This is a genomic window from Clostridium sp. AF35-15, from assembly GCF_003477745.1.
GTDB lineage: Bacteria > Bacillota > Clostridia > Lachnospirales > Lachnospiraceae > Otoolea > Otoolea fessa.
In genome coordinates, this window is the sequence record NZ_QUDY01000006.1 from 18,989 (window position 1) to 76,659 (window position 57,671).

Genomic DNA, 57,671 nt, shown 5'->3' on the forward strand with positions numbered 1-57,671 from the left:
GCAGATCGAGGCTGTGAAGAAAACAGCACAGGAACAGGTTGAGTCTGCAAGAAAAGAAGCGCAGGAGCAGATTGAACGTGCGAAGAGAGAGGTACAGGATCGCGTGGAATCCGCGGAAAAAGCAGCACAGGATCGCGCTGCCAGGGCGGAGCAGACAGCCCGGGAGCAGGCAGAAGCTGCAAAGAAAGAGGCATTGGAACAGATTGCGGATGCAAAGAAGGAAGCAAACGATTTCCGTGGAGAAGCAGAGGTTTGGAAACAGGAGGCAGAAGATCAGCATCTGGCGGTCGAGTCATCCCAGAGTGAAATCGCTTCTTTGCAGGACAAGCTGGAGATTCTCAAACAACAGCTTGAAGAAGCAAGACAGGCGGCGACAGCTGTGCAGACGGAAAAATCGCAGCTGGAAGCACGTCTGATGCAGACGGAACAGGAAAAACAAAGTGTAAAAGAGCAGCTGAGCCAGCTGGAGCAGGAAAAACAGACGATAAAGAAAGATCTGGAAGAAAGCCTCCAGGAGGCAGGGGCAGCACGTGAGGAACTGGCAGCTGTCCGTCAGGCACAGGTGGAGGCATATATGAAGCGGAAGCCATTTCCCAAGAGACAGGGAACGGTGGAACTGAAAGATGCAATTCTGCGGTTATAATGGGTGAAATGATATGAAAAAAAAGGTGGAAATTCTGGCACCGGCGGGTTCCTTCGATAGCATGAAAGCGGCGGTTGCTGCGGGGGCGGACGCAGTCTATATGGGCGGCAGCCGTTTCGGAGCCAGGGCATATGCGGAAAATCCGGATGAAACGGGGATGCTGGAAGCGATCAACTACGTGCATCTTCATGGGCGCCAGCTTTATATGACGGTCAATACGCTGGTAAAGGAAGACGAGATGGATGACTTATACGACTATCTGCTTCCGTATTACCAGGCGGGACTGGATGCCGTGATCGTGCAGGACATGGGCGTATTTTCTTATATCCGGGAGCATTTTCCGGATTTGCCGGTTCATGCGAGCACACAGATGACGATTACAGGACCGGAGGGCGCGGCGCTTATGACGAGAATGGGCGCGGTCCGCATCGTTACAGCGCGTGAACTTTCATTGGAAGAGATACGCCGCATTTATCAGGAGACGGGCGTGGAGATAGAGAGCTTTGTTCACGGGGCTCTCTGTTACTGTTATTCGGGACAATGCCTGTTCAGCAGCCTGATCGGAGGCAGAAGCGGCAACCGGGGACGATGCGCTCAGACCTGCCGGCTTCCGTTTGATGTCCTTCGGCGGTTGGATGAGAACAACCCGAATGAAAACAAAAAACAAAAGAAAGAAAATGGCGTGTTAAATCCGGACGATTCCAAGTATGTGCTCAGTCTCAAGGATCTTTGTACGCTGGATATTTTGCCGGATATTCTGGAAGCAGGCGTTTATTCCTTGAAAATCGAGGGGCGCATGAAGAGTCCGCGCTATACGGCAGGCGTGGTGCGCCTGTACCGGAAATATGTAGATTTATATTTAAAGAATGGCAGAAAAGGTTACCGGGTTGACCCGAAAGACCGGAAGGAGCTGCTGGATCTGTTTGACCGCGGCGGTCAGACGTTAGGCTATTATACCGAGCACAATGGACGCGATATGGTGGTCTGCCATGAGAAACCGGCATTCCGCCAGGAAAACCGGGAACTTTACCAGTATCTGGACAAAACGTATGTGGAAGCAGAGGTGAAAGAACCGGTTCAGGGGTTTGCGCGTGTCTGTGAAGGCGAACCGCTGCAGCTGACGCTTCAATACGAAGATCCGCTGACGGGAGAAAGCCGGATGGCAGGCGGAATCGGAGCAGTTGTCCAGACGGCAGTGAAACAGCCGATGAGCAAGGAACGGATTGAGAAACAGCTCGGAAAAACGGGAAATACGCCGTATTATTTTGAAAATCTGGAAGTGGAGACAGGCGGCAGCCCCTTTGTGCCGGTGCAGGAGTTAAATGAACTCCGCCGCTCTGCGTTTGAGCAGCTGACCGAGGAGATACTGCGTCCATACCGCCGGGAGATACCGGAAAATAGGGCGTGCGGGACAGGAAAAGGATGGCAAAATCCGGAAGAAAAGAATCTGGAAGAAAATAACCAGACAGGTTCGGAATCAGAAAAAACCAGCCCGGCTCAGGACGTTGAACTCACAGCAGATTTACCTGTACAGAGCCAGAAAACGCTGTTTGAGAATAAAAAAGGGAATAAAACAGCTCTGTACCACATCCACGTTTCGGTCGAACACCCGGCACAGTTAAAAGTGGCGTTATCCGTACCAGAAGTCGGCGCCATCTATCTGGATAGCGCTGAATTTGGCGCCGAACAGTGGAACGAATGGGTATCACACTGCCATGAGGCAGACAAGCAGTGTCTTTTGGTAATGCCGCATATTTTCCGCGATCGGGCAAAGGAATATTTTGAAACACATCGTTCCAGGCTGGAATCGGCGGGATTTGACGGTCTTGTCATCCGGGCATGGGAAGAGCTGGAACTGGTGCGCGAGTGGAAGATTTCCATCCCGCTTGTGATGGATTATGGTATTTATACGATGAATCACCGGGCGGAGGATTTTGTGCGGGAGATGGCGCCGGAGCTTTCGATGCGTTTTACCCTTCCGGTCGAGCTCAACAGCCGGGAGTTGGAGGCGCGCGACAGCCGGGAACGGGAACTTCTCGTATATGGTTCGATCCCGGTCATGGTAACCGCCCAGTGCATCCGGAAAACAGTGGAAGGATGCAGTAAATGTCCGGAATATCTGTATCTGCGGGATCGCAAAAAGAAGGTATTTCCGGTAAGGAACCAGTGCCGTTTCTGCTGCAATACGATCTACAATTCCAGCCCCCTGTCGCTTTTGAAGGATAAAAAGCAGATAGACCGCCTGCAGCCGGAGGTGCTGCGTCTGGCATTTACGTCGGAGAGTGCGGCACAGACCGGGGAAGTGCTGGATGCCTACGTGAAGACCTTCCTCCATCAGGAACCGGTGGAGCTGGAGGGTGAATTTACAAGAGGTCATTTTAAGAGGGGCGTAGAGTAGCGTGTGTACCGGGAATCTTCCGGGTACACATGAAAAGGAGGATCACCATGATAAATCTTGTGACAACGATGTCCAGGTATCTGATGATATTGCTGATACTGATTTATACATATTATAATTTCCGCTTTTTTTCACTGCCGGATGACGAGTCGAAACTCCGGCTCTGTCGTCTGCAGAATGTACCGCTGTTTTTGATATTTCTTCTGTCGGGTACGATCATTTATCTACAAACCGAGGATGAGGCAGTTGTGCTGTTTTTCGGCGCGCAGCTTGTCTTTTTTGTCCTGTACCAGCTCTTATACCGGCTGTTTTACCGGAATGCGTCGAGACTGTTGCTGAACAACACGTGTATGCTTCTGTGCACCAGTTTTATCATGCTGACGCGCATCTCGATGGACAAGGCGGTCCGCCAGTTTATCATCATGGCAGTTGCGGCGGTTATCACAATGATTATACCATATGTGATAGATAGAACCTGGCAGCTCGCTAAGATACCGTGGGTGTACGGCCTGATAGGTCTGGCGCTGCTGCTGGTTGTCTGTGTGATCGGCAATACCAGCTTCGGCGCGCAGCTTTCGATCAGTATCGGCGGGTTTTCGTTCCAGCCGTCCGAGTTTGTTAAGATCAGCTTTGTATTCTTCGTGGCGACGATGTTTTACCGCTCAACGGAGTTTAAAAATGTGGCGATCACGACCGGCGTGGCGGCGGCGCACGTGTTGATTCTGGTGTTATCCAAGGATCTGGGAAGTGCGCTGATTTTTTTCCTCGCCTATGTCCTGATGCTGTTTATTGCAACCTCCAACTGGCTGTATCTGGCAGGCGGTCTTGGAAGCGGCTGTGCGGCTGCGATGCTGGCGTATAAGCTGTTTTCGCATGTGCGTGTCCGCGTGGAAGCATGGCAGGATCCGTGGAGTGACATCGCAGGAAAAGGATATCAGGTTACGCAGGCGCTCTTTGCGATCGGCACAGGCGGCTGGTTTGGCATGGGACTTTACCAGGGGATGCCGAAGAAGATACCGGTTGTCGAGAAGGACTTCATTTTTGCGGCGATCTCGGAGGAGTTGGGCGGCATCTATGCGCTCTGTATTCTCCTGATCTGTCTGGGCTGCTTCATGCAGTTCATGCTGATTGCGACCCGGATGCAGGCATTATTTTACAAGCTGATCGCGTTTGGTCTGGGAATTGAGTATGTGGTGCAGGTGTTCCTGACGATCGGCGGCGTGACCAAGTTTATCCCGTCCACCGGTGTGACGCTGCCACTTGTCAGCTACGGAGGCAGTTCGATTCTCAGCACATTTATCCTGTTTGGCGTGATACAGGGACTATATGTCCTGAAACGGAATGAGGAAGAAGAGGAGGAGCAGCAGTTTGATGAGGCAGAAGGATGAAATGGAAAGAACTGAAAATGCGAGAGCGCGTTCAAACCGTCATATTCTGTGGCTGACCTATGGGATTGCGGCGCTCTTTATCGCGATGGCCGTTTATTTTGGCTGGTTTATCCAGTTTAAGAGTGAAAATGTGATCGGCAGCTCTTATAATGCGAGACTCGATCTCCTCTCAGACCGGGTGACCCGCGGTTCGATTATGAGCAATGATAAAACGGTGCTGGCGCAGACGAACGTTGCAAGTGACGGAAGCGAGAAACGCTATTATCCGTATGATTATCTGTTTGTCCATTCGGTCGGATATTCTGGCAAAAATGGAAAAACAGGTCTGGAGTCGCTGGCGAATTTCTACCTGCTTTCCTCCCATGTGAATCTGATTGAGAAAACGATCAATGAATTTCAGGGGAAGAAAAATCTGGGCGACAATGTGATTACGACGCTCGATGTGGATCTGCAGCAGACGGCATCCGACGCGATCGGAAAACACCGGGGTGCGGTGATCGTCATGGAACCGGATACGGGAAAGATTTTAACGATGGTTTCCCAGCCGAATTTCAATGCGAATCTCGTCGATGAGCGCTGGGCAGAGTTGATATCGCCGGACAATACGAAGGCGCAGTTAGTCAACCGCGCGACGCAGGGCTTATATCCGCCGGGATCGACGTTCAAGATGCTGACGGTGCTGGAATATATGAAAGAGAACCCGAATACCTGGCAGGACTATGTGTATAATTGTAATGGCTCTTACCAGAATGGCGATTATACGATTAAATGTTACCACGGGACGGCACACGGGGCGCAGAACCTGATTCAGGCATTTGCCAATTCCTGCAACGGTGCGTTTGCGGAGATTGGAATGCAGATTAATTCAGAAAAATTCCGGGCGCTGGCAAATCAGATGCTCTTTAATTCGGAGCTTCCGTACACACTTCCGTACAACCAGAGCACATTTTCGCTCGACGGCAGTTCGGATGACTGGGAAAAGCTTCAGACCGCGATCGGACAGGGAAAAACCCAGATTACGCCGCTGCATAACCTGATGATTGTATCGGCGATCGCCAACGGCGGCACGCTGATGAAGCCATATATGATCGATCATGTTGAAAATGTGGGTGGTCAGACGGTCAAGAAGTTCCTTCCGTCCGCCTATGGAACCCTGATGTCTGCGAATGACGCACAGTTTCTGACGCATCTCATGAGCCAGGTGGTCGAGATTGGTACGGGTTCCGCGATGCGGGGGACATCCTATACGGTGGCCGGAAAAACCGGTTCCGCCGAGTTTGAGACAGGTAAGGAGACACATTCCTGGTTTGTCGGTTTCGCTCCGGCAGACAAGCCGAAGGTGGCGATCTGCGTGCTGGCAGAAGAGTCCGGTTCCGGCGGTGCGGTCGCTGCGCCGATCGCAAGACAGGTGCTGGATCGGTATTTTGCGAAATATGGGCAGTAGGACAAAAGAAAAGGGCAGGAAAGCGATTTGAAGCTTTTCCTGCCCTTTTTGTCTCAAATATGCATAGTCACATTTTATTTACACAACCGTTCCAGATCCCCATAGAATCCCGGATAGGAGATGTTCACGCAGTCTGCATCCAGAATTTCGGTCTCGCCGGAAGCGCCGAGTGCGGCAACGGCGAAGGTCATGGCGATGCGGTGATCCTTCTTGCTGTCGATCACAGCACCGTGCAGCGGCTTGCCGCCGTGGATGATCATGCCATCCTCGGTCTCGGTCACATCCGCGCCCATAGCAGTTAAATTCTCTACCATGACAGCAATGCGGTTTGACTCTTTTATCTTCAGTTCCGCGGCATCGCGTATGACGGTGGTTCCCTCGGCATAGCACGCCATCGCAGCGATCACCGGAAGCTCGTCGATGAGAGTCGGGATGATCGCACCCTCGATCGCGGTTCCAGTCAGCTTACCGGAGCGGACGAGCAGGTCGGCGGTCGGTTCGCCGGAGGCGGTGTTTACATTGAGAAGTTCGACGTCCGCGTTCATCGCCTTGCAGACGCGCAGGATGCCGTCGCGGGTCGGGTTGATACCGACATTTTTAATTAAGATTTCTGAATCCGGTACGATGAGTCCGGCTGCGATAAAAAAGGCAGCGGAGGAGATATCGCCCGGAACCAGAATTTTCTGTCCATAGAGCTGTTTTGCCGGCTGTAAAATCGCGGTGGTTCCTTCTGTGTGGATGTCTGCGCCGAATGCGGACAGCATCCGTTCACTGTGATCGCGGGAAATGTACGGTTCGGTCACACGGGTTTCTCCGTCGGCATACAGACCTGCCAGCAGAATCGAGGATTTGACCTGGGCGGAGGCAACCGGAGAATTATAATGGATGCCGTGCAGCGGTGAGCCGGTGATATGGAGCGGCGCGCAGCCATTTCCATTGACACTCTCGATCTTTGCGCCCATCTGGGAGAGAGGATCGATGATGCGCTTCATCGGACGTTTCTGGATGGAAGCGTCGCCGGTCAGTGTTGTGTCAAATTTCTGGGCCGAGAGAATGCCGGAGATCAGGCGCGTTGTGGTTCCGCTGTTGCCGCAGTCTAAAACGGAGTCTGGGGCAGTCAGCCCGTGCAGCCCACGTCCGTGGACGAGAACGGTCTCGCCCTGATTTTCGATCGAGATTCCCATTTTGGAAAAACAGGAGATCGTGGAGAGACAGTCTGCGCCCTGCAGGAAGCCGTGGATTTCGGTCAGTCCGTCCGCAAGAGCGCCGAACATGACGCTGCGGTGGGAGATGGACTTGTCTCCCGGAACGGTCAGTTCGCCCCGGAGAGAAGATGTATGGGTAAATTTCATTGAGTTCATAGTTGTACCTGCCTAAACATTAATGTTGAAAGTTAAGTTTGAAACATACATTGCAGTCTACGCGAACAGCGTGTAATTGTATTTCTTCAAACGCGCCCACGCCGCTTCCATCGAAGCCTTGTCGTAGAAGCTGATCCGCAGCGCGCCCTCGCCATGCTCACGGTTGTGGCTGATGCCGATATTTTTGATACTGATTCCTTTACCGGAGAGGATCGAGGAAATGATGGAGATAGCACCTGGCTCGTCCACCACGTCGGCGGAGAAGGCATATTCCGGCTGTATCGATCCTTTTGGAATTTCTGCAAACGAATTCCGGTAGTCGCGGGAGGACTCAAACAGCTGGTAGATGGCTCTAGACTGGTGGTCGGACAGTTCTTCCCGCAATGTCGTCAGGGAATCAATGTAGCGATCCAGCACCTCAGTGATATTGCCTGTGTTCGTCATGCAGATCTGTTCCCACATGACCGGAGAAGAGGAGGCAATACGGGTGATATCCTTGAAACCTCCGGCAGCCAGCCGTTTCATCATCTGATCCTCGCTGTCGCAGTCGTGTACCAGGTTGACCAGGCTGGAGGCGATGAGGTGCGGCAGATGGCTGATCGCCGCGACAATGAAATCATGACGATGGTAATCCAGCACCAGGGGCAGCGCACCGATCGCCTTTGCCACATTCACCATACGGTCAGTGTGGGAAGCTGGGGTGTGCGGTGTCGGGGTAATGATATAGTATGCATTTTCCAGCAAATGGTCGGTTGAACTCTCGTAGCCGGTCTTTTCCGAGCCAGCCATCGGGTGTCCGCCGACGAAGCAGCTTTCCATGCCAAGCGCGGCAACGGTCTCATGAATGCTGGTCTTGGTGCTTCCGACGTCAGTCACAACCGCGCTTTCCTTTAAGAACGGGCGGATCTGGCGCAGATAGGATTCATTAAATTCAACCGGTGTGCACAGGAAAATGATGTCGCACTCGCTTAAATGCTCGTCCACGCCGTCCAGAATCAGGTCAACAATGCCGTCTGCATGTGCCTGTTCCAATTTTTCGCGGGTCCGCATATAAGCCATGATCTGAATATCCGGGGCGCTGCGTTTCAAACCTCTGGCGATAGAGCCGCCGATCAGACCGAGTCCGATGAAACCGGCGGTAAGATGATTAATCGGTGTATTCATAGCAATTACGCTCTCTTTCATAAGTAGTATAGTAAAAAAATGAAACTAGAAATTATTGTAGAATAGAACAAGTCACTTGTCAACGATTTTACGCGTTGAAGTGAAAAAGAATTTTTTTACATCTGTTTATTACTAAATTTGCGAAAATGCGATTGATTTCACCGCCTTTGAACAGGGAAATTGTCGCATTTTCAATGCTTTTCAAAATAAAACGAATAAATTTTGTATAAAGGTGTTGTTTTGCTTGAAATTTTCTCTATTTTCTTGTACAATATGAACAGAGGTTAAAATACAAGAAAAAAACATCAAAATAAATAGACGGGAGGACTTAACTATGAACGTGTATGGGACAAAACAAATCCGCAATGTAGTGTTACTGGGGCACGGCGGTGCCGGCAAGACAACGGTAGCAGAGGCGCTGGCACTGGTAACAGGTACTACCAAGAGAATGGGAAAAGTTCCGGAAGGAACCACCATCAGCGATTATGATAAAGAAGAAATCAAGAGACAGTTCTCTATCTCCACCACGCTGATTCCGTTGGAGTATCAGGGAGAAGATGGACCGATCAAGATTAACCTGTTAGATACCCCTGGCTATTTTGATTTTGTGGGAGAAGTAGAGGAAGCTATCAGTGTAGCAGATGCAGCAATCATCGTTGTAAACTGCAAGGCTGGCATCGAAGTCGGAACCGAGAAGGCATGGGAACTCTGTGAAGAGTACAACCTGCCGCGCCTGTTCTTCGTTACCAACATGGATGACGATCAGGCAAGCTTCCGTGAGCTGATCTTAAAACTGGAGAAACAGTTTGGCCGTAAGATCGCGCCGTTCCAGGTGCCGATCCGTGAAAATGAAAAATTTGTCGGCTTTGTCAATGCGGTAAAGATGGAAGGCCGCCGTTTCACCCATTTAAGCGAATATGAGAAATGCGAGATTCCGGAGTACACCAAGAAGAACCTCGGCATCATCCGTGATGCGCTGATCGAGGCAGTGGCAGAGACGAGTGAAGAATATATGGAGCGCTATTTCTCCGGTGAAGAATTTACACAGGAAGAGATCGCACAGGCGCTGCGCGAGCACGTAAGTGAGGGCAACATCGTTCCGGTTATGATGGGTTCCGGTGTCAATGCACAGGGCTTCGCATATTTGCTGCAGGCGATCGATAAATACTTCCCGTCACCGGACAAGTTCGAGTGTGTCGGTGTCGATGTATCGACCGCAGAGCGCTTTACCGCTAAATATAATGACGATGTATCCCTGTCGGCACGTGTTTTCAAGACTGTGGTTGACCCGTTCATCGGCAAATACTCCCTGATGAAGATTTGTACCGGTACCTTAAAACCAGATACCGTTATCTACAATGTAAATAAAGACGCTGAAGAGAAAGTTCAGAAAGTATATGTTCTCCGCGGCAAGGATGTCATCGAGGTTCCGGAATTAAAGGCGGGCGATATCGGCGCAGTTGCCAAATTAAACGTTACTCAGACCGGCGATACCATCGCAGTCCGCACGGCTCCGATTGTATACCACAAACCGAAGATTTCTACCCCGTATACCTACATGGCATACGCAGCTAAGACCAAAGGCGATGAGGACAAGATCTCCAGTGCACTGGCGAAGATGATGGACGAAGATCTGACACTCAGAAGCGTCAGCGATACCGAGAACCGTCAGACCTTACTTTACGGCATCGGCGAGCAGCAGCTCGAAGTCGTTGTCAGCAAGCTGCAGGCAAGATATAAAGTAGACATTGTGCTCAGCAAACCGAAATTTGCATTCCGCGAGACACTTCGCAAGAAAGTAGAAGCACAGGGCAAATATAAGAAACAGTCCGGTGGACATGGACAGTACGGCGATGTTAAGATGTCCTTCGAGCCGTCCGGCGATCTGGAGACACCATATGTATTCGAAGAGAAGGTATTTGGCGGTGCCGTTCCAAAGAACTACTTCCCGGCAGTTGAGAAAGGTATTCAGGAATGCGTACAGAAGGGTCCGTTGGCTGGATATCCGGTTGTCGGTGTGAAAGCAACCCTGTTAGATGGTTCCTATCATCCGGTTGACTCCTCCGAGATGGCATTCAAGATGGCAGCGACGCTGGCATTCAAGAAAGCGTTCATGGAAGCGAATCCAGTTCTCCTTGAGCCGATCGCATCTCTGAAAGTAACCGTTCCGGATAAATTCACCGGCGATGTTATGGGCGATCTGAACCGCAGAAGAGGTCGTGTTCTCGGTATGAACTCCAACCATCACGGCAAACAGATCATCGAGGCAGATATCCCGATGTCCGAGCTGTTTGGTTATAACACCGATCTTCGTTCCATGACCGGCGGTATCGGTGAATTCTCCTATGAGTTCAGCCGCTACGAGCAGGCTCCGGGCGATGTACAGAAGAGAGAAGTGGAGGCGAGAGCAGCAGAAGCTGAATAATGGCAGATGAAGTGCTTACCGTTTCGGTCAAAAATATGATATTCTTATATAAATAAGCAGAAAACCGCCGCAGGCGGCTGAGTGGATCGATACCGATTCATCAAGGCTGTCAGCGGCGGCTTTCTCTTTCTGGAAGGTCTTTCGGATCGATATGGTTATAGGCTGTGCTTGAATTGAACAAAGCGCTGCGAATGTTATCGATGGGACAGGCGAGAAGTTAAGGCAGTGAATGCGGATGCTAAATTGCTACGAATTGCGTGCTTTTGGAATTTTCAAAAAGAAGGTTATAAATTGTAAGAAAATAGAAAAGACTACCCACCTGTAAAAAGGTATAATGTTGCAAAGAGAACAACTTATACAGACAGGTGGGTGGTCTTTTTATGATAGAGAAAAATGAGAAAAGCGGGGAACTCATGGAAGTAAAAGAACAGGCAAAAACAGTTCGGAAACACCCGGAGCGGATGATCGTGCGTATCTGGCTGGTGCTGGCGCTTATTTGTCTGCTGGCGGGTCTGATCGCCCAGTATACGTTCCGGCTGAAAGAACCGCTGTTTCTGCACTACAGCCAGTCGGCCTATCTGGGCTGTGGGCTGGACGGAGTAGAAACTTCGGAGGATGGAATCGTTCCATCTGTGTCAAGTGAGGCGCTTGAAGAAGAAAGTACCGATTCCGATGTGAAAGTTGGAGTTTTAGACAAAGGTGTGAAAGACCTGAATGCGAATATGGAATTGGAGAATACAGTGTCCTTATATGCACTAGGGGAAGAAAATGTGGATGAGACAGATGAAACTTCGGATGTATGGTATACACAGGTAAATTTTGCCTATCTGACGGATGTGACGGATGAGATCTGTGTGAGAGAAATTCGTTTTTCAGAGTTGCCTGAACTTCAAATGCAGGAAATGCGGGAGACAGTCCAGTCAGCGGGACAGTATGCGCTTCATCGCCTGGATGCTACGCTTTCGATTGAAGATCCGCAGCATAACGGGATCCGTCAGTGGAGAATCCTGACGCGGGCGCAGGTGCTCTATTCAGATGGAAACACAGCGGACGTAAAAATTGGTAATCTGGTACTGATTGCAAATCCGGAGGGCGGGAGCGCCCTGGAAAATCCAAGTTCCAGCGCCAATTCAGATGGAACGGCCACACAGGTTTACACCGTTCAGAAAGATGGAACCATCGAAGTAAAAGGCTGCATTGCGTCAGCCGGGGAGATGGAAAATTTTTCGATGACCTTAAATGGAGAGCCTATCCCAGCCCAAAAAGAAGGGGAAGATCCGAAACGGCTGACAGTAAAAACGGGTGATGTGCTGACGTTCCAGAGCCATTGGATTGGCAAAGAGGAAGACCAGTCGCCGCAGGTATTTCATTCAGGAGTTGCAGTGCTTTCATATATCGGCAAAGATGGCGGGGAGCAGGTTCTTTCATTTGAAAATGAATACAGGAAGAGAAGGGAGCTTCGCTTTATTGATGTGTGGAAATATCTGCTGAAAGAGGAGGCATTTAAGTGAAAACGGGAGATCATAAGATTTTAGCCGGTCTGATTCTTGCTTCGATTCATATTAATCTGTTCCATGTGATGCTGCTGCCGCCCTGCATCGGGTTCCTGATTTTATATATCGGGATTCTCCAGAAAGAGCGGCAGGCTGGATTTTTCCAGATGGATGTAAAAGAGATGAGAGTGTACCGGGCAGCAGGGGCGGCGCTTGTGCTGGTGACTGCTTTTTCTAGCTTCCTGTCCATGTTCTGGAGGCGGCCGGACGGAACCATCTGGTCGCTGATTCCGTGTATGCTGGAATATGTGGTGCTCTATGGACTGATGGAAAGCTACACCGCAGGTTCGCCCAGACATTCCTATCACTCCGAACTGTGCTGTGGATATGCTATGGTAATGGGAGCAGCACTGTGTGGGTACGCAGTCAGCCTGATTCTGCATATCGCGCTGTGGCAGCTCTTTGCGTCTATGATTATTCTGGTCTGCCGGTTTATGGTGGTTATGGTTGTTATAGGGGCGAAGAAAGAGGCATAAAAAATAAAAAGCCGTAATCAGATATACTCGCCCATGGGATTAAACTCATGAGCGAAAGTATAAGGTTACGGCTTTTCTATGTTGAAAATTCTGGTTTTCAAATAATCAAAGATAACATGGAATGTTGATGTTTCGGTTCCGATGTATCTTTCCAATTTTTATTTAAAATTCTCCTCCGCATACCGGCGCAGCTCATCACGGAAATCCGGGTGTGCGATGGCGATCATGGCATCCGCTCGTTCTTTTAAGGTAAGCCCGGTCAGTTTTGCGATACCGTATTCGGTCGCCACGTACTGAATCATGGTACGCGGTGCAGATACGGTGCTGCCGCCCGGAATGAACGGTACGATGTTGGATTTTAAGGAGCCATCTTTTTTCTTGTGGGTGGAAGCAAGGCAGATAAAGCCCTTGCCTCCCTCGGAGCGGAATGCGCCCTCCAGGAAATCCATCTGTCCGCCGATACCGGAGAGCTGTCGGGTGCCGGCAGACTCGGCATTTTCCTGTCCCATCAGATCCAGCTCGACACCACCGTTGATACTGATGACATTTTTCATCTCACCGATGCGGTACGGGGAGTGGACGTAATCGACGTCAGCCGGATGGAAGAGCTGCGGCTCATTATCCAGCCAGTCATATAATTCCTGAGAGCCCATGGCAAGGTTCCAGGTAGAATAACCGTTGTCAATTTCCTTCTTCTTGTTGGTCAGCTTGCCAGCCTTATAGAGGGCTAAAAAAGCATCGCTGATGGTGCCGGTGTGGCAGCCGAGGTCGGTTTTGTCGGACTGTGCCAGCATATTGGCAACGGTAAACGGAACGCCGCCGACGCCCAGGGAAAGGACAGCGCCGTCCGGGATCTCCTCAACGACACGTTTGGCAATCTCAATATCAATGGCGCTCGGATCGCGGTAGGTGCGGATCGGAAGCGGCTCATGCTCGCCCTCGACGATGAAATCTGCCTCTGAGAGGTGGACACGGTGGGAACCATCGACGCCCTGTAAGCGCGGGAGGCGCTCATTGATCTCGAAGATGACGGTGCGCGCATTCTCAAAGATGGTGCGCCATGCATAGTTGGAAATACCCAGTCCGCAGCAGCCGTCCGCATCTGGTCTGGAAACCGGTACAAAGGCAACATCCACGCGAATGTGGTGGCGGTACATTTCCGGCAGGGAACGCAGCATCATCGGCATAAACTTGCAGAGCCCACGGGTCTGCAGCTTGCGCTCATAATCGCCGATGTGCCAGCTGTAGTAGCTGAATGCTTTCTGCTCCGGGTCGCTTTCGACAACCTCGATGCGCGGGCGGATGACTAAACCACCGCGGATCTTGACATCGGTCAGCTCATCCCTGCGTGCTGCCAGCGCACGGTCGAGAAGCTCCGGAAATCCAGCGCCAAAGCCATAATCCACCCAGTCGCCCGGCTGAACAGCCTTGACGGCGGTCTCAGCACTTACAAATTTGCCTGCGTAATTGTTAGACATAGTAAAAATCCTCCATCGGTATGAAATTCATAATTTTCTAGTTTCCATCATATCCCAGAAAGCGCTTTTTTGCAACTTCCAAAGACAATTCCAAAAGACAATTTTTAAGCTGGGTTTTAAGATAAGTTTAATACGGAAATAGTTGACAAAATAGGTGTTTATGATAAAATTAAGTGTTTATAATTAAGAGTTGGTCTTTTACACAGCAGGCAGAAGTGCCTGTATTTTTATGTAATAGGAAATTCCTTGGAATCCCCTATTACACAAAAAGGCACTAACGTGCCAATGATGTGCACTTGCGCGAAGCAGAAACATGTCGCAAGCGACCGCGCTCGGCGCGAGAATGTGACTGTAAAGAATACAACAAATATAGAAAGAGAGGAGTTACGACAAATGAAAACAAATACGGATTTATTTGAAAAAACACCCGTACCGAAGGCGGTCGCAACCATGGCGGTTCCGACCATGATTTCCATGCTGGTGGTTGTTATCTATAACATGGCGGATACATTTTTCATCGGTCAGACGAAGGATCCGCTGCAGGTGGCGGCAGTTTCGCTGGCAACGCCGGTCTTTATGATTTTTATGGCATTAGGCCATCTGTTCGGTATCGGCGGCAGCTCAGCGATATCGAGAGCACTGGGAGAACGCCATAAAGATCGGGCATGTCATATCAGTTCATTCTGCTGCTATGGATCCCTGGGGCTGGGCGTCATAGTGGCTATCCTGTCTGTACTTGGAATGGAAACCATTCTGCATCTCATCGGTGCCAGTGTAAATACGATCGGTTTTGCGAGACAGTACCTGGCGATTATTGCAATCGGCGCGCCGTTTATTATGTTTTCAACTGCATTTGCGAATATTCTGCGGGGAGAAGGCGCATCGAGAGAATCGATGGTCGGAAACCTGATAGGTACCGTAGTAAATATTATTTTGGATCCGATCATGATCCTGGTGCTTGGCTGGGGAGTGACCGGTGCAGCGCTTGCGACGATCATCGGCAATATTGCGGCCTGTCTTTACTATATTGCTTATTATCTACGGGGAAAATCGACACTGTCGATTCATTTTCGTGATTTTAAGATGGGAGATGGAATCGCTTCCGGCGTGGCAGGGATCGGTATTCCGGCTTCCTTAAATAACATCCTGATGAGCTTTGCCAATATTATCCTGAACCAGGCGCTGGTCGGCTACGGTGACACACCGGTAGCGGCGATGGGGGTTGCGATGAAATCCAATATGCTTGTTGTCCTGCTGCAGATTGGTCTCTGCGTGGGAATCCAGCCGCTGGTCGGTTATAATTATGGAGCGCGCAACAAGAAACGCCTGATGTCGGTATTCAAATTTACAGGACTTGTATCGGTTATTATGGGAACGATTCTGACATTGATTATGATTGTCGCAAGAAAGACAATGATTCAGATGTTTATTAATGATGCGGAAGTTGTCCAGTATGGTATTCAGATGGTGGTTGCCCTGCAGCTTTCTGCGCCACTCCTTGGTATCTTATTCCTCTGCATCAATACGATCCAGGGAATGGGAAAAGCGCTTCCGTCGCTGATTCTTACGATCTGCCGCCAGGGACTGATTTTTATTCCGCTGATTTTCGTGCTGAATGCGATGTTTGGCCTGGATGGAGTTATCTATGCACAGCCGGCGGCGGATTATCTGTCGATTGTGGTGGCGATTTTGATTTGCACACATCTGTTCCGGACGATGGATCATAGAGAAGAGAAAGCAGAAGGCTGAGAAGATTCAATAGATTCAATAAGGAAAAATATGCTTAAAGAAAATAAAAGAGAAGAAATCACAAAGAACATAGAGAAGGGGGAAGCCCTTGTAGAACAGGTGGCAGATGGAATCTGGCGGATCGGTGTGGAATTGCCGCAGAATCCTTTGCGGGAACTCAACAGTTACCTGATCAAGGGGAAAGAAAACGGGCGCGACCTTCTGATTGACACCGGATTTCGGCGCGAGGAATGCCGGGAGGCGCTGTTTGCCGGGCTTCGGGCACTTGGCAGCAGTCCGGAGCGGCTGGATATTCTTCTGACACACCTGCACTCGGATCACACAGGACTTGCCAGGGAGGCGGCAGGGACGGACAGCCACATCTATATCAGCGGAACCGATCTGGCAATCTTAAAGGACGGTTTTACACCAGAGCGTCCGCTTCGGCTGGCGGAGCAATTCCGTGCCGGGGGATTTCCGGAGGATGAAATGAAGAAAACGCAGGCGCTCAATCCGGCAGTCCGCTATAAGCTGGATCAGGTTGATGACCGTTTTGTTCCGATTGAGGCAGGCTGGAAATACACGGTAGGAGATTACACGCTGGAAATGATCTCCGTGCCGGGGCATACGCCGGGCAATGCGATGTTCTGGGCAAAGAAACAGGGCATCATGTTCACGGGCGATCATATCCTGTTTGATATATCGCCGAATATTACTTCCTGGCTGGAATCGGAGGATTCATTAGGTGATTATCTCGATAGCCTGCGCCTCGCCAGAAAATATCCGGTCCGCCTTGCCTTGCCGGGACACCGGAAGACGGGCGATTATGCAGCGCGCATCGAGGCGCTGCTGGCACACCATGAGCGGCGTCTGGCGGAGACGGAGGCGCTGCTTGCCGAACATCCGGGTATGACGGCATATGAGACGGCTGGAAAGATGCGCTGGAAGATCCGTGCCGCCAGCTGGGAAGAATTTCCACCGTCCCAGAAGTGGTTTGCGGTGGGCGAGTGCATGGCGCATCTGGACTACCTCCGCCTGCGCGGCAGAATCCGCCGGGAGATGGACGGAGAAGTGTGGAGATGGTTCACGGTAACGGCTAAATACTGTTAGAATTAACTAACAATTATTACTATTGACTAACAATAGTCTGACTGCATATAATAATAGTAAAGAAAGCAGTAACTGTTCAGTAGGTCTGCGCATTTACTGCGCTGACCGTACGAAAACATGGACCAGCAGACAAAAATCCCATTGCCGTAGGCAATTTTTAATGGATTTTTGCGCGTGACTGTGAAGGTACTGAACAGTTACAGAAAGCGGAATATCAGTCAGGAGGTCGTTGTATGCAGTCGTTGGCAAAGGTGCAGGCGGGAGAGTCCTGTGAAATCAAGTGGATGTTTGGAAATGCGGATGTGATGAACTTTTTGGAGCGCTATGGAATCAAAGAAGGAAGCCGTATCCGGGTCCTTGGACGTGTGCTGGATGGTCTGATCATCGGAAATGGAAAGGTTCGGCTGGCACTGGGCGATGAAGTGGCAGAGCGGATTCAGGTGTAGGTTTGACGGTGATTGAAAGATTGTCGAAAATGTCATGTATTGAAAGAACGTCGAATCTGTCACGTGCAAGTTTGAGAAGGTCACGTTACTTGACATTTCTTCCCATTTATGCTATTCTACCAGATAGCACAAATGCAATGAACGGAAGTAGTAAGCCGCGAAATTTCTACAGAGAGCTGCCGGATGGTGTGAGGCAGCGGAAGGAAGCCGCCGAACTGGTCCGGGAGCAGCCTGTTGAAAGAAGTGTTTTTGAATACCCGAGTAGACAGAGCCGGTCATCCGCCGTTACAGGACGATGAGGAGCACACGGATTCCGTGTGAAATAGAGTGGTACCGCGCAGTTGGAATTTTCGCCCTGCGTCTCTATACAGGTAATGTAGAGACGCAGGGCGTTTTTGACGTTACCGGATTGAAAGAATGTCCGCAAGGGTTGGATGTTATGCAACTGCCAACGGATCAGTCGATTGCAATAATGAATCATCATTTTAGAGACTGGAGCCGGATTTTGACAGGAAATAGCAAAAAATCAGCGTGGGTTAAGCAGAAAACAGGAGGAACAAAGATGTCACAGTACAATCATACCGCCATTGAGAAAAAATGGCGCGAGAACTGGGAAAAACATCCCATCAATGTAAACGATGGAAAGAAAGAAAAATATTACTGCCTGGATATGTTCCCATATCCGTCCGGAAGTGGTCTGCACGTTGGTCACTGGAGAGGCTACGTTATTTCAGATGTATGGAGCCGTTATCAGCTGCTGCGCGGCAAATACGTGATCCATCCGATGGGCTGGGACGCATTTGGTCTGCCGGCAGAGAACTACGCGATCAAGATGGGCGTACACCCGGCTATCTCGACCGAGTCCAACATTAAAAATATTAAACGTCAGATCAACGAGATCGCAGCCATCTATGACTGGGATATGGAAGTAAATACCACAGATCCGGCATTCTACAAATGGACCCAGTGGATCTTCGTCCAGATGTTCAAAAAAGGCCTGGCATACGAGAAAGAATTCCCGATCAACTGGTGCCCGTCCTGTAAGACAGGTCTGGCAAACGAGGAAGTTGTCAACGGCTGCTGTGAGCGCTGCGGTACCCCGGTTACCAAGAAAAACCTGCGTCAGTGGATGCTCAAGATTACCGCGTACGCAGACCGCCTCTTAAATGATCTGGACAAACTGGACTGGCCGGAGAAGGTTAAAAAGATGCAGACTGACTGGATCGGTAAATCTTACGGTGCAGAGGTTGATTTCGGCGTAGAGGGACGCGATGAGAAGATCACCGTTTACACCACCCGCCCGGACACCCTGTACGGTGCAACTTTCATGGTACTGGCTCCGGAGCACGCGATGGCAAAGAGCCTGGCAACCGATGAGACCCGCGAGGCAGTTGAGAAATACATTTTCGATTCCTCCATGCGTTCCAACGTAGACCGTCTGCAGGATAAGGAAAAGACCGGCGTATTTACCGGAACTTATGCAATCAACCCGATCAACGGTGCGAAGGTTCCGATCTGGCTGTCTGATTATGTATTAGCTGACTACGGTACAGGCGCTATCATGTGCGTACCGGCACACGATGACCGTGACTTCGAGTTTGCAAAGAAATTTAATATCCCGATCATCCAGGTTATCGCAAAAGATGGCAAAGAGATCGAGAACATGACTGAGGCGTATACCGAGGCATCCGGCACGATGATCAACTCTGGCGAGTGGAATGGTATGGAATCTTCCGTACTGAAAAAAGAAGCGCCGGAAATGATTGAGAAGAGAGGTATCGGTCACAAGAGAGTCAATTATAAGCTGCGTGACTGGGTATTCTCCCGTCAGCGTTACTGGGGCGAGCCGATCCCGATCGTACACTGCCCGAAGTGCGGCAATGTACCGGTTCCGGAGGATCAGCTTCCGTTAAAACTTCCGGAGGTAGAAAGCTATCAGCCGACTGGTACCGGCGAATCCCCGCTGGCAGCCATCGACGAGTGGGTCAACACCACCTGCCCGTGCTGCGGCGCTCCGGCAAAACGTGAGACAAACACCATGCCGCAGTGGGCGGGATCTTCCTGGTACTTCCTGCGCTATGTAGATAACAAGAACGATAAAGAACTGGTATCCCGTGAGAAAGCAGACAAATATCTGCCGGTTGATATGTACATCGGCGGTGTTGAACATGCAGTACTGCATCTGCTGTATTCCCGTTTCTACACCAAGTTCCTGTGCGATATCGGTGTTATTGACTTCGACGAGCCGTTCAAGAAGCTGTTCAACCAGGGTATGATCACTGGTAAGAATGGTATCAAAATGAGTAAGTCGAAAGGAAATGTCGTATCCCCGGACGATCTGGTACGCGACTACGGCTGCGATTCCCTGCGTCTCTATGAGCTTTTCGTAGGACCGCCGGAACTGGATGCAGAGTGGGATGACCGCGGTATCGAGGGCGTATCCCGTTTCCTGAACCGTTTCTACAACCTGGTTATGACCAGCAAGGACAAAGATATCAAAGAAACTAAGGAAATGGTTAAACTGCGCCACAAACTGGTATTCGACATTGAGCAGCGTTTCGAGCAGTTCAGCCTGAATACCGTTATCTCCGGTTTCATGGAGTACAACAACAAGCTCATCGATCTGGCAAAGAAAGAGGGCGGCATCGACAAAGAAACCCTCAAGACCTTTACCATCCTTCTGGCACCGTTCGCACCGCATCTGGGCGAGGAGCTGTGGCAGGAGCTCGGCGGAACCGACAGCGTATTCCACGCTTCCTGGCCGGAGTGTGATGCGGAGAAGATGAAGGATGACGAGAAAGAGGTAGCCGTTCAGATCAACGGCAGAGTCCGCGCGACCATTACCGTACCGGCAGACATCTCCAAAGAAGATGCCATCGCCGCTGGTAAGGAGGCTATCAAGGACAAGCTGACAGGAAATATCGTAAAAGAAATTTACGTTCCGGGACGGATTGTGAATATTGTTATGAAATAAATAAAAACGGCATGGGAAGAAGCAGAAGAATCTGTGACTTTTCTGTGCAGATAAGGTCAGCGGCCATACAGGGGAGAAAAACTGTGTGGTCGCTGTTTTTTGCCCGCTCCTTTTTCGCGTGCCTGCTATTTGATTTCCTAAATGATAAAATAAAATTATGTGATTTCAGAAGGGATAGGTGAATATGGGAATGTTTGTCAACCCGGACAATTCGGCATTTCAATCAGCCCTGAATGCAAAAAGCATTCTTGATGAGGAAAAACTCATTTGGAATGCTTTTTTGCTGTCTATACGAAACATTCCACATGAAGCTTCTGGGAGGAAGCGAAGGTGTGGAGTGCTATCGTTCAATAAAATTGTCTAAAAAGTCTACCAATTCAAAAGATAAATTTTATATCATAAATGCAACATAATAGCTTGTAGCTAGAAAAATCAGAATAAAAAATTTCGTAGAATATCTAGTTCTGCGAAAATAAAAGGTTTTATATGCAGAACCCAAATGCCGTATTGACAAAAGCTTCAAAAGCAAAGGGAAATATTATATGAGAATTTCAGAAATTTTTGTTCAGAAATGACGACTTAATAATTTCATAAGAGATTCTTGGGAGAAACTTCTATTGAATTAACCTTGAAAGTATCGTATAATGATTGAAGATTTTCGCAGAACTAGATATTCTGCGAAAATCGCAAACATGAAAGGGAGAACGCCTGTATGTGGTACGTGGTGCAGACACCTGTGGGACGCGAGGCAGAAGCGGCGGAAAAACTGAATCATTTTTATCGGGATAAGGCTGAAAAGCCTTGTTTTGTGCTGTCCAAAGAACGGACCTGGCGGATGGGCGGTGTCTATTATGTAGATACGGAAGTCATGTTTCCGGGCTATGTGTTTGTGGACACGGCGGATGAGCCGGTTTTGGAAGACGGAGTGAAATGTCTGGCGGGGCTGGTTCGATTTCTGAATGCTGGTTCGGAAGCGCATCCATATGGAACGGCAGTCCCCCTAAAAAAAGAGGAAGAGAAATTTCTGAAAGAACTTCTTCGGGAGGATTCTTCTCACACCGTCCGGCGGTTTCTGGTGCGGGCAAATGACGCGGGGGAGATCAAATGGGCGGAAGGAGTGCTTGGTGAGATGCTGCCAAAGATCATCCGGAAGCGGCTGCGGAAACGAATCGTGACGATTCAGGCAGAACTGCTGAACGAAGCACGACAGGTAGAGCTGGCAATCCGGATGGAAGATGATCCGGAGGTAGTTTTCCAAAAGAAAGGAACCCTGAACCCTAAAAATCTTTCAGGAGATTTCCAGAAAAACGATTTTAGCCGGGTATCGGTCTCTGGAAAGAACCCCTCAAAAAAGATAACAAGATTACATGGAGCGGAGAACGATGGAACAAAGCTGGCAGCAGAATAATGAGTATGAGTGTATGAAATATTCGGTTCTGATGCCGGTATATCACAAAGAAAATCCAGCGTATTTCTATCAGGCGGCAGCCAGCATGATGAATCAGACGATTCCTCCAGATGAATTTGTCCTGGTATGCGATGGACCGTTGACACCAGTGTTGGATGAAACGATCCAGACGATTGATCGGGAATGGCCGGGAGTTCTGCAGGTGCTTCGCCTTCCCGTATGCAGCGGAATCGCACGGGCGCTGGCAGCAGGTGTAGAAGCGTGCCGAAATGAATGGATCGCCCGCATGGACAGTGATGATATTGCCTGTCTGGATCGCTGTGAAAAGCAGCTGAGACGATATGCAGAAGAAGCAGTGGGCAAATCGCTGGGAAAGAAAGCAGAACAGGGAAAACTCGGATTTTTGAGCGGAAAAATTGCAGAATTTGCCGCAGCAGAAGTGCCAGAACAGGAAAATGTAGATAACCTAAATGCGCCAGATAGAGGTGAAATTGGAAGTGGGATGAATGGAAAATTGTTTCCGCCGGGCAGAATCACTGGAATTCGGTCACTTCCCTGCCAATATAAAGAAATTTTAACGTTTGCCAGAAAGCGCAATCCGATGAACCATATGGCCGTCATGATGCGGCGTTCAGCTGTGTTGGCGGTGGGAAACTATCATCCGGTTCCGGGGGCGGAGGACTATGAATTGTGGGTCCGTCTTTTGCAGGCAGGATATAAAGCAGAAAATCTTTCGGATATTCTGGTGTATGCGAGAACGGACAATGGGATGATCAAACGCCGCGGCGGTCTGTCCTATGCCAGGGCCGCTCTGAATCTGCAGAAAACGTTTTTTAAAAGTGGATTTTTAAATAGAAGAGAGTATCTGCGAAACTGCGTGATCCGCGTTACTGCAAGTCTGATTCCGGCATCCGTGCGTGGAATACTCTATCAGAAAAAATTGAGAGGAACGCTTTCTGAGGATGCTTAGTGTTCCTATAAAAAGAAACAGGCAGATTACCTGGAATAGAATTACACGTTGGGTTCTGTGGAGTTCGGCCTGAATAAAAACAAAAAGAAGAGGAACTATTTTGAGACAATATGAACCATTCAAACGACTGTTCCGTCTGATAGGTGCGCTGCTCCTGATGGGGGCAGAAGTTGGCGCTTATGGATATGTCTGGAACGGATATTTCAACAAAATGATCGAATTTCCGTTCTGGAGAAGAGGAAACTGGCTGATGATCGCCCTGTATGCGGGACTATTACTATTTTTCCTGCTGACTTACGGGGGATTCCGGATCGGATACCTGAAAAAAGGAAATCTGCTCTGTTCTCAGATCCTTTCGATCGGACTTTTAAATCTGATTACGTATATTCAGATTTCTCTGTTAGATAAAAAATTTCATGATCCCCGGATACTGCTTGGGATGACGGTTGTCCAGCTTTTGATTGCACTGATCTGGACGTTCCTGTTTCAGCAGATATACAGGATTCTGTTTCCGCCAAGAAGGATGCTTTTGGTATGCGGAGACCGTCCGGCCTTTCATCTGATGGAAAAGATTCATTCCAGAGAAGATAAATACTATCTGGAAACAGCCATTCATATCCGGGTTGGCATGAAAGCGATTCTGGAAGAAGCAAAAAAATACGACGCTCTGATCATCGGAGATATTCCGGCGAAGGATCGAAATGCGCTTTTAAAGAAATGTTTTGAGCAGGATATCCGTACCTATACTGTGCCGAAGCTGTCAGACATTCTGATTCGGACTTCGCAGGAGCTGGATATATTTGACAGTCCGCTCCTGTTATCGAGAAATGATGGAATTTCCGATCTTCAGCGATTTATCAAGCGGGCGATGGATTTCATTTGTTCCAGCATCGGAATCGTGGTATTATCCCCATTCTTTCTTCTGGTGGCGCTGTCGATCTACCTGACCGACCGCGGTCCGGTCTTTTACAAGCAGACCCGTCTCACAGAGGGCGGAAAAGAATTTCAGATCTGCAAATTTCGGACGATGATCCAGAACGCGGAGGCAAAAACCGGGGCGAGACTGGCAGCGGAACACGATGACCGGATCCTGCCGGTGGGACATTTCCTTCGGAGAACCCGCCTGGACGAGCTGCCGCAGCTTTTCAATATCTGGAAAGGTGAGATGTCGATCGTAGGACCGCGTCCGGAACGCCCGGAGCTGGCGGCGGAGATCGAGAAAGAAATTCCGGAATTCTGCTACCGCTTAAAGATGAAAGCCGGACTGACCGGATATGCACAGGTCTATGGAAAATACAATACAACGTCCTATGACAAATTGAAACTGGATTTGACTTACATACGAAATTACTCTCTGCTTCTTGACCTGAAGCTCATCCTGATGACACCGAAGATCATGATGCTCAAAGAGAGTACGGAAGGAGTCGCAGACAATGGAAAAGCTTCTGACAGTCGTCATCCCGGCGTATAACGCGGAAAAATATATCACATATACCCTGGATTCACTGTGCGCAGGATGCAAAGACCAGGATTTGAAAAAGAAAAATCAGAGCTGGACAGGAAATGAAACGGAATCAAACATTCAAACCGTATCAGCAAGAATGTCTGATTTTCAACCAGGTATGGATTGGTCCGAATACCTGGAAATATTGATTATAGACGATGGATCAAGGGATCAAACCGGTGCGATTGCTGATCAATATGCGGAGCGCTATCCGACCGTTGTTCGTGTCATTCATAAAGAAAATGGCGGTCATGGATCTGGGATCAACTGCGGCATCCAGAATGCATTGGGGCGGTATATGAAAGTAGTCGATGCCGATGACTGGGTGGATCCGGAGGCATTGGATCATCTGATTGCTGCGCTGAAAAAATGTCAGGATGATGTGCTGGTCAGCGGTTTCTACTGGCGGTTTGACAACGGAAGCGGAGAGGAAAGTTCTTTCCCGAAAAAAGCAGAAATTCCAGAACAATTTCCAGGGGTGAAATATGGGATTTCCTATGAATTCGATGGAATCGCGGATCAGATTTATATGAAAATGCATGGAATTACATGGAAAACAGAGATCCTGCGGCAGATGCCGCTTTCGATCGATGAACACTGCTATTACGTTGATGCCGAATACATCCTGTACCCGATTCCGTGGGTCAAGACAGTATCCTTTATCCCGGACTTTGTCTATCAGTACCGGATCGGCCGGGAAGGACAGAGTGTCAGCCCGGAGAAGATGATCAGGAATAAGGAAAATTATGACAGGGTGATGGAATCCCTGCTGTCATTTTATCGGCTGTATCAGGGCGGAACACTTACCGGAAAAGACGGAAAGAAGCTTCCATGCAGTCAGGAAAAGCTACAGTATCTTGAAAATGGAATCGCCAGGGTGGCAGCTGGGAGAGTGAAGATACTTCTGAGCCTTCCGGCTGGCAAGGAAGTAAAGCATGCATTGATGCAGTTTGAAGATGAATTACTTCGGGACTATCCGGAGATTTACCATGCGAACCGAAATAAGGCGGTGAAGCTGCTGCGGGTAAGCCGGTATGGGCTGTACCGGGCGGCGGTGTGGGCGCTTGGACGGAGCGGAAGGAAATTCTAAAAATGAAGATAGATCCGTCAGAGGTATAAAGACAGATTAGAAACTATATAATCCCAAAACATGGAATGAGGAACGGCAGTTCCTAAAAGGACTGAAAAGGAGACACAGCGGATGCGTCTACAAAATATACGATTTCCGGAAGCAGATATCTGCAGGGAAGAAGAACTGTATTTCCATCGAAATGGAGAATGGGTCGATTTCAATGGATATTTCAACCTTTTCTATATCGAAAAAAGGAAGAAGTACACAAACCAGGAAAGTTTGACGCTGCACCTGGAATTGAATGGCTGTCAGGCAATTCGTCTGATGCTGGATGAGAATATCATTCAGGAAAAGATGCTGACGGGGGGGAAAGAAACTCTGGATCTGGAGTTCCCATATCCGGAGACGGAAAAAGGAGTTTTCTGGTTTTCGGTGAAAAAGATAGGTGCCGGGAAAGAGACAGAATCGGAGAACGTGAAAAACGCGGAGACAGAATCAGCAGAAAATGCAGCTGCCAAAACGATAAAGGATACAAAGAAAAATATCGGTTTTGATATATCAAATCATATAAAAGGCTGGTATGAGGGAACTTGTCGGAATGAAAAACAGGTGCGGATCGCAGCGGTAGTCTGCACGTTTAAGAGAGAGCCGTATGTCCTCCGAAATCTGAAAAGTATCCTGCAATTTCTGGAACGACCGGAAAATGCTTCTTTAAAACTCTGCTATTGGCTGGTAGACAACGGAAGAACGCTTTCGGAACATGAAGAAATCAGCCGCCTGGCAGCCAGATATCCAGAAACCGTTCGAATCATACCAAACCGCAACGTCGGCGGCGCAGGCGGTTTCACCAGAGGCATGATTGAGGCGATCGAGGAAAAAGAACGTCTCGGATTAACGCATGTACAGCTGATGGATGATGATGCCGTCATGGATCCGGAACTGTTTGTGCGGGCGTATGGATTTTTGGGGATGCGGAAGGATGAGTGGGAGGATATCCGCTTGGGAGGTACGCTGCTTCGGGAAGATTATCCGTATATTTGTCAGGCGATGGGAGAGTGGTTTGAAGGATTCAATGTGACTAACCGCCTCGTCATGACAGATATGCGAAGTTTTCGTAACTGCCGGAAACCATTAATTGAAACACCGCAGGACGAATACCGGATGTATTCCGGTTGGTGGTGCTGCTGCTATTCCCTGAATACAGTTCGAAAAGATAATTTGCCGCTTCCGCTGTTTATTCACCGGGATGATATCGAATATGAGATTCGAAACAGAGAGACAGGCATTGTTTTCTTAAACGGATTCAATGTCTGGCATAAAGGGTTTGAAGTGAATTTTCTGGGAACCAACGCATATTACGATGTGCGGAATAACCTGATATTTGCAGCACTGCATGAACCGGATATGTCACGAATTCAGATGTGGAAATGGATCTCTAAATTTATCATAACAGCTGTTTTAAAGATGCGTTATGAAGAAGCCTATTTCTCCTGGCGGGGAATGATAGATTTCATGAAAGGTCCAGAATGGCTGATGGGGACAGACGCAGAGCGGTTGAACAATCAGTTGAGAAAGCATCTTCCGGATACAGAGCCGATGGAATTGGAAGAGCAGCCAACCCTAAAAGAATTACAGAGGTGCTATAACCCGGATCGGAATAAAAAACAGTTTTGGAAAAAGATAACTTTCAACGGCTGGTTCCTGCCAGCAGATAAAGAAGTAGGTATCTTACGTCCGTATGATGCACCGTTTTCGATTTTCCGAAAGAAGCGGATTGAATTGCGGGATACTGGGGCAAAAAAGAAGAGAGTGGCAGTCCGGGAAGAAAGACAGCTTTTCAAAGCAGCTATGTATTGCATAAATACTTGGCGGATTCTGATGGTTCAATATGGAAAAACTCAAAAAGAATATAAGACAAAATACGAAATATTAAAAAATGGAAAGCTCTGGATTGAAAAAATATTAACAAATAGAGGTTAGTATCCATTAGGAGAATTGAGAATGGGAAAGAAGCAAATAGAATTATTTAAAAAATATAAACCACTCATGAAGCAGTTGGTAATAAAAGATATTAAATTGAAATACCGGAGAAGTTTTCTGGGATATATATGGAGCATTCTGAATCCATTAATGATCATGATTATTATGGTAATTGTGTTTCGACAAATGTTTCGCTTTAATATTGAAAACTATCCGGTATATTTGATTATTGGTTCTACATTGTTTAGTTTTATGTCAGATGCAACCAGTCAGGCCATGTGGTCAATTATAGGAAATAGTGCATTGCTAAAAAAGACATATGTACCTAAATATATATTTGCAATATCCAAAATAACAAGCAGTTTCGTAAATACTTTATTTTCTCTTGGAGCTATGTTGATTGTATTTATTGTGTGCGGTGTGAAATTTAATTTTTATATGTTTTGGATTCCGGTTGTGCTGATACAAATTTATATATTTAGTATTGGACTTGGATTGCTATTGGCGCAGGGATGTGTCTTCTTCCGAGATATTCAGCATATCTATGCAGCAGTCTTAACAGCGTGGAATTATCTTACACCAATTTTTTATCCAATTGAGCAGCTTCCAGAACAAGTACAGCATTTAATTAAAATATTTAATCCAATGTATTCATATGTAGTACAATTCCGGACCATTGTTTTAAAAGGAGTATTCCCTGATATTAAGTGGATTCTTTACGGATTTACGGTAGCACTTATATCGCTGGTTGTCGGAAGCATTGTTTTTTCTAAAACACAGGATAAATTTATTTTATATATTTAGACGAGGAAAAAATGAAACAGAATGAAAAAAATGAAATAGCAGTTGAAGTAAAGAATGTAACAGCCAGATTTAATATGGCTTCTGAAAAGATAGATAATCTGAAAGAATATTTTATTAAGCTTGTAAAGCGAGAATTAATGTTTGAGGAGTTCCTTGCATTAAAAAACGTATCATTCAGTGTAAAAAAAGGTGAGTCCTGGGGAATCATAGGAATCAATGGCTCTGGAAAATCGACGTTGTTAAAGGTGATCTGCGGAATTTTAAAACCATATAAAGGAACAGTAACGGTAAACGGAACGATTGCTCCTTTAATTGAATTGGGCGCCGGTTTTGATGGTGATTTGACAGCCAGGGAAAATATTTACTTAAATGGAGCTGTTTTAGGGCATGACGAACAGTTCATGAAAGAGCATTTTGATGAAATAGTAGAATTTGCAGAGCTGGAAAAATTTTTAGATATGCCGATTAAGAATTATTCTTCCGGTATGGCAGCAAGACTTGGATTTGCGATCGCGACGGTGGTTAAGCCGGATATTCTGATTTGTGATGAGGTTCTTGCGGTTGGCGATTATGCGTTTCAGCGAAAATGTGAGAAAAGAATGAAAAAGATGCGAGAAGAAGGAACGACACTTCTGTACGTATCTCATTCGATGGAATCGGTTCGAAAAATCTGTGACAATGCTTTGTGGTTAGAAAAAGGAGTTGTCAGAGGTTGTGGAACCGTCCGTGAAGTATCAAGAGCGTATTTAAACAGCTTAAGTGGAAATAAAGGAGAGATGAAGGAAAAGGAGAAGGAAAATCCTTTTACTGATGAGACCTGCAGCTCACTGAGTATTTTCAGCGCTCCGGAGGCGAAAAGAGAAGGAACAGGACTGGTTCATTTTACTTCGATTGAACTGCTGGACAAAGAAGGAAAATCCAGTGCTTGTTTTGATACCGGAGATAAGATAACAATTCGTTTTCAATATGCAAGCAGAACCAAAAATATGCCGTTAAGTTTTGCATTTGGAATTGTTACAAAGGAACATACACCAGTTTATCGGACATCAACCGCATTGGAATATAAAAAAATGATTTTATCTGAGCATTGCGGAGTCATGGAATGTCATATTGATAAAAATTATCTTTTGGATGGTCAATATTATTTGGAAGCACGTATATGGGGAGAAAATTTAGTTCTTCATGACAGTCTGACAGATTTTATTGTGTTGGATATCAAGACAGCTGAGCGAAAAGAGCATGGATTTTTGGTAATGCCGCATGGATGGAACACATATCCAATAAAGTCATTTTTTGATCCGGAAACAAAATTCGGTTTTGAAATAACAGAACAGCAGAAAAAAGTATGGGCGATTGAATTGGAGATGGCAGATCGCCTGCTGACGGTGTGCAGGGAAAATAATTTAAAAATCTTCGCAGATGCAGGAACTATGTTGGGAGCAGTGCGCCACAAAGGATTCATTCCTTGGGATGATGATATGGATTTTGCAATGTTCCGGGAAGACTATGATAAGTTATGTGAGATTGCTCCCAGATATTTCACAGAACCGTATTTTTTTCAGAATGTGTACACGGATAAAAAGTATGTACATGGACATGCTCAGATTCGAAATAGCTATACAACTGGAATCCTAAGCGTAGAAGAAAGACAGAATAAAGAATTTAATCAGGGTATTTTTATCGATCTGTTTGTTTTAGAGAATGTTTCAAATGATGTACAGGTTGTAGAGAAGCAGAGAAGGAACTGTGATGTATTAAAGCAATTTATTGTTGAAACGACAGATGGAAGAGAATTTGAATGGCCGGAGGATTTTGAAATTCCAGAGGAGTTGAAAGAAAATCTGAGTACAGACAATTGCTGGAAATATATAGATGATATGTTCCGGTCAGTCAAAGAGAAAGATGCAGATAAGGTGGCACCTTTAAACTTTATTTTTGATACAGAAAAGAGAATCAGAGACCGCCATATGTATGATGAGACAATTTGGATGGACTTTGAATATTTGAAAATGCCGGTACCGGCTGGGTATGACGCATATCTGACAAATAGGTATGGAGATTATATGACGCCTCAGAATGTATCGAATACGCATGGAGGGGTAATTTTCGATACAGAGATGGATTACAAGGAGTATCTAAGTAAACTGAAATGCGATGAAAATTAGTATAAAGGGATTGTTTTATGCAGAAAAAGAAATTCAAAATCGGGTATACAACAGGCACCTTTGATTTGTTCCATGTAGGGCATTTAAATATACTGGAAAAAGCAAAGGAAAATTGTGAATACCTTGTTGTAGGTGTAAGCACAGATGAACTGGTAAAAGAGTATAAAGGAGAATTTCCCATTATTCCTTTTGAAGACAGACTTCGTATTGTAAAGTCATTGAAATGTGTAGATCAAGTAATTCCGCAGAAAACAATGAACAAGCTGGAGGTATTAACGGAAATTAATTACAACGTTTTATTTCATGGAGACGATTGGAAAAATACGAAGATGTACAATGAAATAGAAGAAAAGTTGAAACAAAAAGGAGTTTCGTGTGTTTATTTTCCATATACAAAATCAGTTTCTACAAAAAGTATTAAAGAAAAAATAAGGGAAGAATATAAAGGCAGCGAAAGATGAAATGTTGGAAATACATATTAATGTTATGCGGATGCTGTGTATTATGTTCCTGCAGCAAACCAACTCAGGAAGCTAAATTTTATGACTATAATGTGATTGCTCATGCTGGAGGGGGAATAGATGGAAACATATATACAGATTCGTTAGAAGCACTCAATCAGTCCTATCAAAATGAGACAAGGCTATTTGATATTGATTTGAGATTTACTTCGGATGATGAAATTGTACTGAGGCATGACTGGACACAAGTAGACTTAGGGCAGCCTGAATTTGAATATTTACAGCAGATTGAACGCCAGCCGAGTGAATATCTTCAAGAGCAGATACCAAGAGAATACCTGCCGACTTTAGAACAATTTAAACAAGCTCGCATCTTGTCAAAATATACACCGTTATCATTCAGAGATGTTGTAGATTGGATGAAATCCCATTCGGACGCGTATATGGTTTTGGATGTAAAAGAGGATGCAAAAGAAACATATACGTGGATTATTGAACATTTTAAAGAAAATGATGAAATGCTGAATCATTTGGTTGTTTCTTGCTATGATGTCCAGGACTTAGAGGATGTATTAAAAATATATCCATTTAAGAATATTATGTTAAGACAGCATGCAGTCTATCCAGACAAGTTTGATGAATTGCTTTCGAATTGTAATAAATACAAAGTTAAAGCAGTTAATATAAACTTACAATATGCTGATGATGAGAAAATAAAAGATATTAGGAGAGCTGGAATCAAGATTTTTTGGGCGGTGGAAAATGACTTTGAGGAATATAAAAGTAAATATTTAGGTGATGGAGTTGTGAGCGATTGGATTACGGAAGATGAAATAGGTAATGTGATAAATAAATGATATTGTGCTGATGTGATCAGTGCTTTATATGAAAGTGCAAAGATTTTGATAATGAGGTAAGTTATAAAGGAGAAAAAATGGCTTTAATATCAGTAATAATGCCGACTTATAAAGTCGAAGAATATTTTCAACAATGCATTGAGAGTGTATTAAATCAAACGCTAAAAGATATCGAAATTATTCCAGTTGATGATGGTTCGCCTGATAAGTGCGGAGAAATAATGGATTATTATGCTGAAAAAGATCATCGTGTAAAACCTATTCATCAGAAAAATGGAGGTTACGGAAAAGCTGTTAATAGTGGATTTGATAAGGCTTCAGGAAAATATGTTGCAATTGTTGAAACAGACGATTTTATTGAGCCCAATATGTTGGAAGTTTTATACAAAGCAGCTGAAAAACATCAGGCCAATGTTGTTAAGGCGGGGTTTAAAAAACTATATCAAGATGGTGGAAGTTGTGAAGTAAAACCCCCATTTCCTTTTTATGAGCCTGAGGTGATAGTAGAGCCATGTTATTCTAACGATTTGATGTTAATGGAATCATCTATATGGGCGGCACTTTATCGCAGAGATTTTTTAGAGAATAATCAAATTAGAATGATTGAATCGGCTGGAGCAGCGTATCAAGATGGAATTTTTAAATTTATGATATATTCATCCACCAAAACAGTTGTGTGTATACCTGATGCGGTATATGACTATCGAGTTATGACAACAAATTCTTCAAGTAAATCATCGAAGAACTGGGATGCAGAATTTAAGAATTATGCACAGATAAAAAAATGGCTGATGGAGCATAAAAAATTTGAGATTTTTAAAAATGCTTTTTATTTGCATGGGTATTTTGATTTTTTGTTCCATTATAATCGTTTGGATGATAAAACGCAAAAAAAATTTTTAGAGAAGGCAAAAGAATTTTATAAAGAGGGAAAAGAAGCTGGAGTTGGATTAGATAATGCACGATTCCAAAGATGGGAAATGCGAGATTATTACTATAAAACTGTATATCCATTTTTAAAACAATTTGAAACAGGGATAGTTGTAAATGAAGATGGTCGTAGAAAACATGATTTAACGAAAAATATTCTAAGGGTCATGTATCATACAAGAATGGGTGATTTTATATGGACAAAATTTAATCAATTCATGCATAGACCTTTTATATGGAATAAATTACATGAGGGAGAAGTTCAAATAGATGGTAATTCAAATCGATTATATTGCATGGATTTTGATACAGGAATATTTGAATTAGAACCTGTGGGAGAAGGGAAAAAAGCACTTGTAATTGTGCCATGGTATTCTGAAAATGCAGCAATTCATAACATTGAAAATATTGCCGAAATGTTAAAAAAGAGAAAATATCAAATGCATTTGTTTTTGTATTATAATGAGTTTAGACCTGATAATATAAATAGAAAAGTTTGGGATAGAGTTTTTTATCAACATGCATCAAATCCATATTTTTCGCATACTAATGTTTCACCTAATTGTGCGGATGGGGATTATATAGATGATTGGGTTGATGATGAATTTTTACAATCGATAGTCCGAATGAATGAACATTATCATTACGATCTTTGCATGGCAAATTATTTATTTTATTCAAAAGCATTTGAGGTTTTGCCAAATGCAAAGAAAGTATTATATACACATGACAAATTTACAAAACATAATGAATCATTAAAAAAAGCGGGTTTTCCAGAGTGGAGTTTTTGGTTTGGGGTAAATACGGAAAGAGAAGAAGCACGTGCACTTAAACGGGCAGATATTGTTTTGGCATCACAGGAAGACGATGCAACGTTTTTTAGAAAAATAACAAATTATCAAACGAAGGTAATTACATATCCATTCGTTCCTGCATGCCATTATATTGATGAAAAAAGGAATGATAATAAATATGAAGAAGATTTAATAAAAGTAGGATATTTGGCTTCTTCAAATCCGCCTAATTATTTTGCTATTAAGAAATTAATATCGGATCTTGCAAATAACAAAAAAATACAATTAAATATTGCGGGTGGGGTTTGTAATATGCTTTCATCATTAAAGGTTCCAGATAATATAAGAATTTTAGGATATATTGATGACTTGAAAAAGTTCTATTCCTCATATGATATATACATCAATCCTGATACTTTTTATTCTGGATTGAAGTGTAAGACATTAGAAGCAATGTCATATGGAGTGGCTATTATTTGTACAAAAATTGCAGCAACTGGACTTGGATTAAAAGAAAAATATCATCAATTAGAAAGTGAAAAAGAGTGTGCTAAATATCTTATGGAACTTACAAATTATGAAGATGATGTTCGGAAAAAGACTATTGATGATATTAGAAAAGAGAGTATTCATCAATACAATTTATTTATTGAAAGATATCCATTGGATAAACTAATGGATGATATTCTAAAAAGCTAATTGTCTTCATAAAATATGAAGTTTGAATTTATATAGGAGAAAATTATATGATAATTACAAAAACACCATTTCGGATGTCTTTTTTTGGCGGTGGAACAGATATCCCAGAACATTTTTATGAAAATAGAGGGGCAGTTTTATCTACGACGTTTGATAAATATTGTTATGTAAATGTCCGTCATTTACCGCGTTTCTTTGAATATAAAACACATTTGACGTATTCGAAAATGGAATATGTAAATGAAAATAATGAGATAAAGCATCCGGCAATTCGAAATGCAATGAATATGCTTAATATGCATGAGATACGTTTAGTATATGAGGCAGATTTGCCAGCTAGATCGGGACTTGGAACAAGCAGTTCTTTTGCGGTGGGAATGTTAAATGCTTTTTATGCATTAAAGGGTAAATATGCGGATAAAAAGAAATTAGCAGATGAAGCTATTTATTTGGAGCGAGAACTTTGTAAAGAGGCAGGCGGATGGCAAGATCAAATAGCTGCGTCATTTGGAGGTTTGAATCGGATCGATTTTTCTGGAAATGAATATGATGTAAGGCCAATTGTGATTTCACCGGAAAGGAAGAAACAATTAGAAAATAATTTGTTGTTATTTTTTACTGGTTTCACGCGATTTTCTTCTGAAATACAAGCAGTTAATAATGTGGCTGCAAAAAGTAAATCAGAATATCTTTCAGAAATGTATGATTTGGTAGATGAAGCGGAACAGGTATTGGTAAATAAAAATAGAAATATTGATGATTTTGGAAAATTGTTAGATACTACATGGAAGTTAAAAAAGCAAACGGGCTCGAAGATATCTACTTCTTCTATTGATCGATTATATGAACTTGGAATAAAAGAAGGTGCTTTTGGAGGGAAACTTTTAGGTGCTGGAGGAGGCGGATTTCTTGTTTTTTATGTTCCGGAAGAACGACAAAGTAGAGTGAAAGAAGCAATGAAAGATTTGGTACATGTCCCATTCAAGTTTGAAGAGGGTGGTACAAAAATTATTCATTATACACCAGAAGAATACACAGAGACAAGATAAAATAGTGAAAGCTATTAATAAAAAGTATGAAGAAAAAGTTTTAATATTTTATTTATAGACAGAATTGTGTACATGCTTTGTGTGTGCAAAAGTAAAACGTATAGGAGAATGAATGAAAAATAAGTGTGAATATATTGAATTGTGTAGGTTTGTTGGCGCAATTATAATATTATGTCATCATTCATATACATTGATGGATCGTACGATTTTTTTGGGAGGATGGGCATTTGTAGAGTTCTATTTTATATTAACGGGATATTATACAACGAGTCATTTTGTCAAAAAAATGGAAAAACATAAAGTTGAGTACGATGAAATGTTTTTTTATGTAAAAAGTAAAATAAAAAAATTGTATCCTTATGCAGTAGGGGGGGGTGCTGTTCAGCTTTTTGAATGTTATTACAAAATGCTCTGAAAATGACAGAGGCGTAGCTTCCTTTTCATTAATATATAATTTATTATTGTTAAAAGGAAGTGATATAGCAAATTCTTCTTATACCTATGATCCACCTTTGTGGTATATTACGCATTTGATTTTGTTTTTGCCGTTGATTATAATTTTAATGGTCAAAAATGAAAAAATTTATAAGTATTTTTTATGCTGGTTTATTCCTATTATGTTATATTCATTGTGCATGGATTATATGAAAAAAATTGCAATTTGGGAAGGCGGAATATTTCAGTGCTTTAGAGGAATCGCTGGATTGACTGTTGGAAGCGCATTGTTTTATATGACAAGATATTATAAAGAAAAAGATGATTTCCCTAAAATGTTATTTCGTATAGCGAGTGTGATTGGATTTATAGGCTTTATTTTTATTACTGTTTTTTTTAGAAATGGTGGAATTGATATTTCAGCGGAGATAATTGCCTATTTAATTATAGTGATGTTTTTTACATTAATGAATGATGAAAATTATATAAAAAATAAGCATATTTATTCGATATGCATTCATTTGGGTGAATTGGCACTTCCAATTTATTGCATCCATTATCCTATTCAAGATTGGATTCAAAGATTATTTCCTTTAAATGGATATTGGTTAAAATTAGGAATGTCAATCGTTTGGTCGGTAATGATTTCAGAATTGATGCTGTTAGTCTGTAAAAAATGGGGAGAACAGAAGAGAATAGTTCAGAAAGAAACAACTCTGTAAATTTGCATCTTTATAGTTATGGAGGAAAACATGAACACAACCCTCATCATCATGGCTGCCGGTATAGGTTCCCGTTTTGGAACCGGTATCAAGCAGCTGGCTAAGATGGCTCCGAATGGAGAGATTATTATGGATTTTTCGATTTACGATGCGAAGGAAGCTGGTTTTACAAAAGTTGTATTTGTAATTCGGAAAGCCATTGAGAAAGAATTTAAAGAAGTGATTGGAAATCGCTTATCTAAGGTTATGCCTGTGGAATATGTCTATCAAGAGTTAGAAGACTTGCCTGAAGTCTATCATGTTCCAGAAGGACGAGTAAAACCATGGGGAACCGGGCAGGCAATTCTGGCTTGTAAAGATGTTGTGAAAGAACCATTTGTGATCATCAATGCAGATGATTATTATGGGAAAGAAGCTTTTTCGAAGCTTCATGAGTTCCTGCTTTCTGGAAATACAGATGCGGATAAGATAAATCTGGCAATGGCAGGCTTTTCTTTAAAGAATACGCTGAGTGAAAACGGAGCGGTTACCAGAGGTGTCTGCGTGGCAGATAAGGCGGGATTCTTGAAAGAGGTCGTTGAAACGACGGGAATTCAGTGTGTAGATGGAAAAATCCAGTGTGATAATGCGAAGGTAAGCAAATGGATCACACCGGATACGATGGTATCCATGAATATGTGGGCCGGATATCCGGATTTTTTGCGGTACATAGATGAAGGATTTGCCAGATTCCTTGATGCATTAGGGGAAAATCCGGAGAAGAAGGAGTATCTTCTCCCAAATATTGTGGCGGAATTGCTTGAAAAGAAGTTAGCTTCCGTAAAAGTTTTGAATACGCCGGACAGATGGATTGGAATTACTTATAAAGAAGATATAGAACCGGCGCAGGAGGGATTCCGACAGATGATAGAGAGTGGATTATATCCGGAAAATTTGTGGGATTAGGATAAAGTAAGAACAAATGAAATTAGAGAGAAACAGGATGGTTGAAGTTTTATTTTACACAGCCGTCCTCACCAAACAATTCTACCTTCTCCCCAGCGGCAGCATCGGCATCGCGGATCTGTTTTTCGCCTTGTCCGGTGCCCTGGCGCTTATCATGGCGTGGAGAAGTGGTAAGAAAATCTGGTATCAGGAAGATTTTCCCTGGGTGGTCTTCCTGATATTTGCAGCTGTCATTAATGGCATTTATTTTGTTCGGACAGGAAAAGGAAGTTTTCCGTTACATACGCTTTATTGGATTTATTCTGCATTCCTGATCTGGGCGTTCCGGACACTTTATTCGGATTCGTTTATGCGGGGACTTTGCTGGATATGTCGGATCAATCTGGTGTTTCAGACAATTGTTTTGATTTCCGGACGAGGACGCTATTTTCATGAGAGCTGGGGCGGTTCTCGGTTTATGGGAACGTTTAATGATCCGAACCAGTTTGCTTTTTTCATCTTTACGATGATTCTGGTGCTTTTTATGGAATACCGGCGGAAGGCAGAGTATACAGTCAAGACACGGATTGCGTGCTGGGGAATGTTTTTTTGGGGAGTTCTTCTGATTGGAAAAGCAAAATCAACCGGTATGTTTGTGGGACTGCTTGCCTTTTTTGTAATACTGGCATGGCAGTTTTTCTGGGAAAGATGCACGCACTCAAAGTATAAAAAACTCTGGTGGTTCGGCGGGGCAGCTGTTGTAGTGATGCTGGCGCTGGGCGTCTATCGGATCTGGCCAGGGGCAAATTTTGATGTTTCGCAGACGGATTATACGCTTCTTTCCAGAATCCAGCAGAAAATATGGAAGCTGGCAAATGGAAATCTCTATGATCTGCTGTATGACAGAAGTGCGGAGCGGCTGGTATTGACGCCTCAGTATTTGTTTTATGGAGCGGGAGAGGGTTTTTTTGAACGTTTTATTCCGTATGATGGATTTGAGAAGCTTCTGAGTCCGGGCGTGTTTGATGTTTTTCATGTTAATGAGATTCATTCCAGCTTTTTTGATGTCTGGTTTTCGTATGGACTGATTCCTACCACATTTCTGGTGTATTGGATTGTGAAAAATGTGATTCGGTGTGAGAAAGCGCAGAGGGCGGCGGTGCTGGCACTTCTGGCAGAGAGTTTTACGCTGATGAACTGCAGGCAGCCGTTTTTCTGGTTTGTTATTGTGATGGCGGGGATGTCTGGGAAGAAGGGAAGAAGGACATGAATTTGAAACATCAAAAGTTTGTTAAAAAAGGATGTTATTCTGCTTGCATCTCCTGTAAGGATATGCTACATTTAACATAACAAGCATATATTTTTCTTTACCACATTTCATATATTTATCTATATTCTAAAAATAATCTAAGAAAATCTTATGCTTATCCAAGTCAACAACAATTGAAGAGCAGGAGATTTTCAAAGGGTTAAAAGAAAAGTGGAAATTCTCCTGCCAGAAGGGAGAATGAATGAGAAGTAGGAATTCTGTAAAAGTGAAGCGGAATCACAAGGATACGCTGTTTCGGATGATTTTCAGCACGAGGGAGAATCTGCTGAGTCTTTATAATGCGGTGAATCATTCGCATTACACAGATGCATCGGAGCTTGAGATTGTGACGCTGAAAAATGCGGTTTATATGAACATGAAGAATGATCAGGCGTTTCTGCTTGATATGCAGCTGAACCTTTATGAACATCAGTCCACCTGGAATCCGAATATGCCGCTGCGCTTTTTGATGTATGTGGCAAAGGAGTACCAGATGCTGGTGCGGAATCAGACGCTTTATGCATCGGCGCTGGTAAAGGTGCCGACACCGCATTTTGTTGTGTTTTATAATGGGGAGACGGAGCAGGAGGCGGAGACGATTCTGAGGCTGTCGCATTCGTTTCAGCAGAAGACGGATAAACCAGAGCTGGAATTGATGGTAAGGGTGTTGAATATTAACCTTGATAAGAAACAGGAAGTGTTGGAGGCGTGCCAGCTTTTGAAAGAATATATGCTTCTGGTGAATAAGATTCGTAGATATACGGATGAGTATAAAGATATTAATCAGGCAGTCGAACAGGCAGTGACGGAGTGTATCGAGGAAAATATACTGGCTGATTTTTTAAGAAAGAATCGGGCGGAGGCGATTGAAATGTGTATTTTTGAATATGATGATAAGCGGGAGAAGGAGCTGATCCGGAAGGCGGAGTATGCGGAAGGTATGAAAGAGGGAGAAAGGATTGGACGGGAAGCTGGAAAGAAAGAAGAAGCCGAACGGATATTTAATATTTACCAATTATTTCGCGCGAACTACACGGAAAACCAGATTAAAGAGAAGCTGGGGATGAATGTAGAAGAAGTACGGAAAATTTTGGAACGATTTAAATGATTTTTAGCTTAGACGGGAGTGTCTTTCGGAGGGAGGGCACTCCTTATTTGAATACGAAAGTTATGACAGATGCACCGTTGGATATGGAAATGCGGAAACGGTATTTGGGAATGTTCTGGGGCAGTTACTGTTCACGGGTAGGCACTTTTGGAACAGAAAGTGCCGTAAGAAAACGTGGTGGCAGCAGGAATTTGCCGTATTTGAATGCGAAGCCACAGCAAATTCCGTTACTGGGCACGCATGCGTGAACAGTAACTGGGGCATAAAATAAGAATGTAAAAGAAATAAATTCTTCTTGCATCCTATATGCGGATATGCTACATTTATCTTATCAAGCATATATTTTTCTTTATCAGCAATTTAAGCGGTATCTAATATTCTAATTTTAATCTGAGAAATCTTATGCTTATCCAAGTCAACAACAATTGAAGAGCAGGAGATTTTCAAAGGGTTAAAAGAAAAGTGGAAATTCTCCTGCCAGAAGGGAGAATGAATGAGAAATATGAATTCTGTAAAAGTAAGGCGGGATCACAAGGATACGTTGTTTCGGATGATTTTCAGTACAAGGGAGAACCTGTTGAGTCTGTATAATGCGGTAAATCATTCACATTATACGGATGCAAAAGAGTTGGAGATCGTGACGCTGGAAAATGCAGTTTATATGAATATGAAAAATGACCAGGCATTTTTGCTGGATATGCAGTTGAATTTGTATGAACATCAGTCAACCTGGAATCCGAATATGCCGCTGCGTTTTCTGATTTATGTGACGAAAGAATACCAGATGCTCATTCGGAATCAAACGCTGTATGCGTCAACGCTGGTAGAATTGCCGACCCCACACTTTGTTGTATTTTACAATGGAGAAGAGGAGCGGGAAGCGGAAAGTGTTCTGAAACTGTCACATTCATTCTGCCAGAAGGCGGATGAACCGGAGCTGGAATTGATAGTGAAGGTATTGAATATTAATCTGGATAAAAAACAGAGGATTCTGGAAACTTGCTGCCTGTTGAAAGAGTATATGCTTTTGGTTGACAAGATTCGTAAATATGCAGCAGAGTATAAGAACATAAACCGGGCAGCAGAGCAGGCTGTGACGGAATGTATTGAGGAAAATATACGGGCTGATTTCCTGAGAAAGAATCGAACGGAGGCGATAGAGGTGTGTATTTTCGAATATGATGAGAAACGGGAAAAGGAATTGATTCGGAAGGCAGAGTATGCGGAAGGTAAGAAGGATGGATTGAAGGAAGGGCAGAAACAGGGTGAAGAACGGGTGTTTGAAATTTATAGATTATATCGAGATAAATATACAGAAAACCAGATTGCAGAACAGATGAAGATAGATGTGGATGAAGTTAGGCATATTTTGGAAAAGTTTAAGGAATAGGTGCGGCGGTTGGTTATACATATGCGGATCCGCTGGATAACTGGACGGATGCGCTTATGATTGGAAATGCCTGTTATCAAAAAGAAGATGTCAGTGCCCTGAACTGCGTTGCTGCAGCCTACCGACCAGATTACCAGAATGAAGATCCAATATTCTTATATCCATATCGTGTTTACATACCGGGCACTGGCAGCAGCGGTGTGCGCGTGGAGTGGAATGTGCATGGTAAAAATGGAGTTTGTGTTTTATAGATAGTAGTGTGCTAAAATTTTAGGAGAGGGTAAAACGCGAAAAAGAGCTCTAAACGAAATAAGGATGGAAGAAATCACCCTCCAAAGTGAATTCTTCCATCCCTTTTCTTTACTCTTTTACAATCCGAAACTCCCTCCATTTTCCACTCCGGTAGCGCATCACAACTACGAAGCAGGCGATCAGCCATGCGGGCGGCATGCTCACATAGTAGCAGCGGAAGCCAACCGGGGTGAGCGCCAGCAGGAAGGAGAGCGCGAGGCGGATGCCCAGGTTGATGAAGCCGGAAGCTGCCGGGATCTTGACATCGCCGGCTCCCTGCAGAAAACCGCAGGTGATGTTGGTGATCGTGCTGGTCCAGATGAAGAACATCAGGATGTCGAGATGTTCCTTTGCGCGCCGCAGGGACTCTCCGGTGATGTTGAAGATCTGGAGAAGCGGCCGGTCAAAAAGCAGAACTACGATACTGATGGAGATACTGATCAGGACGCCCATCAGGATGGTGGTGCGGTAGCCGCGGCGGGCACGGTCCAGTTTTTCAGCGCCGATATTCTGTCCGGCGAAGCTGGAAATGGCGACGTTAAAGCTCTGGGACGGGATGTGCGCGAGCTGTTCGACCTTCAGCATGGCAGCGTAGCCCTCGATGCTGGGAGCGCCGAAGGAGTTGATGAGACGCTGCAGGATGAGGAAGCCGATTGAATTGACGCCCGTCTGCAGCATGATCGGAATACTCAGGCGCATCAGCAGCGCCCCCTGTCCCTTCCAGGCGTAGAGATAACGCCGTTTCGGCAGCAGATCCGGGAAAATGTGCCGCAGATACAGGAAACTGGCGATGGCGGAACCTGCCTGTGCGATCACGGTCGCGGCAGCCGCGCCGGAGACACCCATATGAAAGATGGAGATAAACACACAGTCCAGCACGATGTTCAGGGCGGCGGAGATCATCAGGAAAATGAGTGCGCCGCGCGAATCACCGTGTGCCCGCAGGATGCCATAGGTAACATTGTAGAGCAGCTGGAAAATAATTCCACCGCTGTAGATCAGAAAGTATGCCATACTGTCGAAACGCATTTCCTCCGGTGCCTGCAAAAAACCGAAAATAACTGGACGGGCTGCCAGAAAGCAGGCGGCGGTTAAAAATATACTTGCGATTATGGCAATCAGATAGGAGACGGAGATGGATTCCTGTATGTCTGTCTCTTTTTTGGCACCGAAATACTGGGCAACTGCGATGTTGACACCGGCACCGATGGAGGTGCAGATGGCGGTCAGAAGCCAGATCATGGAGCTGGTTAGTCCGACGGCTCCAAGGGCGGTTGCGCTGATGAGGTTTCCGACGATCACGCTGTCAGCGAGGTTGTACAAAACCTGCAGCAGGTTTGCCCCCATGATAGGCAGGGAAAAGAGCAGGATGGAGGACCATTCCCGCCCTTCGGTCATATCTTTTTTCATATGTATAAAACTCCTTTGATACAGCTAAAATCATGAGTTTAGTGTAGCATAGAGGATGGAAAAAGTAAAGAGAACGGAAAGCGCTTGTCAAGTGGAAAGAGGAGGATCTATAATAGAATAGATTTAATGTAACTGTTCAGTAGGTCTGCGCATTTACTGCGCTGACCGTACGAAAACATGGGTCAGCAGGCAAAAATCCCATTGCCATAGGCAATTTTTAATGGATTTTTGCGCGTGACTGTGAGGGGACTGAACAGTTACGATTTAACGAATATTAAGAAAAAGGGATGAGGAAATCTTGAATCACAACATGGAAATGACGGAGAAACCGACGGGAAGCGGGGTAGCACGGTGGAGCTTCTATCTGATGGGGCTTCTGATTCTGGCGATGGGGCTTACACTCAATACCAAAGCAGGACTCGGAGTGTCGCCGATTATTTCACTTTCGTATGCAGCGTCCGTGATCTGGAACCGGAATTTTGGTGATATGACCTTTGTCCTGTATGGTATCTTTGTCTTGATTCAGGCGGCGATTCATCTGCGGGAGAAAGGAGAAGCAGGACGCAGCTTGCTTATGAAAGATGCTCTGCAGTTTCCATTGAGTATTGCATTTACAAGATTTCTGAATGTATTTTCAGCGTGCATACCGCCGCTGGAAGAATGTGGACCGGCGGCTTCTGGACTTTTAGGACGCATGGGCGTGCTGGTGCTTGCCCTGACTTTTACAGGCGTCGGCGCAGCGATGTCCCTGTCAATGCGGCTGGTGCCAAATCCGGGTGATGGTCTGGTGCAGGTGCTGGCGGACACCTTTGGAATCGACACAGGTCTGATGAAGAACTGTGTCGATGCAACCTGTATCGTTTTGTCACTGCTCATGGGACTTTTGTTTGCGGGAAAACCGGTGGGAATCGGCATTGGAACGGTCTGTGCTGTCATGCTGGTGGGGCGCGTGATTGCGCTGTTTCATCATATTTTTGGAAAGGCGATGCTGCAGGCGGCTGGACTGGAAAGTGGCAGGAACTGACAGAGTGTGTGGAAAAAGGTGTGCGAAAGATAAAAGCAGCCGATTTTTGAGTGAAATTCAGATACATAAAATAATAGGAGATAAATAAGATGAAATTGAGAATGAAGCGGAAAGCAATGGTAGTATTGGCAGCAGGCATGTTGATGAGTGCGGCAGCTCCGGCGGCTGCGATGGCGGCGGAGAAAGCGACAGGACCGGCGCTTACGGCAAGCTACAACGGGGATGTAAATACACTGGAGGCGGCGAAGGATGCAACGCAGCTGATTGTGGTGATTGGCAACCGCCAGGATCCGGCGAAGAGCCGTCTGGACTGGTATAAACGCGATGCAGATGGAAAACTGGTGCAGGTGATGTCGAAAGAAGCGGTCAGCGGCATGAACGGTATCACGATGCAGAAGCAGGAGGGCGATAAGAAGACGCCGGCGGGTGTGTACCGCTTTACGATGGCATTTGGCCTGAAGGCAAATCCGGGAACGATTCTGCCGTATCACCAGATCGTGGACGGCGATTATTATGTGGATGACGGAAACAGCCAGTATTATAACAAGCTGGCAAATACGAAGCAGGTACAGAAGGACTGGAATTCGGCGGAGGATCTGATGGCGCAGGCGCCGCAGTATAATTATGGCCTGGTACTGGATTATAATCCGGAGTGTACACCGGGAAAGGGATCGGCGATCTTTCTGCATTGCCCGAAGAGCTGGAATAATACGGGAACTTCCGGATGCATCAGTATTCCGGAGGAAGATATGAAACAGGTTGTGTGCCAGGTGGATACCGGGACGAAGATTGTGGTGGTGCAGGATGAGAGCGATTTAGCAAATTACTAATTAGATAGGCTGTGAGAGTCAGATCTCATTTGGGGATTTTTATCTGGAAGCAGATAGGAACCCCCAGATGAGTTTTTTTGTTTCATAGGACATAATTTCCTAATGAAACCCAAAAACGCCGGACAATATCCGGCGCTCAGGTGTCTCAAAATATTTGTCCCTACGTTGGCATTATCCAAATCAGGTTTTGGGTCGAAACTTTTGGTTCCCTCTCAGCCTGCATCACAAGCTCCCCATTATCGAAATGAATTGTAGCATGATTTGGAAAAAAATAGCAATGGCAACTCTGGTTTTATGATTTATTTGCCCCGCCCATCTGCCGGCTCAGCATCCGCAGCATTTCCGCCTGCCGTTTCTGCGCTGGGGGCATTTGGTCTGTCAGGATCGAAAAAAGAGTGTCCATTTCTGAGGTTGAGAATTGCGGGGAACCGTTGCTGCCCCGGAGACTCATGAGAAGCGGCAGAAGCTTGTCTTGCGGCGTGTTTCTTGCCTGATCGGCTAACTGTTCCATCTGTTTTATTTTGTCTGGATCCATGGAGCGGAGTCTCGGATCCTGTTTCCAGTTTTGAAATTCCATAGTGTGTGCCTCCTGTCTGTTTGAAGTGGATGTGCCAGATGCACGGTCTGTGGTTTTTTTCTGTCTGCGGGAATATTCGGCTTGCGGGTAAAGGACAGATGCCGGAACTGCATCAGAATTGGGTGAATCATTCTGGATATCTTGCGAAGTCGGAAAGGATGCTGTCTGCGGCATATTTTGCCAGTAGGATTCATAGAGGCGGGAACCTTCGATAAAATTTAAGACCAGATCGATCGAACTTTGCTCTTCCTCTGTGCCATACGGCTTGATCGCTTTCAGCATATCAACCGGCGAATCCTTGTCGCGTTCGCCCACCGAGCAGATTCCGATCTCACCGTCGGCCGGATCAGCAAATAGCTGCATCGTCTTTTCTAGTTCGCGGAATTTCACAAACAGGGAGAAAAAACGCTGTTCCGGGATGTGAATATAGGGAAGCGCCGCCTTGACAAGCTGCATATGTGGGAGTGAGGTCAAGCGGTCTAACTCGGTCATTTTGAGAGAAACATCTTGGTTCACGAAAAAAACCTCCCAAATCTTTGTCTCAATATATGCAGATGAGAGGAAAAAAAGACGTTTTGGTTCACGGGTAGGCACTTTTGGAATCGAAAAAGAACGGGAATGTTTAAAGAAAAAAAGCTCCGGGACAGGAAAAACCACATATAGTATATTATAAAAAATAAGAAAGAAAAGGATTCAGAGCTATGAACACCCGGCTGATCATTGATGGAAATGCCGTTTATGAAATAGATGAAGACTGTCTCGCCTGCCGCGGACGGCGGACTGGATGCAGACGCTGTGTGGAACCGGGTTCCCGCACCCGGGGACGAAGCACGCCTTTACAGAAATTGGAACCTGCCAGTGAAAAATCACAAACTCACAAATAAAGAAAGATGTGGTATAATGTAAAGAAAGAAATTCCCCTCATTCCAGCCTGCCCAGCCACTTCCTCATGAGGTGTCAGGGAAAGCTGGAATGGGGATACCGTAGCAGAGCTCCAGAGTCCTAAGACAAACTGGCTCACAACAACATTGCATCAGGAACTGAAAGGACGAATCCATATGAACCCATATAAAATCATGCTGGTAGATGACGAGGAGGAAGTACGGACAAGCATCATACGCAAAATCGACTGGCAGGATGCCGGATTCGAGGTGATCGGGGATGCGGAGAACGGGAAGGAAGCGCTGGAAAAGATCGAGCAGAATGAGCCGGATGTTGTGCTGACAGACATCCGGATGCCATATATGGACGGGCTGGAGATGGCGGAGAATATACGGCAGAGATATCCGTCCATCAAGATCGTGATTTTTTCTGGTTTTGATGAATTTGAGTACGCCAAAAAGGCGATCAAGCTCAATGTGATCGAATATATTTTAAAGCCGGTCAATGTCGAAGAGCTGACGGCGATTTTAAAGAAAATCAAGAAAAATCTCGATGAGGAGATCGAGCAGAAGCGGAATGTTACCCTGCTTCGGGAAAGTTATATCAAGAGTCTTCCGGCGATCCGGGAACATTTTTTGAATGACCTGATTCACGGCGGCATGGAGGAAGCGCAGATTGAGGAAAAACTGAACGAATATGCGATCGACGTTGCGGGTGCGGTCAAATGGGTGATTGCGGCGATCCATCTGGAACCGGATGAGAAGGTGGACAAGGCAGTTTCGCTGCATCAGCAGCGGGAGCTGATTCCGATTTCCGTCCGCAATCTGATTGAGGAAAAACTGGAAGGGCAGTATCGTTTTATTGTGTTCCACTCTTCCTTTGAGACGATCCTTCTGGTGGCGATCGACAAAGACAATACGCAGACCGGACTGATTGCCCTGCTGGGCGATATCTGCAAGGAGACGAAGAAAATTCTGGAGGTATCGGTTACGATCGGCGTGGGTGAGAGCTGCAGTTCGCTGACGGATTTAAGCCGCCCGTGCCACACGGCACTCAATGCACTCGGTTACCGTGCGATCACAGGTTCCGGCGGTGTGATCTGCATCGGCGATATGGAGCCGTCCGGGCATGAAAAACTCCGGTTCGACAGCCGGATGGAGTCGGAGCTTATAGCGGCAGTCAAGTTTGGACCGAAGGAAAAGATCCGTTCCGTGATAGACGGGATTGTGAGCCGGATGGAGGATGCGCGGGTGCATTACCGCCAGTATCAGGCGTATGTGCTTGCGATCATCAATGTGCTGACACAGCTCTCCCAGCAGTATGATCTGCGGATCAGCGAGATGTTTGGCGTGGAAAATGATTATTTCGAGATTCTGGGGCGCGTCCAGAAGATGGAGAATGTCCGCCCGTACCTGACCGAGGTGGCGCTCAAGATGAATGCCGGAATGGAAGAAGAGCGGAGCAATACGACAAAAAACGTGATCCGCGAGGCGAAGCAGTACATTCAGGACAATTTTCAAGATCCGGAGCTGTCGGTGGAGAAGATCTGCCGCCATCTGCATATGAGCCCGGCGTATTTTTCAACGATGTTTAAGAAGGAGACGGGACAGGCGTACATCGCCTATCTGACCGATGTCCGGCTGGGGCGCGCGGTCGAGCTTCTGATGGCAACTGACGACAAGACGTATATCATCGCGGAAAAGGTCGGCTACCCGGAGCAGAACTATTTCAGTTACGTATTTAAGAAAAAATTCGGTGTTTCCCCGACGCGGTACCGCACGGCACACCGGAGCGGGGAGGCATAATGGGTAAAAAAAGGACGATCTGGAAGAAAAAGCTTTTTGACGACGCCAGCATCCGGTCTATGATCTTTATCTATTTTACGATCACGGCGCTGGCGGCGAGCGTGCTGATCTCCCTGTCGCTGTACCAGAGAATGTCACGGCAGGTCACGGAAGTAGTACAGGAGGAGAGCCAGAACCTGATCGCGCAGGTGGGGCGCTCTGTGGAGTCGTACCTCCGCACGATCATGAAGCTGTCCGACTCGCTTTATTATGGCACGATCAAGAATGCCGATCTGTCGAGCCAGTCGCTTGGAAGTGAATTTACGCTTCTCTACGATAATAATAAGGATAATGTGGAGAATATTGCCCTGTTTTCGGAGGATGGGGCGCTTCTGGAGGCAGTCCCGGCGGTGCGTCTGAAAAATGAGGTGGATGTGACGCAGGAAGAATGGTTCCGGAGCGCCTTAAACCGGACGGAAAACCAGCATTTTTCCCTGCCGCACGTACAGTATGTGTTTGACAATGCGGAAAATCAATACCGATGGGTCATTTCGCTGTCCCGGGCGGTCGAACTGACACACGGAACCTCGACCTCTCAGGGCGTCCTTCTGGTCGATATCCGCTATTCGAGCCTGGAACAGCTCTTTGGCGGCATCACGACGGGGCGCGGCGGTTATTTCTATATGATCAGCGGAAATGGCGAGATTCTTTACCACCCGCAGATGCAGCTTCTGGATTCCGGCTGGGTGCAGGAGAACAATGGACAGGCAGCCGGCTATTCGGACGGAAATCATGAGGAGATATTTGCCGGAAAAAAGCGGATGGCGACGGTCAAGACGATCGGCTACACAGGCTGGAAGGTGGTCGGGGTGACGCCGGAAAATGCCGTGTCGCTCAACACGATCAAAACCCGGCTTTTTATCGTATTTGTCATTGCCCTCATTTTGTGCATTCTGGCTCTGATTAACTCTTATATTTCATCGAGGATCACGAATCCGATCCGCGAGCTGGAAAAATCGGTCGGCGTCCTGGAGGCGGGCAATTTAAGCGCACCGGTGTACATCGGCGGTTCGTATGAGATCCGCCATCTGGGAAAATCGATCAGTGATATGGCGGGTCAGATCCGCCTCCTGATGCAGGATATTGTGCGTGAGCATGAGGCGAAACGCAAGCAGGAGTTTGATACGCTGCAGTCGCAGATCAATCCGCATTTCCTCTATAATACGCTCGATATCATTGTCTGGATGATTGAAAATGAGCAGAAAACGGAGGCGGTCAAGGTGGTGACGGCGCTGGCGCGGTTCTTCCGTATCAGTTTAAGCCGCGGCAAGAGCTTAATTACTGTGAAGGATGAGCTGGAACACGTCCGGAATTACCTGATGATCCAACAGATGCGGTTTAAAAATAAGTTTACTTATACGATCGAGTCAGATGATGAGGTTTTGGAACTTGCAAGTTTAAAACTGATGCTGCAGCCGCTGGTGGAGAATGCGATCTACCATGGCATGGAATATATGGACGGCGACGGCGAGATCTTCGTGCGCGCCTGGCAGGAGGAAAAAGAGCTGTATCTGGAGGTGCGGGACAATGGGCTTGGCATGACGGAGGAACAGGTCGGGAACCTCTTTACCGATACGGCGCACGTGGCATCCAAGCGCGGATCCGGCATCGGGGTACGCAATGTCAACGAGCGGATCAAGCTGTATTTCGGCGCGGAATATGGTCTTTCGATCGAGTCGGAGCCGGATGAGGGAACCGCGGTGAAGATTCATCTTCCGGCAGTGCCTTACGAGAAAGTGCTGGAAGAGAAGAAAGTGTAAAAGTGGGGGCGACAGATCAATGCGATATGGAGTGAGAAAAAAAAAGGAGCTGGTGCTCTGGGGAATCCTGTGTGTGGGACTTATTTTGCTGTATCTCCTTTCCTCCACGGATTGGATCATCAAGGAAAAAGAGGTGGAGGTCTACCCGGTGTCCCTGATTATCAGCGATACTTCGGATGATGATTACGTCAACTTCCGCAAGGGCGTGGATCAGGCGGCGGTTGAGTATAATGTAGATGTCAGCTTTATTACCCTGTATGAAAAGGATAATCTGGCACAGCAGATGGAGCTGGTGCGTCGGGAAGCGGCAGACGGTGCCGGGGCAGTGATACTGGAGCCGGTTGATGAGCTGGAATGCCGCCAATATCTGGAAGAAAATACATATGGAACGCCGATTATCCTGCTGGGCGAATTATCACCGGATGAGGAGGTCAAGGGGGCGGTTCATATGGACTGGACGGCAGCCGGGAGAAAGCTTGGCGAGGCGATTACGGCGGAACAGAGCTCCGATCTTCCTGTCTGGATCTTTGCAGATAACCCATATATCGGCAAGGCGGGGGAGATGAAACAGGGGCTGACGGAGGTACTGGAAAAACAGGGCTTTTCCTATACCATTGTGCCGCGCGGCACCGATGATACTTACCGTTCCGTCATTGAAAAAACAGTTTATCCGGGCAGCGGCACGGCGGTGGTGGCGGCACTGGATTTCGCCAGTACAGCGGAGGCGGCGGAGATTGTCGGCGGAAGCAGCGTGTACGGAAAATACATTTCCGGGCTGTACGGCGTCGGGATGATGCCGTCCCTGCTGGATCAGCTTGACAAGGGGACAATCCGGGGGCTGGTGGTGACAAACCAGTTTGACGCGGGCTATTTTGCGGTCAAAAAAGCAGTGCAGGCGATTGAAAAAGAGCAGGAGAGAAGCCAGCTTTCACTGGAATCCTACTATATAGAGAAGGATGAGCTGCGGTCAAAGAAATATGAGAAGATGCTGTACCCGATTGATTAAAAATCTGGGAAGGGGGTATAGAGAAATGAAAAAAAGCGGAAAAAGCATTCAGATGGCGCTGGCACTTCTGGCAGCGGGCACACTTCTTTTAAATGGATGCAGCGCGGCAAAACCGGCAGAAAAAAAGAGCATCCGTATCGGCGTGACGCTGTACCGGGGCGACGATGCCTTTATCAACAATATCCGTTCCAGTCTGGAGGAAAAGGCGAAGGAATATGAACAGCAGACGGGCATCAAGGTTAATCTGGAAATCATGGATCCGAAGGGAAACCAAAATACGCAGAACAGCCAGGTAGATCGTTTCCTTTCTCTGGAATACGATGCGATCTGTGTTAATATGGTGGATCGCTCGGCAGCATCGTATGTCATCAACAAGGCGATGGATGTCGGGACGCCGGTCGTATTTTTCAACCGCGAACCGGTCGAGGAGGACATGAAACGATGGGAGCACCTCTATTATGTAGGGGAGGACGCGCGGGAATCGGCGGTTCTGCAGGGAGAAATTCTGGTGGATGCGTATCAGGAAAATCCAGGCAGTCTTGATTTAAACGAGGATGGAACCGTGGGATATGTGATGTTGGAGGGCGAGCGCAGCCATCAGGATTCGCTGATCCGCACAGAGTGGTCGGTACAGACGATGCGCGACGGAGATATTCCGCTGGAAAAACTGACCGGTGGTTCGGCAAACTGGGATCGGAGCCAAGCGGCGGCACTGATGGAACAGTGGATCCACCAGTTCGGGGATGCGATCGAGGTGGTGATCTGCAACAACGATGAGATGGCGCTCGGAGCCGCTGAGGCGCTTGAACGCGCCGGTGACATAAGGGGCGTGAAGGTGGTCGGCATCGACGGGACTCCGCAGGGAATCGAGGGGCTTAAGAGCGGAAAACTGTATGGAACAGTCCAGTGCGACAGCGACGAGTATGCAGAAGTGATTTTTGAGATAGCTGCCGCCGAGGCACTTGGTCAAAATGTACAGGAAAAGGTCGAATTAGAGGACGGAACCTATTATCAATGCAGTCAGAACGCGTTGACGGTTGCTGATTTACCATAAAATCCAACAGTTTCACACCGGAAAAATAAGAATATGTGAATAAAATCACAAAGAATCTAAAAAAAATTTATATAAGAACCAAGAAAATCATATGGAAAAGTGTACAAACGATCCGTATAATAAAGGTGTCGATAAGAAAAAATGACGAATCGGCGAAACTGTATAATATGTGTATGCGGAAAATTTAACTGTTCGGTGGATCCGGACAGCACAAACGGATACGCAAGTTTAAGGGAGGACAAATATTATGAAACTGAAAAAAGTAGCAGCACTTGGTCTGGCAACTGCAATGGCATTTTCTGTAACCGCTTGCTCCAGCAGCAAAACGGCAGAGACAACTGCAGCAGCAGAGGACGCAGAGACAACCGCAGCAGCAGACGGCGAGGCTGTTAAAGAAGCTGTTGAGGGCAAAGACCCGGCAGAAGTTAAAGTTGGTATTTCCATTTATCAGTTCGCTGATAACTTCATGACACTTTATAGAAACGAGCTTCAGAACTACTTAGTAAACGAGCTTGGCTTAAAGGCAGAGAACATCTCCATCATGGATGGTAAGAATGACCAGTCCGAGCAGATGAACCAGATCCGTAACTTCGTTACACAGGGATTTGACGTTATGATCGTAAACCTGGTACAGGCTTCTTCCGAGCCGGATGTTACCAACATCTGCAACGAAGCAGGTATCCCGGTTGTTTACATCAACCGTGAGCCGGATCTTGAGAGAGAAGAGGCTTGGGTAACGGATGGTATCAAAGCTACTTATGTAGGTGCTGATGCTAGACAGTCCGGTACATACCAGGGCGAAGAGATCGCTGAGCTTGAGAACAAGGGCGATGCAGACGGCGACGGCGTTGTTCGTTACATCATGGTTCAGGGCGATCCGGAGAACGTAGATGCTCAGTACAGAACCGAGAAATCCATCGAGAGACTGTCTCAGGATATCGAAGTAGAAGAGCTGACCAAACAGCGTGGTGACTGGGATCAGACCAAAGGTCAGGAGATCACAGCAAACGCTCTGTCCCAGTATGGCGACAAGATCGACGTTGTATTCTGCAACAACGATGCAATGGCACTTGGTGCTCTGCAGGCAATCGAAGCAGCTGGCAGAACTGTAAACAAAGACATCTACTTAGTAGGCGTTGATGCTCTGGTAGAGGTTGTTGAGAACGTTATGAACGACAAGATGACCGGTACCGTATTCAACGATTACTTCGGACAGGCTCACAAAGCAGCAGATGTAGCTCTTGATTTCGTAAACGGCAAAGATGTTGACAACGTATACATGGTAGACTATGTAAAAGTTACAGCAGAGAATGCTTCCGAGATTCTGGAACTCATTAAATAATTCTTGTAACAATCTACTGTTTCCGCGAGGGGATAGATAAAAATGTGTCGGGTGTGTCCAGTTGGCACACCCGATTTTATGAAAGGAGAGAATGGGATGGCAGAGTACAGATTGGAGATGCGCGGGGTATCGAAAAGTTTCCCTGGCGTTAAGGCTCTGGACAAGATAAACCTCAAAGTTCGTCCCGGTACCGTCCATGCACTGATGGGAGAGAACGGCGCCGGTAAATCCACCCTGATGAAATGTCTGTTCGGCATTTATCATATGGATGAAGGAGAGGTCTATCTGGACGGGGAAAAAGTAGAGATCCACAATCCGGATGAAGCCCTTCACAAAGGACTGGCAATGGTACATCAGGAGCTGCAGCCGATACCTGAGAGAACGGTAGCAGAGAATATGTACACCGGCCGTTACCCGACGAAGAAATTTGGACCGATTCAGGTGATCGACCATAAGAAGATGTTTGAAGAGACAGCAAAATGGCTGGACGATGTTAAGATGCCTTATGACCCGAAGGCAAAACTGGGAACCATGTCCATCGCCCAGATGCAGTCTGTAGAGATTGCCAAGGCTGTATCCTTAAATGCCAGAGTTGTAATTCTGGACGAGCCGACTTCCTCCTTAACGGATAATGAGGTAGAGGCACTTTTCCGCATTGTCCGTGACCTGAAATCAAGAGGTGTATCCCTCATCTATATTTCCCATAAGATGGCGGAGATTCGTGAGATTTGTGATGATATTACCATCATGCGAGACGGTACCTATGTCGGTTCCTGGCATATGGACGAGATTTCGGATGATGAGATCGTCAAACAGATGGTTGGTCGTGAGCTGACCAACATTTATCCTCCAAAGAATGATACGAAGGCAGGAGAGGTGCTTTTGGATGTCAGAGGATATTCCAGTATCCACGATCGTTCCTTCCAGGATTGCTCCTTTACCCTTAGAAGAGGCGAGATTCTTGGATTCGGCGGCCTGGTAGGTGCCCAGAGAACGGAGCTGATGGAAGGTATCTTCGGTATGCGTCATATTAAATCCGGAGAAGTTTACATTAAAGGTAAGAAAATGAACATTAAGCGTCCGCAGGATGCGATCCGCGGCGGTATCGGCATGATTACCGAGGACCGGCGTGGTACGGGTATCTTGGGATGTCTGTCCATTGCAGATAATGTATCAATTTCCTCCCTGGATCAGTATTTACATTATGGTATCAAACTGAATAAGAAAAAGATTGAGCAGCTTGTCAAGGATAACGTGGCGAAGCTTTCGATCAAGACACCGAGCAGTAAGACACTGATTCAGTCACTTTCAGGCGGTAACCAGCAGAAGGTTCTGATTTCCCGCTGGCTGGCCAACAACCCGGATATCCTCATCATGGATGAGCCGACCCGTGGTATCGACGTTGGTGCCAAGTACGAGATCTACCAGATCATGATTGACCTGGCAAAACAGGGCAAAGGTATCATCATGATTTCATCTGAGATGCCGGAGCTGATTGGTATGTCGAACCGTATCCTTGTTATGTGTAATGGTCACATTACCGGCGAGGTAGAGGGTGAGGAAGCAACTCAGGAGCGTATCATGAGCTACGCGACTAAGTTCTAAAGGAGGAAGAGAGAATGGATAAGAAACAACTGAATGTAAAAGATATATTGATCAATAACGGTATCGTTATTCTGATCCTGTTGATGGTTCTCTTTGTTGGTGTAACAAAACAGAACTTCTTCAGCAGCAGCAACTTTAGCAACATTTCCATCAACGTAGCATGTCGTTTCATCATCGCAGTCGGCGTATCCGGCTGTCTGATTACGAAAGGTACCGACCTTTCTGCAGGTCGTCTGGTTGGACTTTCTGCCTGCCTGGCAGGTACTCTGCTCCAGAAGAGTGATTACAGCGGACATTTTGAGCTGACCAAGGGATTTGGTGAGCAGAACGTATGGCTGATTCTCCTTATCTGTATCGCTATCAGCTGTGTATTTGGTCTTATCAATGGTATCGTAGTTGCTTACCTGAACGTACCGGCCTTCATCGGCACCCTGGGTATGCAGATGATCGTTTACGGTATCAACCTGGTTTATACCAAATCTGTACCGTTAGGCGGTTATCGTCAGGATTACACCATTATCGCAAATGGTAACTTCTTTGGGATTCCGTACCTGTTCATCATTGCATTTGTCATCGGCGCGATCATGTGGTTCGTATTTAACTACACCCGCCATGGTAAATATATGTATGCAATCGGCGGCAACGAGGCAGCAGCAGAGGTTGCTGGTGTAAATGTTAAGAAAACCAAGATCATTATCTATGTAACAGCTACTGCACTGTATGCCATCGCTGGTTTCCTTCTGGGAGCTAAGTCTGGTGGTGCCGGTGTAAATACCGGTAACGGTTACGAGCTGGAGGCTATTGCAGCTTGTACCATCGGTGGTGTATCTGTAAACGGTGGTATCGGACGTATCTCCGGTGTTATCATCGGTGTACTCGTATTCGAGTTCTTAAAGACCTGTCTGCAGTTCCTTGGCATCGATCCGAACTACCAGTATATCGCACAGGGTATCGTTATCGTTGTTGCGATTGCACTGGATATCCGTAAGTACATTGCGAAGAAGTAATAAGATTAACTGTGTTCTGACGAGAATGTATGTACCATATGAAAAGTCGTCGGGAACCGTACATAAATATTGAAAACAAATCCGAAACTCCCTCTCCATGGATGCATGGCGGGGGAGTTTTTTATATAATGGGAGAATCCGTTGGAATCTCCTATTATATAAACAGCCCTGCCGGGCAGGATTTTTTCTTGTATAAATCTGAAAAGTTGTAATCGTCAGGAGGATGGTGGACGAGATGGCGTGCCAGCTCTTGCTTTGACAGTGACGGAAAAATATTTTTGGATTGCCTGAACTTATTTTTATGGATATAATAAGAGAAGAGGCTGTTTCAGAGTGAGCAGCAGAGAAAACAAGCCATATTCTGAAAGGAACAAGGATGAGCGAAAACGAAATGCTGGAAAAGAATGAGACGATAAAAGAAACAGTGAGCGAAAAACTGGAGACGGCGAAAGAAGCGGCAGAGGAGACGGCAGATAAAACTCTGGAGGAACTGGAAGCGGAGAATGAAAAGCTCCGCCGGGAGCTGGAACTCATGAAAGAAAAGACCATCAAAGAGCGCATCTATGACCATGTGCATGTCTCTGTGCGGACGATGGATATTTTTATCGGCGTGATGGTGGTACTGTTTGTGGTGGTTGTGGTGATGGGGATGCTGAATAAGTAGAAAGCAGCCGTGGTTAAAACTGTTTTGAGGATAAATGAGAGGAGGAAGAAAGATGATGTACCCATTTATGACCTTAAATGATGATACGGAAATTACCCATTCTGAAATGCGGGCAGATGGCAGGGTTAAAGTTTATATAGAAACACCCGATGAAAAAGATGGATTTCACAATGCGATATGCTATTTGCCAGATTACAAGTGGGAGAATATAAATGGTTATTCAGATATGGAAATGAGTTATTTCAAGAAACTGATTCGGGAAAATGCACACTTGATTATGGAGTTTTCACAAGAGGGAGGAATTCTGAGTGCCGCAAATTTTTAGGATTGGACCATATATTGTATATTTTTGGTCGAATGAAAATGAGCCGCTGGAACCGGTGCATGTCCATATTGCAGAGGGAAGAGCAACTTCAAATGCGACAAAAGTGTGGATAACCAGTACGGGCAAGGCATTGCTCAGCCACAATTCTTCCAAAATATCAGCCCAAATTTTGAACAGTATGATTCGGGTGATAGAGGCCAACAGTGAAGAAATTATAGAAAAATGGCTTTCTCATTTTGGAGAAATACGGTACTTTTGTTAAGACTTTTTAAGAAATATAAAAAGGACAACTAATTTTATGGAAATCGAACGCAAATATTTAATTATCCACATTCCATTTGATATAGCCGGATACCCCTTCCACCAGATCGAGCAGGCATATCTAAGCACTGCTCCGGTCGTGCGTGTCCGTCAGGAGGATGACACCTATTATCTGACCTACAAATCCAAAGGACTGATGGCGCGGGAGGAATACAATCTGCCGCTGACGAAGGAATCCTATGAGCATCTCCGCTCGAAGGCTGACGGCAGGATTCTGACGAAAAAGCGTTATCTGATTCCGATGGAAGGAACGGAGTACACGATTGAGCTGGACATTTTTTTAGGTGAATATGAGGGATTGAAGCTGGCGGAGGTTGAATTTCCAAGTGAGGAAGCCGCACATGCCTTTGTGCCGCCGGAATGGTTCGGGCGCGAGGTGACGTTTACGGGCGAGTACCAGAACAGCCGTCTGGCGCTGGCGGAAAAACTGGTATTAAAAACGAAAGAATAAAAACGAAAGAACAATACAAAGGTATATTATTAATGATAAAACAAGTAATGAATTGGATCAAAACGCACCGCTACTGTCTGGCAGGACTCTATATGCTGGTGTTTCTGTC

The 57,671-nt window shown here is 46.0% G+C and carries 48 protein-coding genes, 1 pseudogene, 1 riboswitch and 1 other annotated feature (1 of these 51 cut by a window edge); of the genes and pseudogenes, 44 read left to right on the plus strand and 5 right to left on the minus strand.

Features of this window, described 5'->3' with window-relative positions; all coding sequences use genetic code 11:
* From DWZ76_RS15060 to DWZ76_RS08445, 4 genes are all read left to right on the plus strand, one after another.
* Positions 1-643: hypothetical protein (locus DWZ76_RS15060; protein ID WP_182431296.1), on the plus strand; the 643-nt coding region annotated here is incomplete at its 5' end.
* Positions 644-656: 13 nt separating this feature from the next.
* A complete protein-coding gene (locus tag DWZ76_RS08435; protein ID WP_118472421.1) occupies positions 657-3,041 on the plus strand; it encodes a DUF3656 domain-containing protein in 2,385 nt (794 codons plus the stop codon).
* A 47-nt stretch (positions 3,042-3,088) separates the two neighbouring features.
* Entirely contained in the window at positions 3,089-4,429 is a 1,341-nt protein-coding gene (locus DWZ76_RS08440; RefSeq protein ID WP_117795001.1) for an FtsW/RodA/SpoVE family cell cycle protein, read from the plus strand.
* Positions 4,413-5,873 (plus strand): penicillin-binding transpeptidase domain-containing protein, encoded by a 1,461-nt coding sequence (locus tag DWZ76_RS08445; RefSeq protein WP_118472422.1) that lies wholly within the window; start codon positions 4,413-4,415, stop codon positions 5,871-5,873. Before DWZ76_RS08440 ends, DWZ76_RS08445 begins: the two co-directional genes overlap by 17 nt.
* A 74-nt stretch (positions 5,874-5,947) precedes the next feature.
* Here DWZ76_RS08445 and aroA read toward each other — a convergent pair whose 3' ends face one another.
* Entirely contained in the window at positions 5,948-7,225 is a 1,278-nt protein-coding gene (aroA, locus tag DWZ76_RS08450) for a 3-phosphoshikimate 1-carboxyvinyltransferase (RefSeq protein WP_118472496.1), read from the minus strand.
* A gap of 66 nt (positions 7,226-7,291) precedes the next feature.
* Positions 7,292-8,398 carry a prephenate dehydrogenase gene (locus tag DWZ76_RS08455; protein ID WP_118472423.1) on the minus strand — a complete coding sequence of 369 codons (1,107 nt, stop codon included), beginning with the start codon at positions 8,396-8,398 and terminating at the stop codon, positions 7,292-7,294.
* 334 nt (positions 8,399-8,732) lie between these two features.
* On the opposite strand from DWZ76_RS08455, the gene DWZ76_RS08460 reads away from it, so the two are divergent.
* The 3 genes from DWZ76_RS08460 to DWZ76_RS08470 all read left to right on the plus strand — a co-directional run bounded on the left by DWZ76_RS08460 (position 8,733) and on the right by DWZ76_RS08470 (position 12,852).
* The gene (locus DWZ76_RS08460; RefSeq protein WP_118467340.1) at positions 8,733-10,823 is read left to right on the plus strand and encodes an elongation factor G; all 2,091 of its coding nucleotides are present in this window, start codon (positions 8,733-8,735) and stop codon (positions 10,821-10,823) included.
* 380 nt (positions 10,824-11,203) lie between these two features.
* Positions 11,204-12,334, plus strand: coding sequence for a hypothetical protein (locus DWZ76_RS08465; RefSeq protein WP_118472424.1), 1,131 nt, complete (start codon positions 11,204-11,206; stop codon positions 12,332-12,334).
* Complete coding sequence (locus tag DWZ76_RS08470) at positions 12,331-12,852, plus strand: hypothetical protein (protein WP_107001643.1); 522 nt, start codon at positions 12,331-12,333, stop codon at positions 12,850-12,852. Before DWZ76_RS08465 ends, DWZ76_RS08470 begins: the two co-directional genes overlap by 4 nt.
* Before the next feature lie 158 nt (positions 12,853-13,010).
* Here DWZ76_RS08470 and DWZ76_RS08475 read toward each other — a convergent pair whose 3' ends face one another.
* Complete coding sequence (locus DWZ76_RS08475; RefSeq protein ID WP_118467344.1) at positions 13,011-14,330, minus strand: acetyl-CoA hydrolase/transferase C-terminal domain-containing protein; 1,320 nt, start codon at positions 14,328-14,330, stop codon at positions 13,011-13,013.
* A gap of 393 nt (positions 14,331-14,723) precedes the next feature.
* Here DWZ76_RS08475 and DWZ76_RS08480 point away from each other — a divergent pair, with 393 nt between their 5' ends.
* The 23 genes and pseudogenes from DWZ76_RS08480 to DWZ76_RS15065 all read left to right on the plus strand — a co-directional run bounded on the left by DWZ76_RS08480 (position 14,724) and on the right by DWZ76_RS15065 (position 41,420).
* Complete coding sequence (locus DWZ76_RS08480) at positions 14,724-16,079, plus strand: MATE family efflux transporter (RefSeq protein WP_118472425.1); 1,356 nt, start codon at positions 14,724-14,726, stop codon at positions 16,077-16,079.
* A 30-nt stretch (positions 16,080-16,109) separates the two neighbouring features.
* On the plus strand, positions 16,110-17,168 hold the full coding sequence (locus DWZ76_RS08485) for an MBL fold metallo-hydrolase (protein ID WP_118472426.1): 1,059 nt from the start codon (positions 16,110-16,112) through the stop codon (positions 17,166-17,168).
* 233 nt (positions 17,169-17,401) lie between these two features.
* Positions 17,402-17,614, plus strand: coding sequence for a ferrous iron transport protein A (locus DWZ76_RS08490; RefSeq protein WP_022360163.1), 213 nt, complete (start codon positions 17,402-17,404; stop codon positions 17,612-17,614).
* Between the two features lie 128 nt (positions 17,615-17,742).
* Positions 17,743-17,981, plus strand: a binding site (T-box leader).
* 195 nt (positions 17,982-18,176) lie between these two features.
* Positions 18,177-20,588 carry a leucine--tRNA ligase gene (gene leuS, locus DWZ76_RS08495; RefSeq protein WP_022360162.1) on the plus strand — a complete coding sequence of 804 codons (2,412 nt, stop codon included), beginning with the start codon at positions 18,177-18,179 and terminating at the stop codon, positions 20,586-20,588.
* Between the two features lie 712 nt (positions 20,589-21,300).
* On the plus strand, positions 21,301-21,996 hold the full coding sequence (locus tag DWZ76_RS08505; protein ID WP_118472427.1) for a transcription termination/antitermination NusG family protein: 696 nt from the start codon (positions 21,301-21,303) through the stop codon (positions 21,994-21,996).
* Positions 21,971-22,966, plus strand: a complete 996-nt coding sequence (locus tag DWZ76_RS08510) for a glycosyltransferase (protein WP_182431298.1) — start codon at positions 21,971-21,973, stop codon at positions 22,964-22,966. The genes DWZ76_RS08505 and DWZ76_RS08510 overlap by 26 nt, the downstream gene beginning before the upstream one ends.
* Positions 22,967-23,066: 100 nt before the next feature.
* On the plus strand, positions 23,067-24,437 hold the full coding sequence (locus DWZ76_RS08515; RefSeq protein WP_118467352.1) for an exopolysaccharide biosynthesis polyprenyl glycosylphosphotransferase: 1,371 nt from the start codon (positions 23,067-23,069) through the stop codon (positions 24,435-24,437).
* The gene (locus tag DWZ76_RS08520; RefSeq protein ID WP_118472429.1) at positions 24,400-25,560 is read left to right on the plus strand and encodes a glycosyltransferase family A protein; all 1,161 of its coding nucleotides are present in this window, start codon (positions 24,400-24,402) and stop codon (positions 25,558-25,560) included. The genes DWZ76_RS08515 and DWZ76_RS08520 overlap by 38 nt, the downstream gene beginning before the upstream one ends.
* A 111-nt stretch (positions 25,561-25,671) precedes the next feature.
* Positions 25,672-27,522 carry a glycosyltransferase gene (locus DWZ76_RS08525; RefSeq protein WP_118472430.1) on the plus strand — a complete coding sequence of 617 codons (1,851 nt, stop codon included), beginning with the start codon at positions 25,672-25,674 and terminating at the stop codon, positions 27,520-27,522.
* Between the two features lie 21 nt (positions 27,523-27,543).
* Positions 27,544-28,326: an ABC transporter permease gene (locus DWZ76_RS08530; protein WP_118472431.1), complete on the plus strand. Its 783-nt coding sequence runs from the start codon at positions 27,544-27,546 to the stop codon at positions 28,324-28,326.
* A gap of 11 nt (positions 28,327-28,337) precedes the next feature.
* Positions 28,338-29,060, plus strand: a pseudogene (locus tag DWZ76_RS15460) (ABC transporter ATP-binding protein); the annotation flags it as partial.
* Positions 29,061-29,102: 42 nt separating this feature from the next.
* A complete protein-coding gene (locus DWZ76_RS15465) occupies positions 29,103-30,491 on the plus strand; it encodes a LicD family protein (protein ID WP_333549103.1) in 1,389 nt (462 codons plus the stop codon).
* Between the two features lie 17 nt (positions 30,492-30,508).
* Entirely contained in the window at positions 30,509-30,952 is a 444-nt protein-coding gene (locus DWZ76_RS08540; RefSeq protein WP_118467362.1) for an adenylyltransferase/cytidyltransferase family protein, read from the plus strand.
* Positions 30,949-31,809, plus strand: coding sequence for a hypothetical protein (locus DWZ76_RS08545; RefSeq protein WP_147353093.1), 861 nt, complete (start codon positions 30,949-30,951; stop codon positions 31,807-31,809). Before DWZ76_RS08540 ends, DWZ76_RS08545 begins: the two co-directional genes overlap by 4 nt.
* Positions 31,810-31,886: 77 nt before the next feature.
* On the plus strand, positions 31,887-34,232 hold the full coding sequence (locus DWZ76_RS08550) for a glycosyltransferase (RefSeq protein ID WP_118472433.1): 2,346 nt from the start codon (positions 31,887-31,889) through the stop codon (positions 34,230-34,232).
* A 47-nt stretch (positions 34,233-34,279) separates the two neighbouring features.
* Entirely contained in the window at positions 34,280-35,281 is a 1,002-nt protein-coding gene (locus tag DWZ76_RS08555) for a kinase (RefSeq protein ID WP_118467368.1), read from the plus strand.
* A gap of 112 nt (positions 35,282-35,393) precedes the next feature.
* Positions 35,394-35,696: a hypothetical protein gene (locus tag DWZ76_RS08560; protein ID WP_118472434.1), complete on the plus strand. Its 303-nt coding sequence runs from the start codon at positions 35,394-35,396 to the stop codon at positions 35,694-35,696.
* On the plus strand, positions 35,671-36,438 hold the full coding sequence (locus DWZ76_RS08565; protein ID WP_182431299.1) for an acyltransferase family protein: 768 nt from the start codon (positions 35,671-35,673) through the stop codon (positions 36,436-36,438). Before DWZ76_RS08560 ends, DWZ76_RS08565 begins: the two co-directional genes overlap by 26 nt.
* Before the next feature lie 30 nt (positions 36,439-36,468).
* A complete protein-coding gene (locus DWZ76_RS08570; RefSeq protein WP_118472436.1) occupies positions 36,469-37,383 on the plus strand; it encodes a sugar phosphate nucleotidyltransferase in 915 nt (304 codons plus the stop codon).
* A gap of 37 nt (positions 37,384-37,420) precedes the next feature.
* Complete coding sequence (locus DWZ76_RS08575; protein ID WP_118467375.1) at positions 37,421-38,632, plus strand: hypothetical protein; 1,212 nt, start codon at positions 37,421-37,423, stop codon at positions 38,630-38,632.
* A 241-nt stretch (positions 38,633-38,873) separates the two neighbouring features.
* On the plus strand, positions 38,874-39,779 hold the full coding sequence (locus tag DWZ76_RS08580) for a transposase (RefSeq protein ID WP_117795045.1): 906 nt from the start codon (positions 38,874-38,876) through the stop codon (positions 39,777-39,779).
* A 493-nt stretch (positions 39,780-40,272) separates the two neighbouring features.
* On the plus strand, positions 40,273-41,169 hold the full coding sequence (locus DWZ76_RS08590; protein ID WP_118472437.1) for a transposase: 897 nt from the start codon (positions 40,273-40,275) through the stop codon (positions 41,167-41,169).
* Positions 41,170-41,225: 56 nt separating this feature from the next.
* Positions 41,226-41,420 carry a hypothetical protein gene (locus DWZ76_RS15065; protein WP_146143927.1) on the plus strand — a complete coding sequence of 65 codons (195 nt, stop codon included), beginning with the start codon at positions 41,226-41,228 and terminating at the stop codon, positions 41,418-41,420.
* 109 nt (positions 41,421-41,529) lie between these two features.
* Here the strand turns inward: DWZ76_RS15065 and DWZ76_RS08595 are convergent, their stop codons facing one another.
* The gene (locus tag DWZ76_RS08595; protein ID WP_118467380.1) at positions 41,530-42,870 is read right to left on the minus strand and encodes an MATE family efflux transporter; all 1,341 of its coding nucleotides are present in this window, start codon (positions 42,868-42,870) and stop codon (positions 41,530-41,532) included.
* 298 nt (positions 42,871-43,168) lie between these two features.
* On the opposite strand from DWZ76_RS08595, the gene DWZ76_RS08600 reads away from it, so the two are divergent.
* Both DWZ76_RS08600 and DWZ76_RS08605 read left to right on the plus strand, forming a co-directional pair.
* The gene (locus DWZ76_RS08600; RefSeq protein WP_243015206.1) at positions 43,169-43,894 is read left to right on the plus strand and encodes a DUF6198 family protein; all 726 of its coding nucleotides are present in this window, start codon (positions 43,169-43,171) and stop codon (positions 43,892-43,894) included.
* A gap of 89 nt (positions 43,895-43,983) precedes the next feature.
* Positions 43,984-44,724 (plus strand): L,D-transpeptidase family protein, encoded by a 741-nt coding sequence (locus DWZ76_RS08605; RefSeq protein ID WP_118467382.1) that lies wholly within the window; start codon positions 43,984-43,986, stop codon positions 44,722-44,724.
* A gap of 140 nt (positions 44,725-44,864) precedes the next feature.
* Positions 44,865-44,970, minus strand: a riboswitch (TPP riboswitch).
* A gap of 46 nt (positions 44,971-45,016) precedes the next feature.
* On the opposite strand, the gene DWZ76_RS15300 is transcribed toward DWZ76_RS08605, so the two are convergent.
* On the minus strand, positions 45,017-45,817 hold the full coding sequence (locus tag DWZ76_RS15300) for a hypothetical protein (RefSeq protein WP_233430273.1): 801 nt from the start codon (positions 45,815-45,817) through the stop codon (positions 45,017-45,019).
* Between the two features lie 542 nt (positions 45,818-46,359).
* Between DWZ76_RS15300 and DWZ76_RS08620 the strand changes: the two genes are divergently transcribed.
* From DWZ76_RS08620 to DWZ76_RS08675, 12 genes are all read left to right on the plus strand, one after another.
* A complete protein-coding gene (locus DWZ76_RS08620; RefSeq protein ID WP_118472438.1) occupies positions 46,360-47,988 on the plus strand; it encodes a response regulator in 1,629 nt (542 codons plus the stop codon).
* Positions 47,988-49,787, plus strand: a complete 1,800-nt coding sequence (locus DWZ76_RS08625; RefSeq protein ID WP_118472439.1) for a sensor histidine kinase — start codon at positions 47,988-47,990, stop codon at positions 49,785-49,787. Before DWZ76_RS08620 ends, DWZ76_RS08625 begins: the two co-directional genes overlap by 1 nt.
* A 31-nt stretch (positions 49,788-49,818) precedes the next feature.
* The gene (locus DWZ76_RS08630) at positions 49,819-50,793 is read left to right on the plus strand and encodes a substrate-binding domain-containing protein (protein ID WP_118472497.1); all 975 of its coding nucleotides are present in this window, start codon (positions 49,819-49,821) and stop codon (positions 50,791-50,793) included.
* Positions 50,794-50,818: 25 nt separating this feature from the next.
* Entirely contained in the window at positions 50,819-51,847 is a 1,029-nt protein-coding gene (locus DWZ76_RS08635; RefSeq protein ID WP_118472440.1) for a galactose ABC transporter substrate-binding protein, read from the plus strand.
* 247 nt (positions 51,848-52,094) lie between these two features.
* A complete protein-coding gene (locus DWZ76_RS08640; RefSeq protein WP_182431301.1) occupies positions 52,095-53,189 on the plus strand; it encodes a substrate-binding domain-containing protein in 1,095 nt (364 codons plus the stop codon).
* Positions 53,190-53,285: 96 nt separating this feature from the next.
* A complete protein-coding gene (locus tag DWZ76_RS08645) occupies positions 53,286-54,794 on the plus strand; it encodes a sugar ABC transporter ATP-binding protein (protein ID WP_118472442.1) in 1,509 nt (502 codons plus the stop codon).
* A gap of 14 nt (positions 54,795-54,808) precedes the next feature.
* Complete coding sequence (locus tag DWZ76_RS08650; protein WP_118472443.1) at positions 54,809-55,801, plus strand: beta-methylgalactoside transporter; 993 nt, start codon at positions 54,809-54,811, stop codon at positions 55,799-55,801.
* A 376-nt stretch (positions 55,802-56,177) separates the two neighbouring features.
* Positions 56,178-56,465: a hypothetical protein gene (locus DWZ76_RS08655; RefSeq protein WP_227589388.1), complete on the plus strand. Its 288-nt coding sequence runs from the start codon at positions 56,178-56,180 to the stop codon at positions 56,463-56,465.
* 52 nt (positions 56,466-56,517) lie between these two features.
* On the plus strand, positions 56,518-56,790 hold the full coding sequence (locus DWZ76_RS08660) for a hypothetical protein (RefSeq protein ID WP_107001611.1): 273 nt from the start codon (positions 56,518-56,520) through the stop codon (positions 56,788-56,790).
* Entirely contained in the window at positions 56,774-57,052 is a 279-nt protein-coding gene (locus DWZ76_RS08665) for a DUF4160 domain-containing protein (RefSeq protein WP_107001610.1), read from the plus strand. The genes DWZ76_RS08660 and DWZ76_RS08665 overlap by 17 nt, the downstream gene beginning before the upstream one ends.
* 36 nt (positions 57,053-57,088) lie before the next feature.
* The gene (locus tag DWZ76_RS08670) at positions 57,089-57,562 is read left to right on the plus strand and encodes a CYTH domain-containing protein (protein ID WP_118472444.1); all 474 of its coding nucleotides are present in this window, start codon (positions 57,089-57,091) and stop codon (positions 57,560-57,562) included.
* Positions 57,563-57,609: 47 nt separating this feature from the next.
* Positions 57,610-57,671, plus strand: the 5' portion of a protein-coding gene (locus DWZ76_RS08675; RefSeq protein WP_182431303.1) for a phosphatase PAP2 family protein. It continues 607 nt past the right edge of the window; only the first 62 of its 669 coding nucleotides appear in the window; the start codon lies at positions 57,610-57,612; its stop codon lies off the right edge, out of view.

Bases quoted from the DNA above. Each gene is read 5' to 3' on its own strand.
- DWZ76_RS08435 (WP_118472421.1), top strand. From the start codon at position 657: ATGAAAAAAAAGGTGGAAATTCTGGCACCGGCGGGTTCCTTCGATAGC.
- DWZ76_RS08440 (WP_117795001.1), top strand. From the start codon at position 3,089: ATGATAAATCTTGTGACAACGATGTCCAGGTATCTGATGATATTGCTG.
- DWZ76_RS08445 (WP_118472422.1), top strand. From the start codon at position 4,413: ATGAGGCAGAAGGATGAAATGGAAAGAACTGAAAATGCGAGAGCGCGT.
- aroA (WP_118472496.1), bottom strand. From the start codon at position 7,225: ATGAAATTTACCCATACATCTTCTCTCCGGGGCGAACTGACCGTTCCG.
- DWZ76_RS08455 (WP_118472423.1), bottom strand. From the start codon at position 8,398: ATGAATACACCGATTAATCATCTTACCGCCGGTTTCATCGGACTCGGT.
- DWZ76_RS08460 (WP_118467340.1), top strand. From the start codon at position 8,733: ATGAACGTGTATGGGACAAAACAAATCCGCAATGTAGTGTTACTGGGG.
- DWZ76_RS08465 (WP_118472424.1), top strand. From the start codon at position 11,204: ATGATAGAGAAAAATGAGAAAAGCGGGGAACTCATGGAAGTAAAAGAA.
- DWZ76_RS08475 (WP_118467344.1), bottom strand. From the start codon at position 14,330: ATGTCTAACAATTACGCAGGCAAATTTGTAAGTGCTGAGACCGCCGTC.
- DWZ76_RS08480 (WP_118472425.1), top strand. From the start codon at position 14,724: ATGAAAACAAATACGGATTTATTTGAAAAAACACCCGTACCGAAGGCG.
- DWZ76_RS08485 (WP_118472426.1), top strand. From the start codon at position 16,110: ATGCTTAAAGAAAATAAAAGAGAAGAAATCACAAAGAACATAGAGAAG.
- DWZ76_RS08490 (WP_022360163.1), top strand. From the start codon at position 17,402: ATGCAGTCGTTGGCAAAGGTGCAGGCGGGAGAGTCCTGTGAAATCAAG.
- leuS (WP_022360162.1), top strand. From the start codon at position 18,177: ATGTCACAGTACAATCATACCGCCATTGAGAAAAAATGGCGCGAGAAC.
- DWZ76_RS08505 (WP_118472427.1), top strand. From the start codon at position 21,301: ATGTGGTACGTGGTGCAGACACCTGTGGGACGCGAGGCAGAAGCGGCG.
- DWZ76_RS08510 (WP_182431298.1), top strand. From the start codon at position 21,971: ATGGAACAAAGCTGGCAGCAGAATAATGAGTATGAGTGTATGAAATAT.
- DWZ76_RS08520 (WP_118472429.1), top strand. From the start codon at position 24,400: ATGGAAAAGCTTCTGACAGTCGTCATCCCGGCGTATAACGCGGAAAAA.
- DWZ76_RS08525 (WP_118472430.1), top strand. From the start codon at position 25,672: ATGCGTCTACAAAATATACGATTTCCGGAAGCAGATATCTGCAGGGAA.
- DWZ76_RS08530 (WP_118472431.1), top strand. From the start codon at position 27,544: ATGGGAAAGAAGCAAATAGAATTATTTAAAAAATATAAACCACTCATG.
- DWZ76_RS15465 (WP_333549103.1), top strand. From the start codon at position 29,103: ATGAAGGAAAAGGAGAAGGAAAATCCTTTTACTGATGAGACCTGCAGC.
- DWZ76_RS08540 (WP_118467362.1), top strand. From the start codon at position 30,509: ATGCAGAAAAAGAAATTCAAAATCGGGTATACAACAGGCACCTTTGAT.
- DWZ76_RS08545 (WP_147353093.1), top strand. From the start codon at position 30,949: ATGAAATGTTGGAAATACATATTAATGTTATGCGGATGCTGTGTATTA.
- DWZ76_RS08550 (WP_118472433.1), top strand. From the start codon at position 31,887: ATGGCTTTAATATCAGTAATAATGCCGACTTATAAAGTCGAAGAATAT.
- DWZ76_RS08555 (WP_118467368.1), top strand. From the start codon at position 34,280: ATGATAATTACAAAAACACCATTTCGGATGTCTTTTTTTGGCGGTGGA.
- DWZ76_RS08560 (WP_118472434.1), top strand. From the start codon at position 35,394: ATGAAAAATAAGTGTGAATATATTGAATTGTGTAGGTTTGTTGGCGCA.
- DWZ76_RS08570 (WP_118472436.1), top strand. From the start codon at position 36,469: ATGAACACAACCCTCATCATCATGGCTGCCGGTATAGGTTCCCGTTTT.
- DWZ76_RS08575 (WP_118467375.1), top strand. From the start codon at position 37,421: ATGGTTGAAGTTTTATTTTACACAGCCGTCCTCACCAAACAATTCTAC.
- DWZ76_RS08580 (WP_117795045.1), top strand. From the start codon at position 38,874: ATGAGAAGTAGGAATTCTGTAAAAGTGAAGCGGAATCACAAGGATACG.
- DWZ76_RS08590 (WP_118472437.1), top strand. From the start codon at position 40,273: ATGAGAAATATGAATTCTGTAAAAGTAAGGCGGGATCACAAGGATACG.
- DWZ76_RS15065 (WP_146143927.1), top strand. From the start codon at position 41,226: ATGATTGGAAATGCCTGTTATCAAAAAGAAGATGTCAGTGCCCTGAAC.
- DWZ76_RS08595 (WP_118467380.1), bottom strand. From the start codon at position 42,870: ATGAAAAAAGATATGACCGAAGGGCGGGAATGGTCCTCCATCCTGCTC.
- DWZ76_RS08605 (WP_118467382.1), top strand. From the start codon at position 43,984: ATGAAATTGAGAATGAAGCGGAAAGCAATGGTAGTATTGGCAGCAGGC.
- DWZ76_RS08620 (WP_118472438.1), top strand. From the start codon at position 46,360: ATGAACCCATATAAAATCATGCTGGTAGATGACGAGGAGGAAGTACGG.
- DWZ76_RS08625 (WP_118472439.1), top strand. From the start codon at position 47,988: ATGGGTAAAAAAAGGACGATCTGGAAGAAAAAGCTTTTTGACGACGCC.
- DWZ76_RS08635 (WP_118472440.1), top strand. From the start codon at position 50,819: ATGAAAAAAAGCGGAAAAAGCATTCAGATGGCGCTGGCACTTCTGGCA.
- DWZ76_RS08640 (WP_182431301.1), top strand. From the start codon at position 52,095: ATGAAACTGAAAAAAGTAGCAGCACTTGGTCTGGCAACTGCAATGGCA.
- DWZ76_RS08645 (WP_118472442.1), top strand. From the start codon at position 53,286: ATGGCAGAGTACAGATTGGAGATGCGCGGGGTATCGAAAAGTTTCCCT.
- DWZ76_RS08650 (WP_118472443.1), top strand. From the start codon at position 54,809: ATGGATAAGAAACAACTGAATGTAAAAGATATATTGATCAATAACGGT.
- DWZ76_RS08655 (WP_227589388.1), top strand. From the start codon at position 56,178: ATGAGCGAAAACGAAATGCTGGAAAAGAATGAGACGATAAAAGAAACA.
- DWZ76_RS08660 (WP_107001611.1), top strand. From the start codon at position 56,518: ATGATGTACCCATTTATGACCTTAAATGATGATACGGAAATTACCCAT.
- DWZ76_RS08670 (WP_118472444.1), top strand. From the start codon at position 57,089: ATGGAAATCGAACGCAAATATTTAATTATCCACATTCCATTTGATATA.